The 57221-nt window shown below is 57.0% G+C and carries 56 protein-coding genes (1 of these 56 running past the window's edge); 15 read left to right on the plus strand and 41 right to left on the minus strand.

What is annotated here, in order from left to right:
• Positions 1 to 168: 168 nt before the first annotated feature.
• Both AC2TEL_RS18605 and AC2TEL_RS18610 read right to left on the minus strand, forming a co-directional pair.
• The gene (locus tag AC2TEL_RS18605) at positions 169 to 762 is read right to left on the minus strand and encodes a hypothetical protein (RefSeq protein WP_480906066.1); all 594 of its coding nucleotides are present in this window, start codon (positions 760 to 762) and stop codon (positions 169 to 171) included.
• Positions 763 to 861: 99 nt separating this feature from the next.
• A complete protein-coding gene (locus tag AC2TEL_RS18610) occupies positions 862 to 3210 on the minus strand; it encodes a DNA topoisomerase IV subunit A (protein WP_480844172.1) in 2349 nt (782 codons plus the stop codon).
• Positions 3211 to 3409: 199 nt separating this feature from the next.
• Between AC2TEL_RS18610 and AC2TEL_RS18615 the strand changes: the two genes are divergently transcribed.
• From AC2TEL_RS18615 to AC2TEL_RS18640, 6 genes are all read left to right on the plus strand, one after another.
• Positions 3410 to 4033, plus strand: coding sequence for an SH3 domain-containing protein (locus tag AC2TEL_RS18615; protein WP_480906069.1), 624 nt, complete (start codon positions 3410 to 3412; stop codon positions 4031 to 4033).
• 67 nt (positions 4034 to 4100) lie between these two features.
• The gene (locus AC2TEL_RS18620; protein WP_480906246.1) at positions 4101 to 4928 is read left to right on the plus strand and encodes an SDR family NAD(P)-dependent oxidoreductase; all 828 of its coding nucleotides are present in this window, start codon (positions 4101 to 4103) and stop codon (positions 4926 to 4928) included.
• A 90-nt stretch (positions 4929 to 5018) separates the two neighbouring features.
• Positions 5019 to 5210 carry a twin transmembrane helix small protein gene (locus tag AC2TEL_RS18625; protein ID WP_480906072.1) on the plus strand — a complete coding sequence of 64 codons (192 nt, stop codon included), beginning with the start codon at positions 5019 to 5021 and terminating at the stop codon, positions 5208 to 5210.
• Positions 5211 to 5783, plus strand: a complete 573-nt coding sequence (locus AC2TEL_RS18630) for a cob(I)yrinic acid a,c-diamide adenosyltransferase (RefSeq protein WP_480844175.1) — start codon at positions 5211 to 5213, stop codon at positions 5781 to 5783.
• 173 nt (positions 5784 to 5956) lie between these two features.
• A complete protein-coding gene (locus AC2TEL_RS18635; protein WP_480844176.1) occupies positions 5957 to 6715 on the plus strand; it encodes an electron transfer flavoprotein subunit beta/FixA family protein in 759 nt (252 codons plus the stop codon).
• A complete protein-coding gene (locus tag AC2TEL_RS18640) occupies positions 6715 to 7644 on the plus strand; it encodes an electron transfer flavoprotein subunit alpha/FixB family protein (protein ID WP_480844177.1) in 930 nt (309 codons plus the stop codon). The genes AC2TEL_RS18635 and AC2TEL_RS18640 overlap by 1 nt, the downstream gene beginning before the upstream one ends.
• A 54-nt stretch (positions 7645 to 7698) precedes the next feature.
• On the opposite strand, the gene AC2TEL_RS18645 is transcribed toward AC2TEL_RS18640, so the two are convergent.
• Positions 7699 to 8526, minus strand: a complete 828-nt coding sequence (locus AC2TEL_RS18645; protein ID WP_480844178.1) for a DUF6473 family protein — start codon at positions 8524 to 8526, stop codon at positions 7699 to 7701.
• A 164-nt stretch (positions 8527 to 8690) separates the two neighbouring features.
• Between AC2TEL_RS18645 and AC2TEL_RS18650 the strand changes: the two genes are divergently transcribed.
• On the plus strand, positions 8691 to 9566 hold the full coding sequence (locus tag AC2TEL_RS18650) for a 3-hydroxybutyryl-CoA dehydrogenase (RefSeq protein WP_480844179.1): 876 nt from the start codon (positions 8691 to 8693) through the stop codon (positions 9564 to 9566).
• 75 nt (positions 9567 to 9641) lie between these two features.
• Here AC2TEL_RS18650 and AC2TEL_RS18655 read toward each other — a convergent pair whose 3' ends face one another.
• The 7 genes from AC2TEL_RS18655 to AC2TEL_RS18685 are packed head-to-tail and all read right to left on the minus strand — an operon-like array spanning position 9642 to position 15066.
• A complete protein-coding gene (locus AC2TEL_RS18655) occupies positions 9642 to 10541 on the minus strand; it encodes a lysophospholipid acyltransferase family protein (RefSeq protein WP_480844180.1) in 900 nt (299 codons plus the stop codon).
• Positions 10542 to 10582: 41 nt separating this feature from the next.
• Complete coding sequence (locus tag AC2TEL_RS18660; RefSeq protein WP_480844181.1) at positions 10583 to 10852, minus strand: HPr family phosphocarrier protein; 270 nt, start codon at positions 10850 to 10852, stop codon at positions 10583 to 10585.
• A 16-nt stretch (positions 10853 to 10868) separates the two neighbouring features.
• Positions 10869 to 11261 carry a PTS sugar transporter subunit IIA gene (locus AC2TEL_RS18665; protein ID WP_480844182.1) on the minus strand — a complete coding sequence of 131 codons (393 nt, stop codon included), beginning with the start codon at positions 11259 to 11261 and terminating at the stop codon, positions 10869 to 10871.
• On the minus strand, positions 11258 to 12139 hold the full coding sequence (rapZ, locus tag AC2TEL_RS18670) for an RNase adapter RapZ (RefSeq protein WP_480906075.1): 882 nt from the start codon (positions 12137 to 12139) through the stop codon (positions 11258 to 11260). The genes AC2TEL_RS18665 and rapZ overlap by 4 nt, the downstream gene beginning before the upstream one ends.
• Positions 12136 to 12606, minus strand: a complete 471-nt coding sequence (locus tag AC2TEL_RS18675; protein WP_480906078.1) for an HPr kinase/phosphorylase — start codon at positions 12604 to 12606, stop codon at positions 12136 to 12138. Before AC2TEL_RS18675 ends, rapZ begins: the two co-directional genes overlap by 4 nt.
• Positions 12607 to 12610: 4 nt before the next feature.
• Entirely contained in the window at positions 12611 to 14329 is a 1719-nt protein-coding gene (locus AC2TEL_RS18680) for an ATP-binding protein (RefSeq protein WP_480906080.1), read from the minus strand.
• A gap of 32 nt (positions 14330 to 14361) precedes the next feature.
• On the minus strand, positions 14362 to 15066 hold the full coding sequence (locus tag AC2TEL_RS18685; RefSeq protein WP_480844186.1) for a response regulator transcription factor: 705 nt from the start codon (positions 15064 to 15066) through the stop codon (positions 14362 to 14364).
• Between the two features lie 346 nt (positions 15067 to 15412).
• Between AC2TEL_RS18685 and AC2TEL_RS18690 the strand changes: the two genes are divergently transcribed.
• From AC2TEL_RS18690 to AC2TEL_RS18700, 3 genes are all read left to right on the plus strand, one after another.
• Entirely contained in the window at positions 15413 to 17011 is a 1599-nt protein-coding gene (locus AC2TEL_RS18690; RefSeq protein WP_480844187.1) for a phosphoenolpyruvate carboxykinase, read from the plus strand.
• Between the two features lie 332 nt (positions 17012 to 17343).
• Positions 17344 to 17634 (plus strand): hypothetical protein, encoded by a 291-nt coding sequence (locus tag AC2TEL_RS18695; RefSeq protein ID WP_480844188.1) that lies wholly within the window; start codon positions 17344 to 17346, stop codon positions 17632 to 17634.
• Positions 17635 to 17667: 33 nt separating this feature from the next.
• A complete protein-coding gene (locus tag AC2TEL_RS18700) occupies positions 17668 to 18210 on the plus strand; it encodes a hypothetical protein (RefSeq protein WP_480844189.1) in 543 nt (180 codons plus the stop codon).
• A gap of 4 nt (positions 18211 to 18214) precedes the next feature.
• Here AC2TEL_RS18700 and AC2TEL_RS18705 read toward each other — a convergent pair whose 3' ends face one another.
• Positions 18215 to 18979 (minus strand): sulfite exporter TauE/SafE family protein, encoded by a 765-nt coding sequence (locus tag AC2TEL_RS18705; RefSeq protein ID WP_480862778.1) that lies wholly within the window; start codon positions 18977 to 18979, stop codon positions 18215 to 18217.
• A 143-nt stretch (positions 18980 to 19122) separates the two neighbouring features.
• Between AC2TEL_RS18705 and AC2TEL_RS18710 the strand changes: the two genes are divergently transcribed.
• From AC2TEL_RS18710 to AC2TEL_RS18720, 3 genes are all read left to right on the plus strand, one after another.
• Complete coding sequence (locus AC2TEL_RS18710) at positions 19123 to 20814, plus strand: acyl-CoA dehydrogenase family protein (protein ID WP_480906082.1); 1692 nt, start codon at positions 19123 to 19125, stop codon at positions 20812 to 20814.
• Between the two features lie 206 nt (positions 20815 to 21020).
• On the plus strand, positions 21021 to 21575 hold the full coding sequence (locus tag AC2TEL_RS18715; protein ID WP_480906085.1) for a hypothetical protein: 555 nt from the start codon (positions 21021 to 21023) through the stop codon (positions 21573 to 21575).
• Between the two features lie 41 nt (positions 21576 to 21616).
• Complete coding sequence (locus tag AC2TEL_RS18720) at positions 21617 to 22009, plus strand: META domain-containing protein (RefSeq protein ID WP_480844193.1); 393 nt, start codon at positions 21617 to 21619, stop codon at positions 22007 to 22009.
• Here the strand turns inward: AC2TEL_RS18720 and recO are convergent.
• The 25 genes from recO to AC2TEL_RS18845 form a co-directional block, all read right to left on the minus strand.
• The gene (gene recO / locus AC2TEL_RS18725; protein WP_480844194.1) at positions 21993 to 22718 is read right to left on the minus strand and encodes a DNA repair protein RecO; all 726 of its coding nucleotides are present in this window, start codon (positions 22716 to 22718) and stop codon (positions 21993 to 21995) included. The genes AC2TEL_RS18720 and recO overlap by 17 nt on opposite strands.
• A gap of 186 nt (positions 22719 to 22904) precedes the next feature.
• A complete protein-coding gene (locus AC2TEL_RS18730; protein WP_480844195.1) occupies positions 22905 to 23267 on the minus strand; it encodes a hypothetical protein in 363 nt (120 codons plus the stop codon).
• Between the two features lie 68 nt (positions 23268 to 23335).
• Complete coding sequence (locus tag AC2TEL_RS18735) at positions 23336 to 25399, minus strand: glycosyltransferase (protein ID WP_480844196.1); 2064 nt, start codon at positions 25397 to 25399, stop codon at positions 23336 to 23338.
• Positions 25396 to 26478 (minus strand): hypothetical protein, encoded by a 1083-nt coding sequence (locus tag AC2TEL_RS18740; RefSeq protein ID WP_480906087.1) that lies wholly within the window; start codon positions 26476 to 26478, stop codon positions 25396 to 25398. The genes AC2TEL_RS18735 and AC2TEL_RS18740 overlap by 4 nt, the downstream gene beginning before the upstream one ends.
• 5 nt (positions 26479 to 26483) lie before the next feature.
• On the minus strand, positions 26484 to 26792 hold the full coding sequence (locus AC2TEL_RS18745) for a hypothetical protein (RefSeq protein WP_480844198.1): 309 nt from the start codon (positions 26790 to 26792) through the stop codon (positions 26484 to 26486).
• Between the two features lie 74 nt (positions 26793 to 26866).
• Positions 26867 to 28810: a hypothetical protein gene (locus AC2TEL_RS18750; RefSeq protein ID WP_480906090.1), complete on the minus strand. Its 1944-nt coding sequence runs from the start codon at positions 28808 to 28810 to the stop codon at positions 26867 to 26869.
• Between the two features lie 649 nt (positions 28811 to 29459).
• The gene (locus AC2TEL_RS18755) at positions 29460 to 30464 is read right to left on the minus strand and encodes a radical SAM protein (protein ID WP_480906092.1); all 1005 of its coding nucleotides are present in this window, start codon (positions 30462 to 30464) and stop codon (positions 29460 to 29462) included.
• Positions 30465 to 31011: 547 nt separating this feature from the next.
• Positions 31012 to 31482 carry a putative molybdenum carrier protein gene (locus tag AC2TEL_RS18760; RefSeq protein WP_480906095.1) on the minus strand — a complete coding sequence of 157 codons (471 nt, stop codon included), beginning with the start codon at positions 31480 to 31482 and terminating at the stop codon, positions 31012 to 31014.
• A gap of 10 nt (positions 31483 to 31492) precedes the next feature.
• Positions 31493 to 33184 (minus strand): thiamine pyrophosphate-binding protein, encoded by a 1692-nt coding sequence (locus tag AC2TEL_RS18765; RefSeq protein ID WP_480906098.1) that lies wholly within the window; start codon positions 33182 to 33184, stop codon positions 31493 to 31495.
• Positions 33185 to 33694: 510 nt separating this feature from the next.
• Entirely contained in the window at positions 33695 to 34390 is a 696-nt protein-coding gene (locus AC2TEL_RS18770; protein WP_480906101.1) for an RraA family protein, read from the minus strand.
• Positions 34387 to 35082, minus strand: coding sequence for an alpha/beta fold hydrolase (locus AC2TEL_RS18775; RefSeq protein WP_480906103.1), 696 nt, complete (start codon positions 35080 to 35082; stop codon positions 34387 to 34389). The genes AC2TEL_RS18770 and AC2TEL_RS18775 overlap by 4 nt, the downstream gene beginning before the upstream one ends.
• Positions 35079 to 36203, minus strand: coding sequence for a cobalamin-independent methionine synthase II family protein (locus AC2TEL_RS18780; protein ID WP_480906105.1), 1125 nt, complete (start codon positions 36201 to 36203; stop codon positions 35079 to 35081). Before AC2TEL_RS18780 ends, AC2TEL_RS18775 begins: the two co-directional genes overlap by 4 nt.
• 10 nt (positions 36204 to 36213) lie before the next feature.
• On the minus strand, positions 36214 to 36816 hold the full coding sequence (locus AC2TEL_RS18785; protein ID WP_480844206.1) for a class I SAM-dependent methyltransferase: 603 nt from the start codon (positions 36814 to 36816) through the stop codon (positions 36214 to 36216).
• Positions 36813 to 37772 (minus strand): cupin domain-containing protein, encoded by a 960-nt coding sequence (locus AC2TEL_RS18790; protein WP_480844207.1) that lies wholly within the window; start codon positions 37770 to 37772, stop codon positions 36813 to 36815. Before AC2TEL_RS18790 ends, AC2TEL_RS18785 begins: the two co-directional genes overlap by 4 nt.
• Positions 37773 to 37923: 151 nt before the next feature.
• Positions 37924 to 38898 (minus strand): nuclear transport factor 2 family protein, encoded by a 975-nt coding sequence (locus AC2TEL_RS18795; RefSeq protein WP_480862769.1) that lies wholly within the window; start codon positions 38896 to 38898, stop codon positions 37924 to 37926.
• Entirely contained in the window at positions 38895 to 39914 is a 1020-nt protein-coding gene (locus tag AC2TEL_RS18800; protein ID WP_480844209.1) for a LacI family DNA-binding transcriptional regulator, read from the minus strand. Before AC2TEL_RS18800 ends, AC2TEL_RS18795 begins: the two co-directional genes overlap by 4 nt.
• A complete protein-coding gene (locus tag AC2TEL_RS18805; protein WP_480906108.1) occupies positions 39914 to 40681 on the minus strand; it encodes an SDR family NAD(P)-dependent oxidoreductase in 768 nt (255 codons plus the stop codon). Before AC2TEL_RS18805 ends, AC2TEL_RS18800 begins: the two co-directional genes overlap by 1 nt.
• Before the next feature lies 1 nt (position 40682).
• Complete coding sequence (locus tag AC2TEL_RS18810) at positions 40683 to 41735, minus strand: ester cyclase (RefSeq protein WP_480906111.1); 1053 nt, start codon at positions 41733 to 41735, stop codon at positions 40683 to 40685.
• Positions 41732 to 43063, minus strand: a complete 1332-nt coding sequence (gene hisD / locus AC2TEL_RS18815) for a histidinol dehydrogenase (RefSeq protein WP_480906113.1) — start codon at positions 43061 to 43063, stop codon at positions 41732 to 41734. The genes AC2TEL_RS18810 and hisD overlap by 4 nt, the downstream gene beginning before the upstream one ends.
• An 11-nt stretch (positions 43064 to 43074) precedes the next feature.
• Positions 43075 to 43605, minus strand: coding sequence for an ester cyclase (locus AC2TEL_RS18820; RefSeq protein ID WP_480844213.1), 531 nt, complete (start codon positions 43603 to 43605; stop codon positions 43075 to 43077).
• 131 nt (positions 43606 to 43736) lie between these two features.
• A complete protein-coding gene (locus AC2TEL_RS18825) occupies positions 43737 to 44759 on the minus strand; it encodes an ester cyclase (protein ID WP_480906115.1) in 1023 nt (340 codons plus the stop codon).
• A gap of 2 nt (positions 44760 to 44761) precedes the next feature.
• Positions 44762 to 45643, minus strand: coding sequence for a carbohydrate ABC transporter permease (locus AC2TEL_RS18830; RefSeq protein WP_480844215.1), 882 nt, complete (start codon positions 45641 to 45643; stop codon positions 44762 to 44764).
• A gap of 9 nt (positions 45644 to 45652) precedes the next feature.
• Positions 45653 to 46684, minus strand: a complete 1032-nt coding sequence (locus AC2TEL_RS18835; RefSeq protein ID WP_480844216.1) for a carbohydrate ABC transporter permease — start codon at positions 46682 to 46684, stop codon at positions 45653 to 45655.
• A gap of 67 nt (positions 46685 to 46751) precedes the next feature.
• Positions 46752 to 48005, minus strand: coding sequence for an ABC transporter substrate-binding protein (locus AC2TEL_RS18840; protein ID WP_480906117.1), 1254 nt, complete (start codon positions 48003 to 48005; stop codon positions 46752 to 46754).
• A 98-nt stretch (positions 48006 to 48103) separates the two neighbouring features.
• On the minus strand, positions 48104 to 49150 hold the full coding sequence (locus tag AC2TEL_RS18845; protein WP_480844218.1) for an ABC transporter ATP-binding protein: 1047 nt from the start codon (positions 49148 to 49150) through the stop codon (positions 48104 to 48106).
• 158 nt (positions 49151 to 49308) lie between these two features.
• On the opposite strand from AC2TEL_RS18845, the gene AC2TEL_RS18850 reads away from it, so the two are divergent.
• Together AC2TEL_RS18850 and AC2TEL_RS18855 are read left to right on the plus strand one after the other, a co-directional pair.
• A complete protein-coding gene (locus AC2TEL_RS18850; RefSeq protein ID WP_480906120.1) occupies positions 49309 to 50310 on the plus strand; it encodes a nuclear transport factor 2 family protein in 1002 nt (333 codons plus the stop codon).
• Positions 50307 to 51191 carry an amidohydrolase family protein gene (locus AC2TEL_RS18855; protein WP_480906123.1) on the plus strand — a complete coding sequence of 295 codons (885 nt, stop codon included), beginning with the start codon at positions 50307 to 50309 and terminating at the stop codon, positions 51189 to 51191. Before AC2TEL_RS18850 ends, AC2TEL_RS18855 begins: the two co-directional genes overlap by 4 nt.
• A gap of 111 nt (positions 51192 to 51302) precedes the next feature.
• Here the strand turns inward: AC2TEL_RS18855 and AC2TEL_RS18860 are convergent, their stop codons facing one another.
• From AC2TEL_RS18860 to AC2TEL_RS18880, 5 genes are all read right to left on the minus strand, one after another.
• A complete protein-coding gene (locus tag AC2TEL_RS18860; protein WP_480906126.1) occupies positions 51303 to 52523 on the minus strand; it encodes an aminopeptidase P family protein in 1221 nt (406 codons plus the stop codon).
• 162 nt (positions 52524 to 52685) lie between these two features.
• A complete protein-coding gene (locus tag AC2TEL_RS18865) occupies positions 52686 to 53897 on the minus strand; it encodes an ABC transporter permease (protein ID WP_480862766.1) in 1212 nt (403 codons plus the stop codon).
• A 5-nt stretch (positions 53898 to 53902) separates the two neighbouring features.
• Positions 53903 to 55177 carry an ABC transporter permease gene (locus AC2TEL_RS18870; RefSeq protein WP_480844223.1) on the minus strand — a complete coding sequence of 425 codons (1275 nt, stop codon included), beginning with the start codon at positions 55175 to 55177 and terminating at the stop codon, positions 53903 to 53905.
• A 72-nt stretch (positions 55178 to 55249) separates the two neighbouring features.
• Positions 55250 to 56341, minus strand: a complete 1092-nt coding sequence (locus tag AC2TEL_RS18875; protein ID WP_480844224.1) for an extracellular solute-binding protein — start codon at positions 56339 to 56341, stop codon at positions 55250 to 55252.
• A gap of 103 nt (positions 56342 to 56444) precedes the next feature.
• A protein-coding gene (locus tag AC2TEL_RS18880; protein WP_480844225.1) for an ABC transporter ATP-binding protein crosses the window boundary here: on the minus strand, positions 56445 to 57221 show its 3' portion. Its footprint extends 324 nt past the window's final position; the window shows 777 of its 1101 coding nt (coding positions 325-1101); its start codon lies off the right edge, out of view; its stop codon occupies positions 56445 to 56447.

Consider the following 57221-nt stretch of genomic DNA (forward strand, 5'->3'; position numbering starts at 1 on the left):
CAATCGTGCCGATGTTGACGTGCGGTTTTGTACGCTCAAACTTTTCCTTTGCCATTCCTCAGGCGCCCTTTTGCGATTTGGGGGACCCTTGGTCCCGTGGTTACATCTGCGCGCGCGAGATATTTGGTTCAAAGGGGAAAATCAAGCACATCCTGAGGGAAAAGCCGGTTATGACGCCGGATTTCGCGTGAGTTCGTCGGATTCCAGCGGCTGGATCAGGTCCGGGCGCCTGTCGAACCAGCCATTGTCCTTGTGTTCAGCTGCCAGCCATTCCTCGACACGGTCGGCGACTTTCAATGCCAGCCCGCTCATCTGCTCTTCTTTTGTTCGGGAATGGCCCGATCCCGCGACAGCGCTTTCGCTGGTCGTATCTTCCAGGACCTGGAACTGTTTGCCCTTGGCCAGGAACTCTTTCTTGTTCACGTCATAGACGTTCACCAGGACGATGGCGGTGCTTTTGGGGTTATAGATCACCGGGATTCCAGGAGGCGCGAGCATGTAGCCCTCCAGGCTGATACCGATGTCGTACTCCTGAGCGCCTTCGTAGCGGCCCAGGCGAATATCGACCGCGTTCTGGATCGCATTCTCCCACTCCTTGGAAGTTGCATCCCGCGACACCGGACCCTTTTTCGCTTTTTCAGCAAACGCATAGTTCACGCGCAGTTTGAATTCGCCAAGACTCTCCGGCTCTTCATAAACCTGCGTCTGTGTGCATGCGCCCATCAGGGCAAGTCCGGTGATCAGGGTCAGAATGCGCAACATGTGTCTCGTCTCGATAGGCCAGATTTTTTTTGGATGTAGCGCACCGATACGGCCTGTGCAAAGCCGTATCGGCGGAAATTCACAGCCGTGGCAACCAGATCACGAAAACTTATAGTCTCGCGGGAAGCCATATGGTGGCTTTTTGCCTACTCCGGCACGCTTGGCCAGCCATTGGGTCAAGTCGGCCTCGTGGCGTGTCTTGTCACCACCCATCGACCATTTCAGGCCCTCTTCCCAAGCGAATGTGGTGATGTCCGACAAGCCACCGTCCAGCTCCAGGGTCCCCTGCCGTCCGCGCGCCATATTGTATTTCTGCAGGCGCACCCCTTTGCCGCGTGTCATTTCCGGCAGCTCGGAGATCGGAAAAACCAGGAATTTTCCGTTTTGAGAAACAACGGCCACATGATCGCCCTCTACAGGCTTGCAGATCATCGCCATCTCATCGGTCTTGACGTTCAGCACCTGCTTGCCGTTCCGGGTCTGCGCCAGAACCTCATCCTCAGGGACAATGAACCCATTGCCCGCGTCCGAGGCCACCAGCAGTTTGCGCCCCGCCTTGTGTATCAAAATGTCGACAATCTGCGCCTCGTTCGGCAGGTCGACCATCAGGCGCAGGGGCTCACCCATGCCGCGCCCGCCCGGCAGGTTTGCGGCGCTGACCGTGTAGAATCGCCCGTTCGAGGCAAAGACAAGCAGGCGGTCGGTAGTTTCGGCATGAAAGATGAAACGCGGGCCGTCGCCGTCCTTGAATTTCAGTTCGCGGGTCAGGTCAATATGGCCGGTCATGGCGCGAATCCAGCCCATCTGAGAGCAAACGACAGTGATCGGTTCCTTGTCGATCATCGCCTCAAGCGGCACTTCTTCGACGTTGCCTGCCTCGGCAAACTGGGTACGCCGCGCGCCACCTTCATAGTCTTTACCGAAGGTTTTCTTGGTCTCTTTTAATTGCTCGGCGATCTTCGCCCACTGCAAGGCGGGATCGGCCAGCAAGTCTTCGAGATTGGCCCGCTCAAGCATCAATTCATCTCGCTCGCGGACCAACTCCATCTCTTCCAGGCGACGCAGGCTGCGCAGACGCATGTTCAGGATCGCGTCGACCTGAACCTCGGACAGTTCGCCCTCACCCGGCTTGGGCGAGACATAGTCGGCTTCGCTGGTTGCGCGGATATGATCGATGCCCCAATCCTCGCGCATAAGCGCGGCCTTGGGATCGTCGTCATAACGGATGATGTCGATCACACGGTCGAGGTTGAGGAAGGCGACGATAAAGCCCTCCAACACTTCCAGCCGATGGTCGATCTTGGCCATGCGGTGACGCGAGCGACGCAGCAGCACCTCTTGCCGGTGATCAAGGAAAGCGCGCAGCACTTCCTTCATCGAGCAGACCTTGGGCGTCACCCCGTCGATCAGCACGTTCATGTTCAGGCTGAACCGCACCTCGAGGTCCGAGTTGCGATAAAGCATGCCCATCAGCACCTCGGGGTCCACGTTCTTGGAACGCGGTTCGAGGATCAGTCGGATGTCATCAGCGGATTCGTCGCGCACATCGGCGAGGATCGGGATTTTCTTGGTCTGAATCAGTTCCGCGATCTTTTCGATCAGCTTGGATTTCTGAACCTGATACGGGATCTCGGTGACGATGATCTGCCACTGTCCACGACCCAGATCCTCGACCTCATACTTACAGCGCAGGCGGAACGAACCGCGCCCGGTGCGATAGGCCTGCGCGATGTTCTCGGGCGGCTCGACGATTACGCCGCCGGTCGGGAAATCCGGGCCGGGGACATAATTCAACAGAGTGTCGTCGCGCGCATCCGGCGTCTTGATCAGATGCAGACAGGCGTCGCACAGTTCCGAGATGTTATGCGGCGGGATGTTTGTCGCCATGCCCACCGCGATACCGCTGGCGCCGTTGGCCAGCAGATTCGGGAACTGCGCAGGCAGCACGACCGGCTCGGTCAACGTGCCATCATAGTTGTCGCGAAAATCGACCGCGTCCTCGTTCAACCCCTCAAGCAACGCTTCGGCCACGATGGTCATCCGCGCCTCGGTGTATCGTGAGGCCGCCGGGTTATCACCGTCGATATTGCCAAAGTTTCCCTGCCCGTCGACCAGCGGGTAGCGGACGTTGAAGTCCTGCGCCAGACGCGCCATCGCATCATAGATCGCGGCGTCCCCGTGCGGGTGATAGTTACCCATCACGTCGCCCGAGATCTTCGCCGACTTACGGAACCCGCCTGTTGCGCTCAGACGCAGTTCGCGCATTGCATAGAGGATTCGCCGGTGAACCGGCTTCAACCCGTCGCGCGCGTCCGGAAGGGCACGGTGCATGATCGTGCTGAGCGCATAGGTCAAATAGCGTTCGCCGATTGCGCGGCGCAGCGGCTCGGCTACTTCGCCCCCGTTCTCGGGGGCCTCCATGTTGGGGTCGTCGATCGTATCGTTCATATATGATGTGATACGCCGCAAGTGCGCCTTGGTAAAGCAAGCAGCACATATTTTGCTGGGGACAAGTCGCGCTTTTTGCAACAGGGGGAGGCAAGTCCCGGATTTCCCCGGTTTTTCGACACATGGGCCGGATTATGGTATCCTCTACTCCATTGGAATGCTGCTGAATTTGTATGTTCGATTACCCGGGGGATGCGCCATGACGCGCCTTATTGTCGTTACTTTTGCCCTGCTCGGCTGGTGCTTTTACGTTATTAGCGGCGGACCGGATTTTGAGCCGCGCGGTATGCGTGCCGAGCAACCTGTACGCATGGCAACAGTGCAAAAACAAACCCCGACGCGCGATGTAGAACCCCAGGCCACAGATCTGGTGACCTACGTCGCCGCACGGACAGCCACAGTTCGAACACTACCGGAACCGACTGTTACTGCTGCAGGCGAGGTTGTCGTTGAAGAACTACCAAGTCTCAATGGGTTCTCCCAGATTTCGGCATTTGACGATCAAGGCGCAAGCTTCACGCTGGCCTCACTGGAAGACGGAGTGGCGGGGTTGCGACAAGTCGCACCGACGGCGGACGATGAACCCGCGCAGACCGAGGTGATACCGGAAGAACCCAAACAAGACATTCGTGAAGTTTCGGGCACGCGCGTAAACGTGCGCGACGGGCCCGGCACAATCTACCCCATCATCGGCAAGGTCCAACTGGGCCAGAAGGTCGAAGTCCTTGGCGAATCGGGCACCGGCTGGTTGCGCTTGCGCGTGTTGCCTGCGCAACAGGTGGGATGGATTTCCGAGTCTCTGGTCAGCAAATCCACAAACTGACGACCGCCGTCATTGCCCTGACCCAAAGCTCACCATAGCTATGGCTGAGTTCAGGTACGGAAATGACATGCAGAAATCCATTCTCATTACAGGCTGTTCATCCGGGATCGGTCAGGACGCAGCGCATGGGATGCGTGCGCGGGGCTGGCGCGTTTTTGCCTCGTGCCGCCAACAAGGCGACTGCGACCGGTTGCGCGCGCAGGGCTTTGACAGCCCGCTGATCGATTACACCAACGCCGAAAGCATCGCGTCAGGTCTGGCCGAGGTTCTGGAGGCCACCGGTGGAACATTGGACGCCCTTTTCAACAACGGCGCGCATGGACTGCCCGGAGCGGTGGAGGATGTTCCGACTGACGGCCTTCGCCATATCTTTGAAACCAACGTTTTTGGCTGGCACGAACTGACCCGGCAGGTCATTCCGGTCATGCGGGCACAAGGACACGGGCGTATTGTTCAGAATTCGTCGGTTCTGGGTCTGGTGGCCTTTCCCTGGCGCGGGGCCTACGTTGCCACCAAATACGCGGTCGAAGGTTTGACCGACACATTGCGGTTGGAACTATGCGGCACGGACATCAAGGTCATCCTGATCGAACCCGGCCCCATTAAGACAAAACTCCGCGAAAACGCGATCCCGATATTCGAGCGGTTCATTGATTGGGAAAACTCTGCGTTGCGACAGAAATACGAGTCATCGCTGCTGAAACGCCTCTACGAATCCTCTGGGCCCGACCGCTTCGAACTGCCAGCTTCGGCCGTGACTCTTAAACTGGCCCACGCGGTTGAATCAAAACGTCCCCGCGAACGCTATTACGTGACAACGCCGACTTATATTGCCGGCTATTTGCGCCGTATTCTGCCAACACGTGCGATCGATCGTATTCTCTCGGCTGTCTGAGGCAAAATAACTTGTTCGCTTTTTGGCCCGACGGGTCTAGATGAGTGCGACAGAAACAACAACGCGGACGGTGTAATCGTGGACCTACTGATGGTCGTACTGCTTCTGGCCATGGCGGCGGTCGTCGTCGTTCTGGCCCTTGGCATTGCCAATTTCGGCAAGGGCGGCATGGCCGCTGCCAAGAAAAGCAACAAGATGATGCGCTTGCGTATCCTGTTTCAATTCATTGCCGTGGTGCTGATCGTGCTCTACGTCTATTTGCGCGGACAGGGAGTTCAGTAGATGGTCGTTCTCAACAAGATTTACACACGCACCGGCGACGACGGCAAAACCGCCCTCGGCAACGGTGAACGAGTGGCCAAGTACTCGGGTCGCGTGACCGCATACGGCACCGTGGACGAGTTGAACGCCTTTGTCGGCGTCGCCCGCACCGAGGCCGAGGGCGATATCGACGCGGCCTTGGCGCGCATTCAGAATGACTTGTTCGATCTCGGCGCGGATTTCTGCCGCCCTGACATGGAAAAGGATGCCGAGGCTGACTACCCGCCCTTACGCATCGTTTCAGCCCAGATTGATCGGCTAGAGGCGGAAATCGACGCCATGAACGAATCGCTGGAGCCTCTGCGCAGTTTCATCCTGCCCGGCGGAACACGATTGGCCGCACATCTGCATGTATGCCGCACGGTGTCGCGCCGCGCGGAACGACTGGCCGTCGAGTTGACCAATATGGAACCGGTGAACGAAGTTGCTGTGAAATACCTCAACCGTCTCAGCGACTGGTTCTTTGTTGCCGCGCGTTGCGCCAATAACGGCGGGCGCGATGACGTGTTGTGGATCCCTGGCGCCAACCGCTGATCCTGCCCTATCCGGCGGTCCCCGAGACAGAAAATGACAAAACGCGACGTCCCGGAGCCATGACGTGACGATTTTGCCCTGTTGCGAGTCGCAATGACCCGCTATCAAACGCGGCGAGAGCATTGGTGGAGTCGCATCGCGGCTTGCCGTTTTTGTAAGGAGCATACGCAAAAATGAAGGTACTTGTGCCTGTCAAGCGCGTGATCGACTACAACGTGAAGGTTCGCGTGAAGGCGGACGGGAGCGGTGTTGATCTCGCCAATGTCAAAATGTCGATGAACCCCTTCGACGAAATCGCCGTGGAAGAAGCAATCCGCCTGAAAGAAGCGGGCAAGGCTGACGAAGTCGTTGCCGTTTCGATCGGCGTGAAGCAGGCGCAGGAAACCCTGCGCACCGCACTGGCCATGGGCGCCGACCGCGCCATTCTGGTTGTCGCTGCCGATGACGTCCATCAGGACATCGAGCCGCTGGCCGTTGCCAAGATCCTGGCCAAAGTGGTCGAGGAAGAACAGCCCGGTATCGTTTTGGCGGGCAAGCAGGCGATCGACAATGACATGAACGCCACCGGCCAGATGTTGTCGGCCCTGCTGGGCTGGTCGCAAGGCACCTTCGCGTCCGAGCTGGACATCGAAGGCGACAGCGCCAAGATCACCCGCGAGGTGGATGGCGGTCTGCAGACCATCAGCGTCAAGATGCCGACCATCGTGACCGTCGACCTGCGCCTGAACGAGCCGCGCTATGCGTCGCTGCCCAACATCATGAAGGCGAAGAAAAAGCCGCTGGATGAGAAAACTGCCGCCGATTACGGCGTCGACGTCACACCGCGCCTCGAGGTCGTCAAGACCGAAGAGCCGCCGGCGCGCGCCGCAGGCATCATTGTGGGCTCGGTCGACGAGCTGGTCGAGAAACTCAAAGAAGCGGGGGCTGTGTAATGGCTGTACTTCTGCTTGCTGAAGTCAACAATGGTGAGCTGTCTGTGGACGCCACCGCCAAGGCTGTCTCTGCCGTCAAATCGCTGGGCGACATCACCGTTCTGGCCGCAGGCGGTTCTGCTGCTGCAGCCGGTGAGGCCGCAGCAAAGATCGACGGTGTGTCCAAGGTTCTGGTAGCCGAAGACGCATCGCTGGGCCACCGTCTGGCGGAATCCACTGCCGCGCTGATCGTGGGTCTGGCCGACGGTTACGAGCACATCGTTGCACCCGCCACCACCGACGCCAAGAACGTGATGCCACGTGTCGCAGCTCTACTGGACGTAATGGTTGTTTCGGATGCCTCCGGTGTCGTTGACGGCTCGACGTTCGAGCGTCCGATCTATGCGGGCAACGCGATCCAGACCGTGAAATCGAACGACGCCAAGAAAGTCGTCACCATCCGGACCGCCAGCTTTGACGCTGCGGGCGAAGGCGGCTCGGCCCCGGTCGAGACCATCTCGGTCGGCGACAACCCGGGCCTGTCCGAGTGGGTCGAGGACAAGGTGGCCGAGAGCGACCGCCCCGAACTGACATCGGCCGGCGCAGTTGTCTCGGGCGGCCGTGGCGTAGGCTCGGAAGAGGACTTCAAACTGATCGAAGGCCTGGCGGACAAGCTGGGTGCGGCTGTTGGCGCGTCGCGTGCCGCAGTCGACTCGGGTTACGCTCCGAACGACTGGCAGGTGGGTCAGACCGGAAAGGTTGTTGCCCCGGATCTGTACGTCGCCGTCGGCATCTCAGGTGCGATCCAGCACCTGGCAGGTATGAAGGACTCCAAGGTCATCGTTGCGATCAACAAGGACGAAGAAGCCCCGATCTTCCAGGTTGCGGACTTCGGTCTGGTCGCCGACCTGTTCGACGCCGTGCCGGAACTCACCGAAAAACTCGGCTGACAATACAAGGATTCAAAGAAATCCTGACAAGGCCCGCCCAGCAGCGGGCCTTTTTCATATCAAATCCCGAATTGTGCCTGTCAAAGCCCCGGCAATCCTGCGATGCGTAGCGGGCCCAATCATGCACTCCGCCATCGGCTGCTGCAGAGTACCGAACAGCATATCCTCCAGTTCGTCCGACGCCCCGGACACGTTAACCTGAAGCGCGACCGATTGCGTACATAACGCCGCAACAGATTGAAACATCGACGCATCAACCGTGACTGGATTGTCAGTCGGTTTGCCGATGAAGCAATCCGCATGTCCGGCGGTTACCTCAAGCCAAAGCAGAATAACGGGCGACGAGACTTTCCCTAGAAACGACGTAAGCTTGGTTCGCCAGCTTTGCCGAAGTTCATCTGCAACCAGGTCGAAGCGAGCGTCCGAGTGGCTATTCAATCGATTTACAAGATGCCGCACAAAATGAACGTCGGTAAAATCCATCTCGGGATAAAGTTCAACCAGGTCTCGCGCGGGCTTCAGGAAACGATCATTTCGCCGCGGATGCACCCGATAGTACCGGTTCGATTGCCCCAAAACACCGGGAACCTGAAGCACGCAAAGCTCGGCCGCGTTTGCAAGTTCAAGCAAGCCCGCATCCCGGCAAAGGGCTTCGGCTCCGCAAAACAAACTGCCGAAGTTGATGCAACGCATGTCGAGTTGACGCTCGAGAATGGCGGGGAAAGGCTGCTCCACAAACCGGCCGAACGTCTCATCTCCGCCGATACAGGCTATGTAGGGACGCTCGATCGAGCGTTGCGGTGCCCGAAACGCCAAATGCGAGGCGCCATAATGACAAGCGGATTCTGCGGGACCACCCGCACCGATTGGTTGGTAGCTCATATCAATCACCCAGTTTTCATCACCCGGTTGCCATCTTGCAGCCTTATGTCTTGCAGATTCCTTAATGCGCGCATTTGAAGCGAATTTCACGGTCCCGATCCCCTTGCCGCCGGGCCGGAACTGCCGATAATGTCGCCGTATTCTGCGAACAGGGGCACCAGGACATGGACGTAAAAACAGTCGGAGTGATCGGCGCTGGCCAGATGGGCAACGGTATCGCTCATGTCCTGGCATTGGCGGAATACGACGTACTGCTGAACGACATCAGCCAGGAGGCGCTGGACAGCGCCTTGGCGACAATCGAAGCGAACCTGGCGCGCCAGGCATCGCGCGGCAAGATTACCGACAGTGATGTACAATCGGCACTGGGGCGCATTACCACTACGCTGAATCTGTCGGATCTGGGGAAGACCGATCTGGTGATCGAAGCCGCAACCGAGCGGGAAACCGTCAAGCAGGCGATTTTTGAAGACCTGCAGCCGCATCTGCTGCCGCACACGATCTTGACCTCGAACACGTCTTCGATCTCGATTACCCGCCTCGCCAGCCGGACGGACCGGCCCGAGCGGTTCATGGGATTTCACTTCATGAACCCTGTGCCGGTGATGCAGCTGGTGGAATTGATTCGCGGTATCGCCACAGATGAGGCGACGTTTAATGCCTGCAAGGCCGTAGTGGACAAGCTGGGCAAAACCGCAGCAAGTGCCGAAGATTTTCCAGCCTTCATCGTAAATCGTATCCTGATGCCGATGATAAACGAGGCCGTCTATACGCTCTACGAAGGTGTTGGCAGCGTTCAGTCCATCGACCAATCAATGAAGCTGGGGGCAAACCATCCTATGGGGCCGCTGGAGCTGGCGGATTTCATTGGACTGGACACCTGCCTGGCGATCATGAACGTGCTGCATGACGGGTTGGCAGACACCAAGTATCGCCCCTGCCCATTGCTGACGAAATATGTAGAGGCCGGGTGGCTGGGTCGCAAGACGCAGCGCGGGTTCTATGACTATCGTGGCGAAGTGCCGGTTCCGACACGTTAATAAGGGGCCAGCCCCCTCGCCCGGATTTCATCCGGGCTCACCCCCGGGATATTTTTGGCCAGATGAAGAAGCGGATCAGTTTTTGGTCGATTGGCCCAGTGACAGGGTGTGCTGTCTGAGCCAGGCCATGAATCCCCGTGGATCGCGTTCCAGCAAGGCCATATCCTCGTCCGAAACAGGATCGCCGATGACCGGGGATTGCGGCTTGTTGCAAGACCGGACGATTTCGTGCAGCAGCAGTCCCTGACGCAGGATCGGCGACAGGCGGTTGGCAATCTGGTACCAGCGCGAGTTGCAGCCAGGGAAAAAGATCGGAACGACGCGCGCGCCGGAGCGGCGGATCATCTTGGCGGTGAACACATTCCACTCACGCTCGATTGCCGGGCCGAACCAGTTGTCGGACGACATGACAACACCGGACGGGAACAGGGCGACGACACCGCCGTTCTTGAGATGGTCCATCGCCTTGCCCCGCATTTCCAGCATCTTGGATTGGGCTTCGGGGTCGTGCGGAAAGGGAACGGGAATCATGAATGACGTCGCCGCCTCGTCGAGGCCGGTCAGGACCGAGCGGGTCAGAATGCGATAATCACTTCGAACGCGGCCGATCAGTTCCGCAAGGATCATTCCGTCGACCATGCCATGCGGGTGATTGGCGACAACCACGACCGGTCCTTCGCTGGGAATACGGGCGATCTGCTCCGCCGGGGTTGTCAGGTCGATCCCCATTGTCTTGAGCGCACCGCCCCAGAACTTCTGACCACGGTAATGCTCGTTCTGCTTCTCGAACTTGTTGACCATGCGCAGGATGGTCAGCTTGCCGGTACACCATTCGATGGCGCGAATGGCTGTTGCAGTCCAGGCGTCGTCAAACGAGTTTGCGTAAGTCAGGGTTTTGCGATCGTAGATTTCGCCTTGATCAGGGCTTTGATCCACGACCGGGCCTGTCTTGGTATCGTGCGTGGTTTCCGCCAATTCCTGGTCTTCCCGTCCAATTTTCCGCGGCAGATCTGCGGTCAGAACCCTTCGCCGAACTTGTCGTTCACCAGAGTTTCCAAAGCTTCTGCCAACGCCTCAGCATCCGGGCCGGACGTCTCGACGTCAATAGTGGTTCCGCGCGACGCTGCCAACATCAAAAGACCCATGATACTGTCGCCCGAGGCAGAAAGTCCGTCTCTGGACACCTCTGCCCTTGCGTCAAAGCCTTCGACCACTTCGACCAGCTTGGCTGAGGCGCGGGCGTGAAGTCCTTTTTCATTAATGATTTTCAAGCTTCGGTTGGCCATTTCAATTAACCCGGTCTTAGTCCAGCGTCACGTTTTGTGCATTGATGTATTTGCGACCAGATTCCAGGGCCAGACGCACGGCTTCCGCCACCGGCAAGTGGCGACTTTTAGCCAATTTTATCAACATGGGCAGGTTCGCCCCGTAAAGGATTCGCCGATCCTGCGGCGCGCAGGCCCGCAAACTGAGGTTGGATGGGCTGCCGCCATAAAGGTCGGTCACCACCACGACACCGTCGCCAACGTCGACCTCGTCAGCGGCGCTGCAGATCTCTTCCTGTTTTTCCTCACGATTGTGATCGGCCTCGATCGGAACGGCTACCAGCCCGGGTTGCATGCCAACCACGTGCTGGGTCGCGGCCAGATACTCCTGCGCCAGTCCGCCATGAGCTACAATTACGATCCCGATCAACCCGGCCTCACATTCAACGATCGACGTTCCATTTCGCGGTGCCTAATTGACACCTGCTGCCCCTGTTCTGCAAGAGCCTTTGCAACCGCTTCCGCCATTGCAACTGACCTGTGCTGCCCGCCAGTGCAACCGAAAGCCACGGACAGGTGTGCCTTGCCTTCCGCCCGAAAGGCGGGCAGCAGCTGGATCAGCAGGTCAACGACCCTGTCAAAGAACGCTGCATAGTTCGTATCGGACTGAACATAGCCCGCCACATCCGGATTTCGACCATCCTCTGCCCGCAACTCCGGACGCCAGTAGGGATTGGCCAAAAACCGGCAGTCAAAAACCATGTCCAACCCACGTGGTAAGCCCCGCTTGTAGGAAAAAGACTCGATGGATACGGCCAGATGACGCCCGCCTCGGGGGGCAAACCAATGCTCGACCTCTTCGCGCAATTGGTGAATGTTCAGGGAACTCGTGTCGATCAGTGTATCCGCAATTTCGCGGATCGGTTGCAGCAGTTCTTTTTCCTGCCGAACGCCCGTTTCCGGACTGGCATTTGCGGCGACCGGGTGGCGCCTTCGGGTTTCGGAAAACCGCCGCAGCAATACCTCGTCGCTACAGTCCAAGTAGAGCGTGGTCAGATCGACATTCTCCATCCGCCCCAGCCGTGCAGCCAGTTCGATAAATCCGATGGTCGAAAAGTCCCGGTTGCGCGCGTCAATCCCCAACGCCATGGGCCGGGCATCGTCAGAGCCGTCGAGCAATCGGGACAAAAGACCCATGGGCAAATTGTCGATTGCTTCAAAACCAAGGTCTTCCAGGACATGGATCGCTGTCGAGCGTCCCGCACCGGATGGTCCCGTTACCAAAACGATGCGACGTTGCGATGTCATGTGTTCGGCCATTGCGGGTCCACACACCCCATTTTCACAAGTTGAACCAACGCTGCAGCCAAATTGGGCGTGTCTGCAGCACGAAGCAAGGGAACAGTTTGCCTCAGGAGGTGAACATGGGTCGGTTCGGGCAGACGGCGGGGTTCCGCTTGCCCCAGATCGACGACGTAAGACAAGGGAACCGGCCCCGCCGGGTCCGCGCGCAATAGCCCGATACCGCGCGCCTCGATCAGGCCGCGGATCGGCTGTTTTGCGTCTGCCATGACCTTGCCCGCCTGCATACTCAGATCGACCCGGTCATCGCCAACCAACTGCGCCCCGAGCGCCATAAGTTGCAGCGCCAAGCCGGACTTGCCCGAGCCGGACGGCCCCACGATCAACACACCATTCCCATGAACGGACACGCAGGTCGCGTGAATACAGGCCCTATCCTGACCGGTGGTTTCTGTCAGAGATTGCGCATCCATGAGCCTACACGGGAAGTCCTACGACAAACCGCGCGCCCAGCGGATCTGACGTGATGTCCGCTTCGGTCGGGCGGATGTTCTCGGCCCAGATCACACCGCCATGTGCCTCGACAATCTGTTTGGAGATAGCCAGGCCCAGGCCCGAGTTATTGCCGAAATGCTCCTCGGGCCGTTCCGAATAGAACCGCTTGAACACTTTGGTCAGCGCCTGATCGGGAATGCCGGGTCCGGTATCTTCGACCACGATCAAGACCCTTTTGTCACGCTGGCGCACCCAGACGCGAATTGCATCGTTTTCCTGGCAGAATGAGATTGCGTTGGTGATCAGGTTTACAAAGACCTGCGCCAGCCGCGCCTCGAGCCCGTTGATCACGATGGGATCGGATGGCAGGTCGGTGATATATTCGATACCTTTCGAGCGTGCATCCTCGCCCAGGAACTGACCGATATTGTCGAGGAGTTTCAGCAGGTCAAACGGCTGCTCCTCTTCCTTGACAAGTTCCGCATCCAGACGGGAAGCGTTCGAAATATCGCTGACAAGCCGATCCAGCCGGCGCACATCGTGCTCGATGACACCCAGCAGTTTTTCGCGCTGATCATCACGTTTGACCATGCGCAATGTGCCAACTGCGGACTGCAGACTGGCCAACGGGTTCTTGATTTCATGGGCCACATCGGCAGCGAACTGTTCGTTCGCATCGATCCGGTTATAGAGTGCAGTCACCATCCCGCGCAGAGCCCGGCTGAGGCGACCGATTTCATCCGGACGAGCACTAAGATCCGGGATGCGAATGCGACCCGGATTGACGCTCGAACCACGATCCTTGCCGATCTCGGCTGCCGAGGCCAGATCTGCCAGCGGGTTGGCAATGGTAGATGCCAGAACCAGACTGAGTCCGATAGAAACAAGCAGCGCCACGATAAACATCTGCAGGATCCGCTCCTGCTCCTGCCGGGCCAGGGCATCGATCTCTCCGGCGGGTCCCGCCATCGCGACGGCACCGACGGGTGCGCCTTCCAGCAAGATCGGTGCGACGGCCACGATAACGGTATCGCCTGCGTCATCCAGCACTGTCTGAACCTGCACGTCCCCCGCAAGCGTTTTGGGGATAATCTCCTGTACGCGCTGTGCCAGTGTCGGAGCCTCGCCTTCCGGCGCACGGCTAAAGATTGTATGCACGCCCATCCAGACTGCATTCAGCGCATCGCTGATCAATGTGCTTCCGGTCGCCGCGTTACGATCCGTACGAAGCAGGACAGGCAGTTCGGACGCGGGCGTCGCCCCTCGTGTCCAGCCAATCAGAGTACCGGTGCCATCATAGACAAACACCTCGCCACCTTCCGGCAAGCTGAGCCCCGAAAGCGTGTCACGTACATCCAGTGCGATAGCCTCGCCGCTACCTGAAACCAACGGCTGACGCAGCTGGGTTTCAAAAACGTTGCTGACCAGTTTTGCATCGCCGATCAGATTGCGTGCCGTCTGCTGCACCCTTTGTTCGCGGGAATTATCCAGATAAAGCAGCCCGGCCACCAGAATGACCAAGGCGATCAGATTGAACGTGATGATCCTGCGGGCAAGTGGCGATCTGCGCAGGGAGAACAGATTGCGCCTTGACCGCTTTGCATTCAGTTCTGCAGAGTCAGGATCCTGGGGAATGACCCAGTCATCCCCAAGTACGACGTCACCGTCGCGAAATTCGCTGGATTGTTCGGTATCGCGCACGAGACCCTACCACCCCTTAAAAACGGTCGCGTCTACTCTTCGTTATACCGATATCCGATACCGTACAAAGTCTCGATTGCCGAAAATTCCGGATCGGCGGCACGCATTTTCTTGCGCAGGCGCTTGATGTGGCTGTCAATCGTCCGGTCATCCACATAGACCTGATCGTCGTAGGCCACGTCCATCAGCTGATCCCGGCTTTTGACGAAACCCGGACGTTGTGCCAGCGCCTGCAATAGCAGGAATTCAGTCACCGTCAGCGATACATCAGCACCTTTCCAGCTCACCGCGTGTCGCAGGGGATCCATCCGCAGCTCGCCGCGTTCCATCACCTTTGCGTCACCTGTGTTGGTATTCGCCACATCGCCTTCGGTGGCTTCCTGCCGCCGCAACAGGGCGCGGATCCGTTCGACCAGCAAGCGTTGTGAGAAAGGCTTTTTGACATAGTCATCTGCGCCCATGCGCAGCCCCAGGACTTCGTCAATCTCATCGTCCTTGGACGTCAGAAAAATGACCGGCATCTGGGTTTTCTGCCGCAGGCGCTGCAGCAGATCCATGCCATCCATGCGCGGCATCTTGATATCCAGCACGGCCATGTCCGGCAGCTTCTTGTTGAACGCGTCCAGCGCGGCCTGCCCGTCGTTATAGGTTTCGACCTCAAACCCTTCGGCTTCGAGTGTCATGGACACGGACGTCAGAATGTTTCTGTCGTCGTCCACCAGTGCAATCTTTGACATCGGGTTCACCCCTATTCCTGCTCACTCGCGCAATAATACGCTTTTTTGTAAGGCATTGTTGGCGGTTTTAAGACGCCGAATCAATCCGTAACTGCGAATCGTGCCTTTGTTGGGGCAGGTATGCGGCAAATTTGCCTTGATACCCCCAAGAATCTGCCGGGTTTTCCGGCAGGAAAAACTTGGTGGCGCTAAACCTTAGCTTGGTTGCGCTAACTGCGCCAAACCGTCCTGTTCATGCCCCAAACGACCGTGATAAGAGGCCCTGTCCGCCGGACATTCCGGCATGAATGCCCCAAGAGCGCACCCGGCCCCAACTGCCGCCGCGCCGCCACAGGAGAAGACACACATGACATCTGGACGGGTTAACCCGCAATTCCGCCTCGAGGATCAGGGCATCGAGGGTCTGGGACATGTCTATTACAACTTCATGGAACCGGCGCTGATCGAAGAAGCGCTGAAGCGCGGCGAAGGTACGCTCGGCAATGGTGGTGCCTTTCTGGTGACCACCGGCAAGTTCACCGGTCGTTCACCCAAGGACAAGCACGTCGTCAAGACAGATAGCGTTGCCGACAGCATTTGGTGGGAAAACAATGCAGAGATGAGCCCCGAAGGGTTCGATGCGCTTTATGAAGACATGCTGGCCCATATGAAGGGTCGCGACTATTTCGTGCAGGATCTCGTTGGCGGAGCCGATCCAGCTTATGCGATCAATGTGCGCATGGTCACCGAAATGGCCTGGCACAACCTCTTCATCCGCCACCTGCTGCGCCGCCCGGATCGTGAGGATCTGGACGAGTTCGTGGCCGATTTCACCGTCATCAACTGCCCGAGCTTTAAGGCAGATCCAGCCAAGCACAACTGTCGCAGCGAAACCGTGATCGCGCTGAACTTCGACCGCAAACTGATCCTGATCGGTGGCACAGAGTATGCGGGTGAGAACAAGAAGTCCGTTTTCACCCTGCTGAACTACATGCTGCCTGAAAAAGGCGTGATGCCGATGCACTGCTCGGCCAACCACGCCGTTGGCAACCCGGTCGATACCGCCGTATTCTTCGGACTGTCGGGCACCGGTAAAACCACGTTGTCGGCTGATCCGTCACGTGTGTTGATCGGCGATGACGAACACGGCTGGTCGGACCGCGGCACATTCAACTTCGAAGGCGGCTGCTATGCCAAGACCATCAACCTGAACGCCGAGGCCGAACCCGAGATTTATGCGACAACCTCGAAATTCGGAACGGTTATCGAGAACATGGTCTTCGATCCCGAAACCAAGGAACTGGATTTCGACGACGACTCGCTGACCGCGAACATGCGGTGCGCCTATCCGCTGGAATACATCTCGAACGCGTCCAAGACCGCGCTTGGGGGCCATCCAAAGAACATCATCATGCTGACATGCGATGCGTTTGGGGTTCTGCCTCCGATCGCTCGGCTGACGCCTGCGCAAGCGATGTACCATTTCCTGTCGGGTTTCACGTCCAAGGTTGCGGGCACCGAGCGCGGCGTGACCGAGCCACAGCCCACATTCTCAACCTGCTTCGGTGCACCTTTCATGCCGCGTCGCCCCGAAGCGTATGGCAACCTGCTGCGGGACAAGATCGCCCAGCACGGCGCGACATGCTGGCTGGTTAACACCGGCTGGACCGGTGGTGCATATGGTGTCGGAAGCCGGATGCCGATCAAGGCCACCCGTGCCCTTCTGACCGCTGCGCTGGATGGCTCGCTGGCCGATGCCGAATACCGAAAGGATGCCAATTTCGGTTTTGACGTTCCGGTTGCCGTGCCCGGTGTTCCCGAAGTTCTGCTGGACCCGCGTCGCACATGGGACGATCAGGCAGCCTTTGACAAGCAGGCCGAGAAGCTGGTTCAGATGTTCGCCGAGAATTTTGAGCAATACGTGCCGTTTATCGACGAAGACATCAAAGCTGTCGCGATCGGGTAAGAGGCAAAGAGGGGCCACAGCGCCCCTTTTCGAGCCGCCGAGAACATCCACGCAGTCACATTGTCGAGTGTGTCGCTATAATTAAGTTGCGCGACCAGCAGACATGGGGTATCAAACTTAGTCATTACGATGATCCTGTTCGGTTTTTTTGGTCGGACCGGGTCTGTCAGGTACCTTTGGGCAGCTCCTGCGAATACACTCACACCCGCGTTGTGAGTTGCCCGATCACATGGTGAAAGAGTCCAATTGGGGGTGGGCGCCAGGCTGAGGTTGAATAGAACAGTGTCCTGTTCAAAACATCTTTGCTCGGCGCTGGAAGCAACAGGTAAATCATGACCGAAATCTCGAAACTCACTGAACTGCGCAAACTGATGCAGAGCATGGAACGCACATTGGGGCTGGAGGAGTTGTCCCCGGTCGAGCGTGACATCTACTACGCGGCCGAGGAACTGTCGAAAGCCAATCAGGAAGTGCGTACATTCGGCCTGATCGAACACACGCTGGTTCAAAGCGTTTCCCGCCCGACTTTTTTCCGGGCCCTGAAATCGTTGGTTCAAAAGGGGTATTTGTCACAAAGCGGCAGTTCTAACCGGGGTCGGTACATCGTCCATGCCCCCAGGTGACATTTCTTTACGGCAAGTAAACGGCTGACGTCAGTGCGCGGGTGGATTTCGGACACGTTCTTCGCTTCGTTGGCCTATGTGGCGGCGTCGATTCTGACCTTCGAGGTCCTGATGCCACTGCAGAACATGTTCTTCCCGGAATATCCCAGCCATGCCAGCCTGCTGTTTCTGCCGCATGGTGTACGGGTTCTGTCGGCCTGGTTGTTGGGCTGGCGCGCAATTTTTGCGTTGTTGCCGGGCGTTTTCATTGTGTTCGCGATGGTCGGAGGCTGGGATGTGTTCCTGCCCAGCCGCTTGCTGGCCATAGCAATTGCCGTCACGACCGTGCCTGCGGTCTTCTATGCCTGCAAATGGCTGGGATGGGATCTGTTTCCCAAACCTGACCGTCGCCCTTGCTGGGCATGCGTTATGGGTATCGGTGTAATCACGTCCATTCTGGTGGCCGTATTGACCAATCTGGCATTCGGCAGCGCCACGGTGGAATACTTCGCCTACCTGATCGGTGACATTTCCGGCCTGTTCTTCTTGATGCTGGGGCTATATTTCAGTTTTCGTCTTGCCGATCGACGCGCCTGACTGGTCAGCCCATTATCCCACGCCGCAATAGGTTCAGCCCGGCAATCAGCAATACAAGCAGTGTCAGCTTTCGAAACTGCGCCTGATCAATCCGGTTCTGCAAAGACAGACCGCCCCACATTCCCACCAAGGCAGGCAGGATCAACAGCGCCGAAAACGTGGCTGTCTCGGATCGCAAGATACCGGAACCAATATGTGCGGCGACCAAAGCCACCGCGCCCAGGCCATAAATGACACCCTGCACGCGCATCTGATCTTTCTTGGCCGTGTTCAACGCCGTCAGATAAGCCACAGTCGGCGGCCCCCAGACGCCGGAGACTCCGCCAACAAATCCGGCGATCGCGCCCGCGGCAGCCTCAACCCGAGCGGAAGGGCGCTGCAATACAAGCTTCAGTCCCAGCAACTGCACCAATGCAAAGAAGGACACCGGTATGCCGATCATCATCATGAAGACCTGAGGCGACAGCAAGCGGACCATCTGAGCGCTGACCAGCAGAAAGACCAGCCCGACAGTCAGGAAAACCCGGAACTGACGGATCGATTTCAGCGCGGCTGCAGCGCCTTCGCGCAGGGCCTGTATTCCGTTGGTGACCAATGTAGGCAGAATAAGACCGGCCAAAGCCAGATCCGGCGGCAACATGATGCTGAGCCCCGAGACCAGCACCATTGGCATGGCAAATCCCACCATGCCTTTGACCCACCCGGCCAGAAACGCCACAGCCAGAGCCAGATACAGATCATGAGGTGACATCATTGCGAACGGCGCCATCCCTCTTCTTAACATCCTGAAATTTCTCTGCACTGCAAAAACGATTGAGTAATTTTTGAACTTTTTTGCACCATTATTCGTATTTTTGTTGCGCTGCACGTGCAGCATGATATGACCAGACGACCCAAAGAAGGACGTGATTCATGGCCCATGACGGACAGGACGTGACCAACATGACCGCACAAGCAGTTTTATCTGACCTCCTGACTTTGACAGGCGCAGCCTTGCCCGCGGTCAACTCTGTTTTCGAACAAGCACGCGAGTCGGTGCGGGCAATGGTGACGGACGGCGACCGGATCTCGGGTGCCCTGATCGAGGCGAACCAGACCGCTGCGCACGGGCTGGCATGGCTGGCTACGTATAACCAGTCTCTGCAACAGATGCAGCGCTGGGCTGAGGCATTGGATGCCGACAGTAAATTCGGTGAGATGGAACAGCTGCTGCATCAGATCGCCTTTGGAGAGTACCTGCATCAGGTTGCCGGCGGTATTCCGATGAATCAGGGTGAGGTTGTCCGGCTGCAGGATCTGGGTCTGGGCTGGGATGCTCTGTCCGGTTTCCAATGCGCCGAAGTGCAGACCCTCATGGCGCAGGCCAACTCTCAGGCCGCAAGAACCCGACTGGTCGAGTTGATGCAGGATCAGGCAGGCGCCACGATGTTCGGCGCATCGGGGCTGGATGAAGAACTTGAAATGATCCGTGACCAGTTCCGTCGCTATGCACAGGACAAGGTCGAGCCAAACGCGCATGAATGGCACCTGAAGGATGAGCTGATCCCGATTGAGATCATCGAAGAACTGGCCGAGATGGGCGTCTTCGGACTGACGATTCCCGAAGAGTTCGGCGGCTTCGGCCTGTCCAAAGCCTCGATGTGCGTCGTGTCCGAGGAACTGTCGCGTGGCTATATCGGTGTCGGCTCGCTGGGCACCCGATCCGAGATCGCGGCCGAGTTGATCATTGCGGGCGGCACCGACGCGCAAAAGGCACAATGGTTGCCCAAAATCGCGAGTGCGGAAATCCTGCCCACGGCGGTGTTTACCGAACCTAACACTGGCTCCGACCTTGGCAGCCTGCGCACCCGCGCGGTCAAGGACGAGAACGGCGACTACAAGATCACCGGCAACAAGACGTGGATCACCCATGCCGCCCGCACCCATGTGATGACCCTGCTGGCACGGACGAACCCCGACACTACCGATCACCGCGGCCTGTCCATGTTCCTAGCCGAAAAGACACCGGGTACAGATGAAGACCCCTTCCCCACCCCTGGCATGACCGGCGGCGAGATCGAGGTTCTGGGCTATCGCGGCATGAAGGAATATGAACTGGGCTTTGATGGCTTCCACGTCAAAGGCGAAAACCTTCTCGGCGGCGAAGAAGGCAAAGGTTTTAAACAACTGATGGAGACCTTCGAATCCGCCCGCATCCAGACTGCGGCCCGCGCGATCGGGGTGGCGCAAAGCGCGCTGGATATCGCCATGCAATACGCACAGGACCGCAAGCAATTCGGCAAGTCGCTGATCAAATTTCCGCGCGTATCCGGCAAGCTGGCGATGATGGCGGTTGAGATCATGATTGCGCGCCAGTTGACCTATTTCTCGGCCTGGGAAAAAGATCACGGCCAGCGCTGCGACCTTGAGGCAGGGATGGCCAAGCTGCTGGGGGCCCGTGTGGCCTGGGCTGCTGCGGATAATGGCCTTCAAATCCATGGCGGCAACGGTTTTGCACTGGAATACAAGATCAGCCGTGTCCTGTGCGACGCGCGCATTCTGAACATTTTCGAAGGGGCTGCCGAAATCCAGGCACAGGTTATCGCACGACGTCTGCTTGGGTGACCGTTTCGGCAACTCCGTTTCCCCAACTGACCCGGCCCTTGCGCCGGGTCTTTTTCTTGCGTTGGCGGAAATGCACGAGAACTTGGCTGCACGTACACAAGGGTCGGTCGTGATCCGCTGACGCGGAAACTTCCCCTTTGATCCGAGGCAGAACAGGGGTAGAGCACGCCGGGAACAAATCAGTATCCGAGCAGTTGGCAGCTAAGATGACCAGACGATTTCTAGCACTTTGGGCGATGCTTGCAGCCCTAGCCTTAGGCGGCTGCGCAACAACCTACCCCACCGCCAGCCAGAGTGACATCGATGCGCTGGCACAGGCCATCCAAAACCTGGATCCCGGGGTCGATCCCGCCGAGGCGCGGCAAGCCGCAAATATCTCCTATGCCTACTCGCAACGCTTGGCACGAGAATGGGAAGTCACCGATCCTGCCATCATCCACAATGCCAAAGTCGCCAACGGGTTTCGCGAGCGTGGTCTGTGCAACGACTGGGCGGAAGCGATGACAAAACGCCTGCGGCAAGAGAATTTCCGCACGTTGGACCTGCATTGGGCCACCTCTCCGCCAACACAGTTTCGCATCATCCACCACTCGGCCCTCATCAGTGCCAAGGGGGACTCGATGTACGATGGTATCATCCTCGACCCCTGGCGAAACAGCGGCGCGCTGCATTGGGCGGCAACGCGCGAGGACACGAGGTACAATTGGCGGCCGCGGCTGGAAGTGCGCGAGGAACTACTGAACGGAACGCTATCGTTTTGACACCGGTTCCTTCCACATACGCGATGGGCTAAGACCTTGTCATGACTCGGCTGATCCTGACCTTGCCCCTGCTGGCATTTTTCCAGTGTGACAAAGACGAGACTGTCGCGGCCTACGGCGCGGCGGATCAGACCTGGGTCCTGCGGGAAATCGACGGACAACCCTATCAGGCCAGCGCCCTTCTGCGATTTCCCGAAGAAGGCCGTATCGAGGGTAACGCCCCTTGCAACAGCTACAACGGCACTCTGAACGCGCCCTATCCGTGGTTCGAGATTTTGGATCTTTCGGCGACCCGTGCAGCCTGTGCCGGCCTCGAAGCCGAGGGTGTTTATTTCGCGGCGTTGCTGACGATGACTCAATCCGAAGTGTCCGGTGACGTGCTGATCCTGCGCAACGAGGACGGGCATGAAATGGTATTCAAAGCCGCCGAGTGAATTGCTCCACAAACCGGCCACGTGCCTCGGGTAGCGGGTTGTGGCCCAAAGCCGGCGCCACACGGTGCTCAAGAAAGTAGCCTGTGGTTTGTAAACCTTCGGCGATTTCCGTATCCGGCGAAGCGCCTTTTCCACGCAGACACGGCGGCAGAGGCAGTAGTTTCTCGGCCCATTCCCCTGCGCCGTCCGCGCTGACCGCACGGCCGGTCTTGGGGGAAACATAGACCAAACCCTCGGTCGCACCGGTCACCGCACATGTAGTCAGGTCGAGGCCAAAGCCCAGCTCTTCCAGCAGGGCCAATTCCCAATGCAGGTAGGCCAGCGGCCAGATTTCATCCTGACCCAGAAGGTCCATCAGTTGTTCGGTCTGTTTGTAGATCGCGGGGTGCGGCTCTCGCTCTGGCAGACAAAACGACAGCAGTGCCACGACGGCATTCAACCCCGCCAGTGCCAACCGCCCCGAAAACGCCGCTGCCGCGCGGGATCGCAGGGGTTCCACCTGAAAAGTCCCGATATGTTCCTCAAGCCGGGCGCGCCAAAGCACGTCCAACTGCGCCCCGGGTTGCAGGACCGGCGCGATCTTGCGACTGGTCCCACCCCGCACGACGCCGGCATGTCGACCGTGTGTTTCGGTGAAGACCTCGATAATCGCCGCTGTCTCGCCATGACGGCGAGAGGTCAGAAGGATGCCATGATCGCGCCAGTCCAAATCGGGGTCCTGTTAGCGGTTGGGGTCGCCGGCAGAAAACCCCAAGGAAGCAGATCGTGCAAGATCACAAGTGAGAGGACCGTTCAAACCCTGCATGAAACCTCGAATATGAGAAGTTAGGGCGCCAATCGCCTACACCAGGTCGCTGACGGCGTTCGTGAACCTTAATGGCGCGGCATGGATTTGTTAGTTCAAAAGGTCGATTTCATGCCCGTCGATGATGATCGCAAGGTCCCAGAACTTCCGGATTTCCTCCTCTGCGACCTGCGCTGCGGATTGCTCATCGGGGATGCGTTCAATGCGGAAACCGAACTGCTCAAATCCGCAGAAATCAACACGGCTTAGAATGATTGGAACCACATTTCGTTCAATTGCGGCAGCGGCAAGTAGTCGTGCGATCTTGCAAACAGATTTCGGAGGTTCGTGTATCCTTACACCGATATGCGTGCGCTTGACCGTTTCGCATTCCCAGAGGGCGGTTGACGGCACCAGTTTCATTTGGGGAAACACCACTTTCCCGTGCGGCCGGGATTTCCGGTGATCGGTCATCAAGTCGTCCAGGGAAACCGGCCGTTCCGGTGACGTTCGACTAAGAATTTTGAACCAATGGTTTTCTGTCATCTACAACAACTGATTTCAGCTAAAATTTTGGCGGCTTTCGACGCCCCCGCTTCGGGTAGTTCTATTTTTTGCAATGCAGATCGATAGATTTCCACACCGCCGGAATCCAGACAATCAGACATTGCCCGCTCCAACTTCATGAATTCTCTTTCGGTGATCATAGCGGAAAGCTCGCGATCGGCCAAAGCCTTGGCGCGTCGTTCCTGATCGTCCAGATAGGGTGCCGACTGTGGGATCAGAATGGCCGGAAAACTGTGATACAGAATCTCATTGACCGAATTGTACCCCGCCGCCGATATGACCAAGTCTGCGGCCGCGCAGAGCTTTGTGGCCTCTAAAGTCTGAACAACTCTGGTGTTCTTCCAATTGAACGTTGACGGCTGCACCTTGCTTCCGGGCCAGGTGACGATCAGGTGCAAGCAGTCGGGTCGGGCTTCTATGATCCCTGAAATTGCCTGCAATTGAGCGGATCTTTTTGAGGCTACGCCCCCACCCAGCATGCTGACGACCAGCTGCTTGAAATCATGCCCCATTCGCTTGGCCAGCCCGGCTCTGAGGTGCTCGCGGTCTTTTTCAGATTGACCCAAATCGCGAAAAATAGGGCCGACACGATGCACGTGATCACCATAGCTGTATGCATCATTGAGTTCGTCAAAGGCCTCTGACGGCACGATAACACGATCGAATGCGCTTTCACGCTGAAGCATGCCGAGCCTTGATCGACCCTTGGGCCACAAGCCCCGCCGTATCCAAACCGCCGACAGTTTTTTCTCAAGAATTATCCTGTAGACAGAATCGAATACATAGCCGCCGTCAAACACCAGCATGTCGCTCTTCTGCAATGCGGCGCCCAGACGGCGATAGGTCAAGATGTCATTGGCGTTGGAATGATCGTTCAAATCAGTTCGCGCGACCAGCGGAATGCAATCTATGCCTTCCCGTCTGATCAACGGCACACAACTGGGAAACGCGGCAAATACTGCGGGCATGTTGTCCGGCAATGCTTTGGCAATGATTGCGCAACGCTGCGCGTGCCCTAACCCTACCCCGTTCGTGGGTAAGAACAGGGTTCTTTGTGTCGTCCGCTCGGGCCGGTGAATTTCTGGCTTGAGACCTGCTGCGGTTTCCAGACGGGAAATGTCCACCGAATTCAACCACTGAGATCTTGATACCTGTTCCGCGATCTGTGGAATGCTTCCAAGTATTTTTCCAGTGAGATACCCATCCAATGCAAACAGAGTTTTTGGTCCAAGCAATGCCGGTGCACCCGTCGACACAAGAACTTCGTCCTCGGTGCAATCTATTGCAATACCACCGGCGGCAATCAACTGGACCGCCAGCGCCGCCATGCGAACACCGGCGATACCGTGCCCGAACATGGCAAGAATATCTGTCGAATTTGCCAAGGTAAGCGGTGAAAGATCCGTGAACAGGATCGTGGGCAAATCGTGAAAGGACGACGCCTTGATTGCCTCGTTCTGCGCCCCGCTCACGACTAGCTTCAGCTTGTACCCACCCTGATTACTCATCCGGGACAAGCAGGGAAGCGTTTCGGCATTGTCCAGTTCCATTTCGCCTAGGACGACGGTGACCGTCGGCTTCCCCTGTGCCGGCCGTCCAACCGGTCGAACTTCTGCGACCAAGGGGCTTACGGCCGAGGGCAACATCGGTCGCGGCTGAAAGTCTGCAAGGTCGATGACACGGGCTTCGCGTCCAATCGCATAGGCAAGGCGTGCCTTTGCAGCGATGAAACTTTGCTGTGTCACGAAACGACCCGTTGCGATCACCGGTACGTCCGCGCCGAGTTGCTTTTGCCGCAAAGACGCAAGCAGAAGATCGTCAATTTCCTCGGCGCCCAGAACAAAGACGATTTCTGCCACTTGCTCGTCAGGGTCGACGAGGAAGTTGGCCGCCTCATAAACTCTGCCGCGCCCGGCATCCTTCGGCAAATACTCGGCACCGATGCACACATCGAAACCCCGAGCGGCAAGTTGCTCGGCAAATATCAATTGCGCATCAAACGACCGTATCGAACGCGTGCCAGCCTCAACATAGATCATTTCAGCACCCCGCTTTCAGCGGTCAGAATACCTGAAAGCATCGCCCTGAAATTCTGAGCGGAATAGCGCTCAAGAATCGCGCGCGACTTGGATACCTGCTGATGGTATTCCTGCGGTTTGGCGACAAGGTCAGCGATGATCCCGTCAACTTCGCTGGGTCGGCAGGTGATGACGGCTTCGCCAAAGGTCTTGCCGGTATTGGTGTCCGTGAGGACGACCTTGCCGGCTGCCAGAGCCTCTGCAATGACGCGCCCAAAACTCTCCTGCCAGGTCGGCGCTGTGAAATAAACGAAGAAATCTATCATCTCAAAAAACTCGTCCACACTAATGGCGTCGAAGGGAAACAGGGTCCAATGCGTGCGAAGAATGCCCGCACCCAACAACGCGTCCGCACCGAGAATAACATTGGATTGCGAATGCTCCGGAAAACACAATTCAAGGTCGGCAATATTGGGAAGCTTTTCAAACCCCGGCCGTGAATGCCTTCCACGGCGATCCTCGGGTTTTTTGCACGGTTCGCGGACTTCGGTCGCGCAAATATTGAACCAGTCGGTTTCGAGCACATTCCAGTGTTGAGCCACACGTGAATCGGCCAACCAATTGGCCACGGTCTTTCGGTTGTAAGGTGAAATCGGGGCGAGAGACTTCCTCAGCGCAAGCGACGCGATGTCAATTTGATCGAGGCATATTGCAACGTCAAACCCCTCTTCCCCACCTGGACGCAGGAAGTTCTCGTGCGTCACGACAATGAGGTCCCGAGCAAATATCCTCGCCTCCAATTGCTGCTGAAATTTCAGAAAGGACGGGTTGTGCAGGATGACAAAATCAGCACTTATCCGAGGGGCATCCCAGATCAGCGGAATGTGCAATTCGTCAAGCACCTTCCGCAACACTGGCGCAACGTATTGGCTTTCACCGAATGTTCTGGACGTTACCGCATGCACGACCACGTGCCCGAGCTCCGCTGCCTCCCGTAACTCTGCGGCGACCGCTGCAGATGTTCCACCAGAGAAGCGCGGCTCGATTATGTAGGCAACTTTCGGTCGATCCGAGCAACTGATGACGGGCACGACGGACATGGAATTCAGTGCTGCAACGTGTTTGCGGCCGCAGTGTCATCCGGGCTGGTCGGCGTTCCGGTAGCAAAGCCGAAATCCAGATTGCCAACCGAGGCTGCCTCGTAAAAGCTGCGCAATTCCAGCGACAGCTCGTCTTCGCCCACAAGTAAATCCGGGTTTCTCTCGAGATAGGAATACAGCGATTGGGTGTCGTTGTTGGATAGGAACTGATCGATGTTCAGCAGGTGTTCGAGCGTGACCTCAGCGCCCGCACTATGAGAGGTCGTTAAGAAAAGGAGGGCAGTAACAATACCCATAAGTTTGCTGTCAGTCATTGGTGCACACCCGGTGTTTGATTTCTAACTTTTCACGTTGTTCCGGCCCTTCGCAGTTAATGTCGTGTGGAATGTCACTGGTTCGTCGCTGTCTTCAGCTTTTGCAGAACCTGGCTTCTTAGTTGATCAACAGGGTTGCTGGCAGGAGCGCTGCGGCTGGTTCTTCTGGGCGTTGGCGTAACCGAACCGCCGCCGGAGCCTTCTCCGGCCAACCACAACTCTATTACCCCAACCGGCGTCTTGGACGCTGACCCTGTGAAATCCCGCAGCAAAGCGTTCGCATCTTTCGCGAGGGCCGCTGCCCTCTTGGCATCCTGACGATGGTAAAACCGAACGTTGGATTGCGTAATCCCGAACCCGACACGTGCCGATCCACTCAATTCGTGACCGGTTGCGCTTAGGCTTGCGACAACAGCACCAACAGCGCCATCTGGAAGACTATTTGGTGCAAATAGCCGGAATTCCGCGCCTTCACCCAGAACGGCCGTTGCCGGAGGCTCGGTAACTTCTTCAATTGGCGCTGCGTTGCCAGTTGGCTCAACTGGTATTGGCTGCAGTCGCATTTCACGGGGCTGCACGCGCTCTGAATCGAGCGAAATGTCCTCCGGCTGCACCGAAGGATCCGATGAGACCGTCCTAATTCCCGTGACAATTGGATCGATGGAAAAGGGAACTTCCTGTTGACCGGCAAGGCCAATGACAGACAGCGACGATACGCCGGGATTTTCCGAACTTGCCGCGATGAAATCTAATCCGCGCGGCTGTGGCAGCGGGCCGAATTCTACTTCGGCCGTCTGGGTGGTCGGGGTCACCAGTGACACTGGCGCAACCAAAGCGTTGGGTGGGCGCGGCAGAGCCGCGCTCGCGTCCGCCAGCAACCCGATAGTGTCAGTTCTTGTCACGCCTTCATCGGACAGCGCAATCGCCGAGCCGAAAGTCTCTGGTGAGATTAAGTGAAGAACAAAGCTCGGGTTTGCCGCCTGTAGCGGTTGAACGACCAACACTTCTCTTGGCAATGGGGATTGATCTATTGCCGGCGCACTTGATCGAAGTTCGGGCGCGTTTTGCCGTATTCTGGGCCCAATGACATCAACAACCTTCGCCGCCCCGGCTCCCGGCGGTGTCAGAGAAACGAAGCTGTCCAAATTCTTTGGTTCCACCAAACTGGCGACGGGCAACGCCAGCTCTGGCAGCACGCCGAGCGGATTGAGCGTGAGTTCGGTTGGTTCTTCCGCGGCAATCGGCACGTCCTGAATTGGTGCGCTCGTTTGCACGAATTCTTCACTGGGTAACGAGGCGGTTCCGGTCAACTCGGTACCAACGGATTCGCGACCGACATTTTGACGTGGCCCGAACAAATCCCATTCGTATAAAGCAAAGTAAACCGAAGACGCAGCAAGCACACCGATCACGCATCCGACAGCAACTGAGTCCAGCCTTATTCTGCGAGTCTGCTGCTTTGCTGGACTTCGAAGAAGCCTTTTACGAAGGCTATTGGCGGCCTCTTCAGTGGATGGTCCGGCAGTTATCTCAGAGTATTTCTTATCCTCTTTGACATTTGATTTTTCTTTGTCTTCGGCAAGATTATCTCGGGACGGCGATTGCCGACCGATACTCTTGTTTTCCTGCCCGGTTGAGGGCGGTGCTATTGTTGGTTCTACCCTAAGGTTTCCATGAATCTTCTCGCCTATGCCGGCCGACCGTTTTTCCTGTGTCCGGACATCAAACGCCTCGCCGTTTTTTCCAGACCCTTGGGTGCTGCGGTTGTCACCCCCGCTTCTATTAGAATCACCTTTTGGCAAATCTCCCGACTCACCTTTGCGGCGCGCAAGCACGGATTGTCTTTGCTGACGCGCTTCTTCGACCCGGTCTTGCCAGGTCTTAGGCGCCGGGGATCTCTCTCTTGTGGTTGAGTGATCTGCCTTTTGACGGCCTTGCTTGGGTTTCCGGGTTTCATTGTTTTCCCGGCTGCGAGCCGCAAGATTTTTCTCACGCTGTATACGAGCGTTTTCAAGCATCTCCTGCCAGTCAGGCGACCGTATGAAATCGTAGACGTCAGACGCCTCATCGGCGCCTTTTTTGGCAACTTCAGGTAGCGTTCTTTCGTCGCTAGCCTTGGTCATTAATTCCCCCTGAACAGACCGCAGAAAAACGTTTCAAGCCGTTGCAGTGCGGGCAAACCGAGTACACTCCTGGGCATCAAAAAATCTATTAAGTATAGACCACTGATTATAAAAAATTGACTGCCTGAAAACAAGTAAGCCAACGCTGCCGGGTGAATGCAGTAGTTTCTTTTCTGGAACGAGATCACTGTTTTTCGACGTCTATGAAGACTCAATCTGCCTCGACGAACCAGACACTGTTAACCTTAGAATTTAGCGCGGCGCAGTGGCTGCTCCCTACGGTTGAAGGGATTGTAGACTGAAGCATGGGCGACCCAGCCCGAATAGGCGAAATACCGTAGAATCCAGGCAGATTGACAGCCGCCGTTGGCAACCCCTCTTGTTTTTGCAGCCGCAACGTCTTGAGCGTGGTTTGACTGTCCCTCGATGCGTTTTGGTTCGAGACAATCTTTCAGGCTTTGCGCAATTGTTCGCCGTTCTGGCACCTTGGTATGAAAAGCAATGCCGCAAACCGATTCACCCTGGAAGCCTTACTTGGTCACCCCTAATCCCACTTTGCGCGCGAAATAAGGATGTCAGCCACGCAGGAGCATGTGTCGCGTGTGCAGATTATCGGGTCTTCGGGTAATGTAATCTCCCGTCCGATTTCGCCTATACGGCCGCCCACACCACACACGGCGCGGTGTACGTAACCCTCGCCGGTTATCCGCAAGGATTCCAGTCCCGCCTCGCAGGTCCAGCCCTTCCAACGATTCTCGGCCCTGAGAATGAAGGCATTGGCCCGAAGTTCCTCTCGGGTGCCGTCAGCTCCATGACGGGCCATGATGCCGCGTGGGTGCCGAAGCCGGCCGTTCGCCGCAGGTGGCCTGGACATCCGTTCCTGCATCTTGGCGATTTGAGTTTCACTGTAAGGATAGAGAGCGTGTCCAAAACCGACCCGCAATGGTTTCATAACGATCCCGATATGGGGAAAATCAGTGCCAAGTTTGCGGGCAACATCATAACTCTCGTCGAACCGTTCCGGCAGCATTGTGAGGTTGACTTGAACGTGAATGACTTCGGACAAGATCTCGATGACCCGGTGGACATGCGCAAATTCAGCTTCTTCGAGGTGAAAAGTCAGAATAAGAGAGTCCAGTTTATCCCGAATGGCCTGCCAGAAACGTTCGGTTCGGGACCCGTTTGATATCAGGCTAACCTTCATCTCGTGGGAGTGGGCTGCACCCAGGATGTCCTTGATTTTCGGGTGAAGAGTTGGCTCTCCCCCGGTCAACTGCAGCCAGACACGTCGCCCCAAGCCGATCTGATAGTGTTCTTGCAGGGCTTCAATCATACCGACAACGTCTTCAAGGCTTTGCCAGCCTTTGGTTCCGTCATGAAGTGCTGGTGGACAGTAGCTGCATGAGTAATTGCAACGGTTGCCAAGCATCCAGTCTACTAAAACAACTTTCTTGTGAATCTCATCCGCATGTTCGATCCATTCAAGAGGCCGCGGTTGCGCCGCCACTTTATGGTCATTTGCTATTTCAGTGTTGTCTGTCGACCGCATTATTAGCTACCTGCCTGATCCACCCTCCGCTGTTGAACGCTCGAAACTGCAGTCCGGGATTCCTGATCACCACAAATGGCAAAGATACTACGGGCACTTCAGTTTTCGGGGCCGGGACCACTCTGAGGACAGCTCACAGACGTCAGTTGAGAGCTGCAACCCAAGCACTTTAGGCCAAAACGGCGAACGGAACAACGTTCACCCGTAGGCGCTGTTCGTCGAACAGGAATTGTTCACGGGCAGGCTGGCCGAACTTTCTTCACTTTAACCTAAAGATCGCAATATCCGCACATCGGCTCCTACAACCTGCTGAGCAGCCTCATCCGACTGGTCCAAATTGATTGATGGTGCAACATCGTCCTCTAATCTATCGGGATGATGGTTTCCGGTGCTGGCGGGCGTTTACCCTAAGCACTGCATGGTTTCTTCGTGCGGTATTGTTTCAAGTTCTTTATTGGAAGCAGTCAGATACCTGTTGTCAGGATCATCACGCCTGACAAAAGCCGTTGTTAGCGCTTCGGCTGAGCTTAAGCCCCGCTTCAGCCAGCTACGTCGACCGTCCGTTCGGGGCAAAAGCCCTACTCAAAATGTCAAAAACCTTTGCGCCAATAAATGGCGCTTCTGACTCTCGCGGACCAGCGACATTGATTACTTCAGAAACATGCGAAGCCATCCAAGATCGGACCTGGCGGGCACAGAACTCTTCACCCTCTCTCACGTCTACGATCAAATGTGGTTTTCCAATCTCTTGGGCGTAATCGATTGTGAGATTTGTGCCGGGGCTGGGTGATCCGGCCAAAAAAACGAGCAATGCGTCGCTATCCCGGACATTCAGTTTTGTTCTTTCGCTAACGTCCCGAGATCGCGTTTCGCGCAGCCCGTGAAATCGATCAGGGATGCAGCCAGCTTCATTTGTCCGGCCTTTCGGAACCCATCCGCCGTAAGAAATTCCGTTCGTCAGCGCAAACTCAAATGCCGCCAAGTCGACTCCGGTTTGCCCGCCAGTTAGTATTTTCACCAGGCAATTCCTAGCGACACCGGTTTGCGCGTCCGTTGTTGCGCGCCACCTGATTGCCCCACCTCAGAAGGTTTACGTTGCAATCATCTCGGTCGATCAGCACCTCAATCAAACACAGGCCATCATGCTTTTGTGCGCTTTCAATTGCCGCATCCAACTCTCCTTCTGTTGCGACTTTGCACCCCCACGCCTTGCCTTCTCCAGCGCTGAACACGTCAATCAGGCCAGCGTAATCCCAGTTCTTGATTGTGTTGTACGGGCCGTCGTGGATTTCCACTTCGATCGTGTAGCCGCCATTGTTGATCAGAAAGATGATCGGCTTTGCGTCATACCGGATCATGGTCGAGATTTCCTGAGCGGTTAACTGAAACGACCCGTCACCGATACAGGAGATCAACCGCCGCCCGCCACTACCCAGCGCGTAACCCAGCGAAGCACCGACTGACCAGCCGATAGAGCCATACTGCATCTGGATCTCGAACCGCGTGCCTTCGGGCAAGTCGATTTCCATGCCGTTGAACCAAGAATCGCCTGTTTCCACCAGCAGCGTGCTGTTCTGGTCCAGCATCCTCTGGATACGACTAAAAAGCTGCCGAACTGTTACCGGAGTTTCCTCGGGACCGGGGTCAGGCAGGCTCTTTTTAACTCTGACCCGTTCAAAAGCCGCGATTGCCCCGTTGTTGGGCGTAAGTTTGTCGGAAAGCGTGTCCAGAAACTCATCCATGCGTACATTGCTGAAATGGGTAGCCCCCAGCTGAACCGATGTCGGATGCACCAGGACCGATTTGTCGGGATCGAAACCCAGCTGATGACCAGTGGTAGTGTAGTCGGTAAAAACAGGGCCGACAAACAGCAAACCGTCGGCCGCGTCCACGATTTCTCCGCAGCCCGGCGTACTGACCGGCCCCCAGTAGATTCCCATAAAGTTCCTGTCCGCTTCAGACAGAAAGCTTTTGGCGTTGGGCATGGCGGCCTGCGCGTACGCGCTGGCTTTTGCCATGTCACGCAATGCACGTTCCGCCCCACCAGCACGCGTTTTGCTGCCTGCCACCAATACCGGGCGTTCTGCTGTATTCAAAAAAGCTGCAACCTGCTCTACCGCTGCAGCCAAAGTATTTGGGTCGCTGTTCGGCTGCCGGGCAAAGCTGCGCGGTATTGGCGCCGATGTGGGGGCGCCGGCAATATTCGAGGCGATTTCGATATAGACCGGTTTGCGGCGTAACATCGCGGTATCTATCGCCCTGTCAATTGCCACAGGCGCCAGGGACGGATGATGAATCATGACCGCTTCGGCGGTTACGCGCGCGAACATTTCGCGCTGATACCCATAGTCAACTTCGCCCAGCGTGTGGTGCAGATACTCCCATTCAGCCTCCGAATTGGTGTTTGGCCCGCCGGAAATTGCTATCAGTGGAAGGTCTTCGGCATAGGCACCCGCAACTGCATTCAGCAGGCTCAAACCCCCGACGGAAAACGTTACGACGGCCGCAGATGGCCCTCCGGTAGCCCGTGCATACCCGTCAGCAGCGTAACCGGCATTAAGCTCGTTACAACAACTGATCATTCGCATTTCCGGATTGCCGAGCAATTCGTCCAACAACACCAGATTATAGTCGCCCGGAACCACAAAATATTCTGCAATCCCCGCTTCCTGCAATCGCTTTGCCAAATAGGATCCCACGGTCCAGTTATCTGACGACATGCCTTTTCCCCACTACAAACCATCAAAGAATAACATTCTGGGCATCTTATTGGCGAAGGTCGGATTCGCAAAATCCGGCCAGGTTTAGCGAACTATCAAACAATTTGGGGAACTGCTCGCAGAGCCTGTCAGCCTGTTCATCAAACTTGCGGAAGGCTGGTTTGAAAGTGGAATATTAGGGTGCCAAATGGATTGGCGACCAGTGCCGCCAATTGCACACTTGGTCGGTCATCGAACAAGTGCCTGTTCCATTTTTTGACCTGACGGCAAAGCCGTGACCATTATACGGAAATGAACAGCTTGAACTCATTCGTCCGATTTCTGCTTTGATTTTGGAAGATAGGTTCGGATCTCATTCCACGGCCTCGAAGCATCCCATCATAAAGATGCGCTCAGGTCTTATGCATAGGCGGCTTTGGATACCGAACGCCGGATCGTTCGCACCTGAATTGGTGGGTATCAGGCCCCTAGGATTGGTTATTGAATGCCCAGAACAAGTGCAGAGCCCATTCAGACCCGAGCTTTCTCGAACGCCGCCCAGGCAGCTTGAAACGCTTCGAAATCAAAGCCTGACTGGCTTGCGGCATCGAGAACAATGCGTTCTGTCGTCAACAATTTCTGGATCGCCGACTCCAATTGATCGACCACGTCATCGGGCACTACGAGCGCGCCGTGACGGTCCGCGTGGATCAGTTCTCCGGGATGAACTGCAAGGCCAAATACCGAAACAGGTGTGTCGATCTCGCGCACATGGACGTAGCCGTGACTGGGCCCGACCGAGCCAGCGATGACCGGAAACCCCTCGGGCACATCGCCAAGGTCACGCATGACGCCGTTTGTCAGGGCACCGGACAGACCAAAACCCTTGTGTATTGTTGTGTTGATCTCGCCCCAATAGGCGCCAATGCATTCCGGATAATCCACATCCTCGATCACCGCGACCGACGGAGCGGGTGCTTCCGCCATGTATTTGTAATAGTCCATCCGCCGGGTCTTGATGATCTCTGGCGGCTCAGTCGGAGGATTAACCGCCGCGATCCTGGCGGTGCGGGCGTACCCAACTACCGCAGGTTCTTTGGGGGCTGAGCAAATCATGGTGCCGCGCGTGAACCTGTCGAACCCGCGTTTGCCCTGTGCCACTTCGATGGCATTGCAGACCGTGGGCGTGTCGACCTTGCGCAGTAGGGATAGAAGAGACGGTGTCATGTGTCCTCCAGCCAGCGGATCAGAGCCGCTGTGGTTGCAGTCGGTTGTTCCAATGTGGGCAGGTGCCCTGCCCCTTCGATGATTTCAAGCGTGCTGTTGGGCAGCAAATCATGCATCAATTCGTGGCGCTCGACCGGGCACAATTCGTCTTCCCTTCCGCACAGGACCAAGGCTTTGCCGGAATAGTCCGACAGGGTCGCGCGTTGGTCGGGGCGATCCATCAACGCCTGTGATTGGCGCAGGAAAACATCCGGTCCCAGGTCGGTTGCCATCGTCATGCAAAGATCCAGAATTGCCCCTTGACGGGGACCGTCGGCCAGATAGTTGGGCTTCATTTCATCTCGCATGACATTCCACAGACGCCCTTCGCGTACAGCGGCCATCTGCGGCGCGCGTCGAGCCTTCATTTCGGGCTTTTCCGCCAGCGGATTGGTGTCGAGCAGTGCCAACCGCGAAACGCGCTCCGGGGCTTGCCGCAACACTTCCATTGCCACGATGCCGCCCATTGACAGACCCGCCAGTGCGAAAACGGGTGGCGCATTGCCCAGGATATCCGCAGCCATGTCCTGCACACTTTTGTGCCGACATAGCGGAAAGGTCATCACGGGCACCCTGCCCGACAACACCTCGATCTGCGGGCCAAAGAGGCGGGCATCGCACATCATGCCCGGCAACAGGATCACGGGTTTCATGCCGAAGCCAGTTGGGCCCCTTCAGACAACGCCGCCAGTTTGGCATAGGCAATCTGAGGGTCGACCGCACCAAAGCCCGCAAAAGTGCCAAAACCGCAGTCGCTGCCCGCGATCACCCGGTCCGCGCCGACAATACCCGTGAAACGCTCGATCCGCTGGGCGACGAGCTCCGGGTGCTCGACAAAATTGGTGGTGGTGTCGACCACACCGGGAACCAGAACCTTGTCATCTGGTATCTCACCCTTGCGGTCCCGGAACACCGTCCACTCATGAGCGTGGCGCGGGTTCGAAGTTTCAAACAAGACATAGCGCGACTTGGTCGCCATCAGGGTATTGAAGACCTTATCCATCGCAATGTCGCAGCAATGTGGCCCTTCGTAATTGCCCCAGCATATATGCACCCGCACGCGATCTTGCGGGACGTTCTGAAGCGCGTGGTTCAGAACCTCGACATGCATGTTGGCAATCTTTACGAACGCGTCGTCCGAAAGGTCGGTGAACAGCATGTGGCGCGACAAGGCCAGATCGGGGCAATCCAGTTGCAGATCCAGACCGGCGGCCACGATGGTTTCGTATTCCTCCTTCATCGCATCGGCCAGCGCGGCCAGGTAGGCCTCGCGCGTGGGGTAGAAATCGTTCTGCAGAAACAGCGAGATCACACCGGGTGACGCGGCATTCATGAAACCGCGCTCAGCCCCATGCCTGGCCATTGCGGCCTTGAGATTGGCAATGTCCTTTTCAAGTTCACCCTGTCCCTTCGAGCGCACCTCACCAGTACACATCGGACGCGCATATTGCGGTGTGCCACCGTCATCGGCCAGCCGCTCCAGAAAACTGGGGAACATTTTCAAATCTGCTGGCGCATTACGCGGGCTGTCACCGGAAAAGCCGGTATAGCGATCTTTGACATAAGTGGCATAAGATATCTTGGACGTCTCACCATCGCTGACGATATCGACGCCGGCCTCCACCTGCTTGCGCACGGTCTCAGAGACCGCATCGGTCATGCAGTCATCAAACGCAGCGGCATCGAACGTTTCTTCGTTTTCACGCGCAAAGATGAAATCGACAACATCCTGTGTTCGGGGCAAAGACCCAACATGGGTAGTTTTGACGGTCATCAGGGTCTCCTTAGATTTTTCGAGCCATCAGGACTGTATGGCTTTGGGTATCAGGATCTTCGGCCAGAAACCCGGTCAACCGCAGCCCGTTATTCTCCAAACACACCGCATAACCGGCAGGTGACAGCGAAGCGTGGTAGACCAACTCCGCTCCTACGGTTCCGCTCTCTTCGCCTGCGCGCGGGCCGACGGTCAGCATCAGCATTCCACCGGATCGCAAATGGCGCGCCATCCGGGCGATGCAGGCCTTCTGCTCGTCCGCCGTCAGATGGAAAAAACTGTTCCACGCGATGATGCCATCAAACTGCTGGGTCAGCTCGAAATCCCGCATATCCGCGTGTCGCCAATCACCTTCCGGCCAACGGTCCCGGGCAATAGCCAGCATCGCCTCGGAAAAGTCGACGCCGGTGACGTCAAAACCCTCGGCCATGAACCAACGCGCAATGGGATCACCCGCGCCGCAACCAAGATCCAAAACGTGGTCGCCGGGCTTGAGGCTGGCCGTGAAGCGCGCCAGCCAGCGCGCTTCGAACAGAGCTTTTGAGCGACGCTTGTCGTACTCTGTGGCTTGCCGTTCGTATACGGCATGGGTGTCTTTGGGGTCCGCGTTCATCCTGTCCAGGTTGCTCCGGCCGGGTCTTCGGTCGCCGTGATCCGATACAGGCCTGCCTGTCCGGTCATCGACGGTTGAACGCTATAGGATTCACCGGGCATAACCAAAGCCGTATCGCCAGTGGACAGGGTAGTTTCATACCCGTCCACTGAAATACGCCAGTGACCGCTGGCAGGCATCAGAACCACCGGCTTTTCGGCGGCAACCGGTTCGTTTACGGATGAACCTCGGCCGAGGAAGTCGACTTCGAACCCCGGCCTGTCCTTGATCAGGGCGTTCTCACCAATCACCTGCGCGGGTTTACCGGACGACAACGCCATCAGATCCCAATACCGAGCGACGTATTTGCCAACGACATCCTCAACCGGAACCTCAGGGTAGTCTTTCAACTGCTCTTCCGTCAGCAGCGGCATCGGGCGCACATTGTGGGGCAGTTCCTGGCCTTTCTTACTGTCATAAAGAACCCCGTTGTCCCCCAGCATCAGACCATGCGCCTGCGCGTCTTCGATGACCTGAGGGGCCCATGTGACACCGCCGCCTGCATCATCACCGCCCAGGATCGACATGATCATGCCGTAGTCTTGCCCCACATTTTCGAAGCCGCGGAAGATGCCGGTAGGGATATTGAAGATGTCACCTTCCTCGGCAATGAATTCACCCGCTGTACCGTAACGGCCCCAAAAGAAGCGCCAACGGCCTTTGGCCACGAAGAAAACCTCGGCGGTCGTGTGGCTGTGCAGGGAGTTGCGGCATTTCGGCGGCTGACCCGCAGCGCCAATGTTGAAACCGATCTTGTCGGTGATGTGGACATGCTGGTCCGGAGACTCCGACACACCGCCACCAATAATCGTGAAGTTCTCTTTCTGGTCGCTGCCCGGTGTATGGGCATCGATGAAGGCGGTTTTGCAAGGTCGCAGTTCGCCATAACGGACAATGCGGCTTTGGATAGTACTCATATCTGTTTTCCTTCTGATTGGGGTTTGAATAGGTCAAACCCCAAGACCCGGCGGGCGGTTGTTCAGCCGTCGGGCGCGCAGGCTGGCGCGATGTGCGTGAAACCGCCTTGTCGCCTGCCCTGCATCCAGATCAGAGAACCTGTGCTGCATGCTACAGGTCGCCGGTTTGGAGCAGTATCTGTTTCCAGATCGACGTTTCGTCAAACAAGGTGTACTCGCGGCGCAATCCCCAGGGGCCGAATTCCGCATGACTGATGCCCAGCACCAGGACGTCGGCCCCGGTCGGAACACCGAAGACGCCCCAACCGTCGTGTTTGCCGTGCAGCGTCCAGCGGATCGCAGCACGCGGCGGCATCAAGGGATCGTCGCGACCGATCTGATGCTGAATCTTGAACTCGGCATTCGGGAACGACGCGCGCAGCCCCATCCAGAACCGGTCGACGGGTCCCCAACCGTGGCCGGTTGACCCGCCCGGATACTCTGACTGTATGGCACGATCATATTCGGCCTCGATCACCCCCATGTCGGCGCTCATGATACGGGAGAGGATGCCCGCATATTTCTGGCCCCACTCGTTGTCATTGCCTTTGCCCTTGTATGGGCCGGGCTGATCATTTGCGGGCGTAAAGGGCTGAACACAGGCTTCGGGTCCTCCTTCGCGCGCAATCAGGTCGCGGGCGTATTCCTTGGGGTCCCAACCCATCTGTTGCACGATTGCGCTCTGATCCCGGATCAGCCACTCATCGTTGATCTGGTTGTTGATGGCATGACAGTCGGCGAGGATGCGATAGACCAGCTTCTTCCCGGTTGCTTTGCCATAGACGCCGTCGCCCAGATGTGTCGCTGTGGACAACAGCCGGTGCGAGGACAACATGCCTTCTTCGGGTGTTCCCGACCAGATCACGTCCTCGCCCAAAAGCGTGCGATCCGGGAATTCGGCCAAAGTCGCCATTGTGGCGGCAATGACACCTTGATTGCCGACCACAACAGAAGCTGGCGAACGCACCACAATATCCGGCGAATAGTAGTGATGCAGCGTAGCAATGCCACGATCCTCCCAAATCTCCTTGGTGATCCCGATGATGTAATCGGGAAAATCTTTGAATTTGGGGTCGAATCCCTTCATGTTTTCCATCCTTCAGGTATGCGGGCCGAACCGCGAACGATCAGGGGCCCGTCAATCTCCAAACGGCGCGGACCAACGTCCGGGCCTTCGATTTTTCTAAGCAGAATATCCACGGTTTCGGCGACCATCCTGTTGGCCGGCTGCCGCACGGTGGTCAGATCGTAAGTCGGCCACGAGGCGACCAAGACATCATCGTAGCCAATGACCGAAACGTCATCGGGTATGTTCAGGCCCAGCTCGAACCTGAGCGTATCCATGACCGCAATCGCCATGTGATCATTGGCAACAAAGACGGCATCCGGCGGGTCAGAGGCAAACATCCGTCTTGTTGCGTCTTGTGCCTGTTCGGTAACAAAGTTTCCGACCTCGCGTGCGTGAAGCTCGACACCGGCTTCGCCCAATGCCGCCACAAAGCCAGCCTCGCGATCACGCTGGGTTGATGCACCCTCCCACCCGGCGATGTAGCCGATTTTCTTGTGCCCTCCTGCCAGCAAGAATTCGGCCGCTTTGCGACCACCGGCTATATTGTCCGATGTCACGGCGGACATGGTCGGATCGTCCTGGGCGCGGTTGAACAGAACCATTGGAACACCGGCCGCACGGCACCGGGCCGACAAATCCGATGACAAGGCTACAGATGCTGCGATGATACCATCCACCTGAAAATCGAGGATTTCTTCGACAACCTTGTCGATGTTTCCAGCCGATTGAGACGCCATGAAAATCAACACGTGATACCCACGTTCCTGCAGAGCGTTTGTCAGCTTTTCCAAAGCTTCGGGATAGAACTGATTGTTCAGGTAGGCGACCACAAGGCCAATGATCCGGCTTTTGCCCGACACAACTGCGCGGGCCAGCACATTCGGCCGATAACCCAGCTCCTCGGCTGCTCGGCGTACCTTTTCGATGGTTTTCTTAGATGCCGAAGCCCCAGGCGTAAAGACACGGCTCACTGCGGACTGGCTGACCCCTGCCAATCGGGCAACGTCCAAAGATGTAATCTTATGCGCCGCCATCAGTCTGCTGTCCAACCCCCGTCGATCATCATTGCCGTACCTGTTACCAGTGCCGAGGCATCCGAGGCCAGATAAACGACTGCTCCCATGATATCTTCAATCTCGCCCGGACGACCCAGTTTGATCTTGTCCAGAATCCAAGCGCGTTTGTCCGGGTCATCGAAAGTCGCTCGTGTAAGATCAGTCAGGATGAATGTCGGGCAAATCGTGTTGACCCGGATTCCGGAGGGTCCGAATTCCAGCGCCATCGCCTTGGTAAACCCTTCGACCGCGAACTTCGATGCACAATACACCGCGCGTTCACGTCCACCGACATGGCCCATTTGGCTGGAGACATTGATCAGAGAACCGGGCTGATTGGCCTCGAGCAAACCTTTGGCAACGGCTTGCGTCAGGAAATAGGCACCCCGGACATTGACGTCCATGACAGCGTCGAAGTCGCCAGGTACCGTATCGACCGCCTTGCTGTGACGCGCGAGCCCGGCAGAGTTCAACAGAATGTCGAATGGCCCGTTTTGCGCCACGGCCGTCGCGGTTGCCGCAACGTCGGAGATGTCCATCTCAAGCACATTTGCGGCCCATCCCTTGGACACCATTTGCGCCGAAATCTCGTGCAGCGCGCCTGCCCGACGCGCCGCCAATGTCACCTCAGCACCCTGTTCCGCAAGCGCCACAGCGCAGGCCGTGCCGATGCCTGAAGAGGCTCCGGCAACCAAAGCGCGTTTGCCTTTCAAACTGAAACTGGGGGTGCTGGGAAATTCGGGCATATCAGACCTCGCCGACCGGGAATGGGATGTCGCCCATCACGCGCGCCTTGTTGAACTCGCGCAGACGAGCAAAGACATCTACGCCCAGTTGCCGGTACGCGTCCAGCAAGTCCACCATCACCCAGTTCTCTCGGATCAGACCGTTTTCCAGCCGCCAAAAATCCAGTGATTTCATAGTAATACGCTGGCCAGAAGGCGCAATACCCATCCATCCGTCGTTGGTTACGGTCTGGATCATGTTGGGCCAACCGGTCACTGCTATGTATTCGGCATCGCCAAAGAAGTGGTAGGTGATGTCATCGACGTATTTTCCGCGGTCCGGCATGCCGTTCAGGAACGGAATCTGGTGCCAGTTGCGGAACCCCGCGATGCCACGCCCAGTACCTATCCCCGCAGGGCCGTACCAGTTCATGCGCGGGTGCCAGAATTTCTCCATTTCCATCACTTCCGGGCCGCCCCGGCTCGGGTGTTTCTTGAGATGTTCCAACATGTCGACGATGTGATCGCACGACGCCTGCGATTTGGTTTCGTCCCATGGCCCGGGCACAATACCGTCAAGTGTCGCGGGGCCTGGGATACAGAATTCCAACCCTAGTGATGGCGCCATCGGCCAGGCATTTGCCTGCATCATCACCTCGGGAATGTCCCAAAGCGTCTGAATTTCTACGACCTTGCCGTCCTCGATGCGGTAGAATTCGTGGAACCGCATATGAGTCAGATGCCCAGTCGGTGGTATGTCCAGCCAGGGCGCGACAAACGTGCCGATGTAATGCCCACCGCAACCAATCCAGTCGCCGCCATGCTCAGTCCTGCCGCCCATAACGATCCAGTCCCGGCGTTCAAGGTCGGGCAAAGCCTTAAGCAAAGGCGCGTAGCATGCGTCGTAAAGTTCCTGCGGGCCGGTCAGATCTCCAAACGGATGCGGCATATGCACGACGGCGTCCGACGCAATCACTCCGTTCAAAGCCGCGCGAACGCGCACTTCGTCGAAGTCATACATCGCGGCCCTGAGCGGGGCGATCAATGCCTTGTTCGTGGAATGGATGTCCTTCATTCCGCCGCCTCTCGATACGGGGCGCCTTCGCCATAGGGAATGTTGATGCCGCCATAACGCCGGACACGGATGTTGCACTGCTCGGCATGGCCGACAAATCCTTCGAGCATACACAGGCGCGAACCGTATTCGCCGATCATGGTCGCTGCCTCATCCGTAAGAACTTTCTGATAGCTGTGAGTTTTCAGGAACTTGCCGACCCAGAGTCCACCTGTGTAACGCCCGGCCTTTTTGGTCGGCAGGGTATGGTTTGTACCAATAACCTTGTCACCATTGGCCACATTGGTGCGTGGCCCGAGAAACAGCGCGCCATAACAGGACATGTTCTCAAGGAACCAATCGTCGCGGTCGGTCATGACCTGCACATGTTCCGACGCAATGTCATCAGCAACTTTCAGCATCTCGTCGTAGGAATCGCAGACGATGATCTCGCCGTATTCTTCCCAGCTAACCTTGGCCGTACCGGCGGTTGGAAGAACGCCCAGAATGCGGTCGATCTCGCTCAGGGTATTTTCGGCCAGCTTGCGTGAGTTGGTGACAAGAACACAGGGGCTGTTGTAGCCGTGCTCAGCTTGTCCAAGCAGATCTGTTGCACACAACTCAGCATCAGCGGCCGTTTCATCGGCAATCACCATCGTCTCGGTTGGTCCGGCAAAGAGGTCGATGCCGACACGACCAAACAACTGGCGCTTGGCTTCGGCCACAAAGGCATTTCCGGGCCCGACCAGCATGTGAACCGGCTCGATCGTTTCTGTACCGATCGCCATCGCGCCGACGGCCTGAATGCCGCCCATAACATATATCTCATGCGCGCCGCCCAGATGCATGGCCGCGATCACCGCCGCGTTTGGTTTGCCCTGGAATGGCGGAGTGCAGGCGATGATACGAGGAACCCCTGCAACCTTGGCCGTCGCCACCGACATATGAGCCGAAGCAACCATCGGGAATTTACCACCCGGAACGTAACAGCCCACCGACTGCACCGGGATATTCTTGTGGCCAAGGATCACACCAGGCAGCGTCTCAACCTCGATGTCCAGCATCGAGTCACGCTGAGCTTGAGCAAAGTTCATGACCTGCTCCTGCGCAAACTTAATATCCGCCAGTTCACGATCCGTCAGTGATGCAATCAGGTCGTCGATTTGCTGCTGGCTGAGGCGGAAGCTCTCAGGCGAGTAATTGTCGAATTTCTCCGACAGTTCGCGCACCGCAGCGTCACCACGTGTCTCAATATCTTTCAGTGTTGCCTCGACGACGGCGCGCGTCTTGGCATCGTCCTCGGCCCTGTCGGCCTCGGGCTTGCCGCGTTTGAGATATTCGATTGCCATTGTCCTAATCCTCAGTTGTCGGGCCGGGGCGGTGTTTTCTCACCCCGGTCAAATGCTTCCCAGCCTTCACCGTTGAACACGTCCACGCCCAGCTGCGCGGCGACGTGGGCGAAATCGACATTCACCCAGTTGTCGACGATCTTGCCGTCAACGACTTTCCAAAAGTCCATGTATCGGATTTCCACCCGTTTGCCGGTCGGTGCGATGCCAAGAAACTCGCCGGAATGGGTGGCTTCTTGCCGACCAAAAGCGGCTGCCCATTCGCCCATGTAGAGGCGCGCTTCATCGATACACGTCTTATCCGAAAACGCCGCCTGGAACGGGCGCTGCCAATTTTCCTGAAACTCCTTCAGGCCGGTCTTGGTTCCGCAACCCTGGTTGCCCATCCAGCGGAATCCCTGCGAGAAGAACTCTCCAATATCGTCAATGCGGTGATCGTTGAGCCCGTCAACCATCCCTTCGATTACGGCCCTCGTGTTTTCGGTTTTGCTCATGTCCGTGTCCTTGGTCAGCACGGCCTGTTCGGGGCGGGAGCCCTTCATGTGTCTTGTCCTTTTATTGATGCCTGAGAGATTTCGAAGCGGCAGACCGTGTTAGTCGTCCGTCAGATAATCTCTTGGCATCCGGTTGAGCGCCGGGTGACGCGCAATAAAGCTATGTCTTGCGGCGGAACTCATGCCACTTCCTTCAAATTGCTCATGGCCGCGGCGCGGGCAAACACGTCCACGCCCAGTTGGCGATAAAGGTCGATTATATCGACCATGACCCAGCATTCCTGCACGAGCCCGTTTTCCACGCGCCAGAAATCCAGGCTGCACCGCGTAATACGCCGCCCTGTCGGGGCAAGCCCAAGAAACCCATCCCCGGAATGCGTGGCTGTGCCGGATGGCCAGCCCGTGAAGGCCACCAGGTTCCGGTCTCCGAAGAACACGCCCTTCTCAAGGTGGCGCATATTGTCCGACAACCCTGTACGGAACCCGCTGAAAATATTGTCGCGGATACCCGTATGACCGCGCGCTGTGCCCAATCCAGTGGGGCCATACCAATAGGCATAATCATTCCAGAACCCGCCAAGCCCGCGTCCCGGAAAACTGGCATCGCCCTGCTTCAGATCGTGCAGCATGTCCCATACCAACCGGACCGAAGCATCGGTCATTTCTGGATCATTTGGTGCCGTTACTATGCCTTGACCGTCTGCAGGACCGGGGCACATCCATTCCACACCCAACTGTGGTGCCATGGGCCAGACCCCGGCCTGTAGCATCACCTGCGGAATGTCCCACAACCCTTCCATCTCGACAATTTGGCCGTCCTCAATGCGAAGGTACTCGTGATACCGCATGAACATTGGCTGACCGGTCGCAGGAATACCCAGCCATGGCGCGCACAATGTGCCGACGAAATTACCGCCCAGCCCAATCCAATCCCCGGCCTTCCCGCCGCCCCAACGGGGACCGGCCATGACGATAAAATCGCGGCGCTCGAGATCAGGCATGGCTGCGATCAGCGGATTGTAAACCCGGTTCCACAGGTCTTCAGGGCCTGCCACCCGGTTAAAGGGATAACCCAGGCGGATCCTCGCATCCGGGGCAAAAACCCGCTGAACTTCCTGTCGCATCCGATCAGGGTCGCCTGAACGGAATGCCGCACGAAGCGGTTCAACAAGCGCCTTGTTTTGATCGTGAACCGTGCTCATGATCAGCCCTTTACCGCTCCTGCTGTCAGGCCGCTGACGATCTGGCGCTGGAAGAACAGGATCAGGACGAACAGCGGGGCTGTCGCAGACACAACCGCAGCAACGGCGTACATGACCTTGCCTTCCACCTGAGTGGTACCCATGAAGCTGTTGATGGCCGGAATGATAGTCTCATTCTCTTCACTCAAAAGCATCACGGCCACGGTAAAGTCGTTATAGGCCAACAAGAAACTGAAGAGACCTGTGGTGATCACACCGGGCCACATGACAGGAACAATCACGTGCCGGAAAGCCTGAAAGCGAGTGCAACCGTCGACCATTGCGCTCTCGTCCATGTCTTTTGGGATATTCTTGAAGAACGAGTGCAACATCCACAGGGTAAACGGCTGGTTGATTGCGACAAGCACGATGATGGTAGTCGGCAGGATGCCCCAGACATTCCACTCAAAGAACCAAAGTAGGTAGCCTGAGACCAGCGTGATGTGCGGCATGGCGCGGAACACCAATGCGGCCATCAGAATCCAGAACGCATAGCGGAATCCGGACCGGGCCAGCGCGTATCCACCCAACGTTCCGAAGGTCAGCGAGATGACCACGGTAAAGAACACAACGATGCCGGTATTCTTGAAGTTGAACCAGAAGTCTTCTTCGATCCACGCGCCGTAGTAGCCTGCACCAGTAAAGGCGCTACCGGTTTGTTCGATGGTGTTTGTGCCGCGCAGTGCGTTCATCCAGTCGGCCTTGGACAAGAAGTCGGCCTGCACCTTGAAGCTGCCCCAGAACGTCCAGAAGAACGGGAATGCCGCGATGATCAGCCAGAGCAACACAAAACCGTAAGAGAACAGTTTTAGCGGGGTCATGCGGGATTGTGCTTTGGTCGCCATGTCGTGTCCTCAGTGAGATTTACGGGTGAAGTCGCGCCATGTGCGCACCAGCACCGGCATCATCAGAATGACCACGATGAAGATGGTGATCAGCGAGGTCGCGCCAGCCGACGCATAGAGCGGGTTGCCGCTTTCGCGCAGGTCATTGAAGATAATCCAGCTAAGCGAGCGCGCATGAGCCTCGGCCTTGAAGCTGACGATAGGTTCAAAGACACGCAGGTTGTCCATGATCATCATCAGAGTCACAAACGAGACCAGCGGCATCAGGTGCGGCACGACAACGTGGATCATGCTCTGCCACTTGTTCGCACCATCGATCTGTGCGGCCTCGATCGTGTCTTCCGGAACCGTCTGAAGACCCGCGTAGAATGTGATGAAGCTGAAGGGGAGGGTGTGCCAGACACCATAGACCATCAGCATAATCCACATGAGCGGCGTAGACGCTTTCAGGCTCAGCGAAGGATCATTGAACAGTTTCTGAATTGTCGCCCCGATAACACCGTCACCGTCAACCATCCAGAACAGGATCAATGAACCAACCAGCGGGGTCACGAGGAAAGGCAAGAGGGAAATGAATATCGCCAAACCCTTCATTGCACGGGGCAGGTTATTGACGCCCACCGCGATCGCAAGGCCCAGCACCAAAACAAGGGGCGTCACAAGAAATGTGTAGGCCAGTGTAAAGGTCAGAGCGTTGTAGAATGGCAGGTTGTAAACCTTCGACCAGAAGTCACCCAGACTATCCGAGCTTGCCCAGGCCTCACCGATATCAGCAAGCGCCAAATGCGACCGGTCAAAATACGTGCCCAGACCGTTGAACCGGCCCAGCGGCTGTTCTTCCCGCAGCTTCTCGGTCGCTTCCGTATCGACCGTCGTAGTCGGGTTACATCCAAACGGACCGCAGCTTTCCGAGACGATCAGGACCTGCTCGTGTTCGACGAATAGCGACTGGATAAACACCGACACGATGGGCAGCGCGATGAACAGTATCATCGCGGACAGCGTCGGCAGAACAAACCAGAAGAAGGTGCGGTGTTTCATAGCATGCGTCCCGATCTAAATTCGAGAAAGAGAGGGGGCCGTGACAGCCCCCTCAAGTCGGGGAGATTTACTGGAGGAAACCAGCCTCTTTGGCCGAAGTCCTGTAGGCCGCCTCGACATCGGCAAGGGCTTGTTCTGCACTCTCGTTGCCCTTCAGGAAATCGGACAATTCTTTTCCAAGTGCGGCATGCATGAGACCGATCTGCGGGATCATTGGGTAAGGTTTTGCCCCACCCCGCGCAGTTTCAGAAACACCGGCAGCGGCAGGCCCAGGTTTGTAGCCTTCAAGCAGCCAGACCGCATCATCGTTGTTTTCCGCAACCATTTCCGGTGTCAGAGCGCTGACCAACGCTGCAAAAGTGGCTTCTGCTTCTTCATCCGACACGTTGGATGCGATCGAGATGCCGTCCCACCACAAAGTTGCGGCCGGGATCGACCCGCCACCAACAGTCGGTGCCGCCGAAAGAACCGTGTTCGAGGTCACCTCTTCGGATGAACCCTCATCATCCAGGATCGGCGCACCGCGCGACCCCCACATGACGCCCAACGCCGCCTGACCGGCCTCCCACAAACCTTGTGTCTCGTTTGATGCATGTGTCAGGTGGTCAGGATGCGCGTATTCGGCAAGCGCCTTCATGGTTTCAAGTGTGGCCAGGCCTTTTTCGTTGTTGATCGCAGGCTCGGCGGTTCCCGGCTCAAAGAACTCTCCACCATGTCCAAGATAGATCATGTTGAACACCTCAGCGAGGTTCCAGCCGCCGTCCCCGGCGCTCAGGTTCATCACTATCGGATGCTCCATAATGCCGGCGGCACGGATTTTTTCGGCCGCTTCAAGGACTTCTTCGTAGGTGGCGGGAACGCCGTCAAAACCTGCCTGCTCTAGAATATCCGTGCGGGAAAACAGGTGTTGTGAGTTGGCCATGAAGGCTACCGCCATGACATTGCCATCGATGGTGATCAACAAGTTCGGAGAGATGTTTTCGCCGTACTTTTCGACCAGATCGTTCAGCGGACGTACCAGACCGTCATTCATCAGCTGAGTCAGCGTCGAATTGGCCAGAATGACCGAAGTGTATTCAGACGGGTTCGGTGTCAGGGCCGCGTTCATGATCTGGCGCGCCTCGGTCGTATGGTTCGTTGAGAATTCAGACGCGTTGGCCGCGCAATTGGCTTCGGCGGTGCCTGCGACGGCGTGAATTGCCGGAAAATCACTGGCCAGAATGCGGACCGACTGGCCTTCAGGACCACAATTCGCTGCATATGCGGCCGAGCCCATCAGACCGACAAAGGTCGTTACGGTAGCTAACTTTCTCAGAAACATCTCAGTCTCCCTGTTTCTTTGAGTTTTGGATGCGTGCCCCTTACACGCATGTGGTTTTGACCCCGAGGCTCATCCCCGGTGATTTAGTGGGGCTATTGTCAGATCCGTTGCCCGGTCTGACCGTCAAACAAATGGCAAATCTCGTTTGGAACTGAGATTGACACCATGTCGTCAATTTCAGCGCGATAGTTCTTTTCGGCCTTTACAGAGACCAAAGCCCCGCCCACGCGCACTGAGATCATCGTCGCGTCGCCGAGCAGTTCCTGAGTGTAGATCGGCGCGTTGATCTGCCCCTGGCCGTCAGCCGCGAGCGAGGCATCTTCTGCGCGAAAGCCTAAAGTCAGCGGGCCGTCGGGTGCGCTGACATTGGGAATTTCAACATTTTTGGCCGCAAACGTCCCGCCGCGTACTTCTCCATCCATCAGGTTCATTGCCGGATTGCCAATGAAACTGGCCACAAACGTATTGGCGGGCGTGTCATAAATGTCTGTCGGACTGCCAACCTGCTGCACCACGCCCTGTTTCATCACCACGACACGGTCGGCCAGTGTCATCGCCTCGATCTGGTCGTGCGTCACATAGATTGTGGTTACTGCAAGCTCGTGGCTGAGGTTCTTGATCTGGGCACGAGTCGAGACACGTAATTTGGCGTCGAGGTTGGACAGAGGCTCATCCATTAGGAAAACGTTCGGCTCGCGCACAATTGCCCGGGCCAAAGCAACACGCTGACGCTGACCACCCGACAACTCTGCTGGCTTGCGATGAAGAAAGTCATCCAGTTCAACCATGGCCGACGCACGACGCACTTTTTCGTCATGCGACGAGGGGTCGATACCGCGAACCTTCAGCGGAAACCGGATGTTTTCGTAGACGTTCATGTTCGGATACAAAGCGTAGGACTGGAACACCATCGCGACGTCCCGATCCTTGGGCTCCATGTCGTTTACGCGCGTACCATCGATCAGAATGTCGCCCTCGCTCGCGTCTTCCAGACCCGCGATCATACGCATCGTCGTAGTTTTGCCGCAGCCGGAAGGGCCGAGAAGCACCAGGAACTCTTTGTCGGAAATTGTCAGGTCGAAATTGTCCACCCCGATAAACGAACCCCAGCGCTTTCCAACATTTCGAAGTTGAATCTCGGCCATTCTGTCCTCCCTGCCGAATGCATCGTGCATACGTTTGCAAGAGCATAGACATCAACAGCAACATCTGGCAAGAATTTTTTGCATGCGCATGCAAAATCGCCCGTCCATATATCGCCGAGCACTGCATCGCTTGGGTTAAAGCACTGAAAGAAAACAATATGCCCTATGAATCCGAAAAGACAATTGTCCTCGAACTTTACGAAGCACTGAGTCGAGCTGAAGAATCGGCCATTGCCGAGACGATCTCGGAGTATTGTGCAGAGGACTATCTCTGGCGTGGATTTCATCCGTTTGATGAACTGTTCGGCACCGACGAAGTGACCCAGAAATTCTGGCATCCGCTCATGAAAAGCCTGACACGAATGCAACGTCGCATGGACGTTTTCATGGCGGGCACCAACGAAATCGACGGGTTCACCTCAGTCTGGGTCGTTTCCATGGGTCATCTCATGGGACTGTTCGACAAAACCTGGCTGGGCATCGCCCCGACCGGCAAGTTGGCTTTTCTGCGGTATTGCGAGTTCAACCGGGTCGAGAACGGGAAAATCACCGAGACTGCGATGTTTTTCGACATTCCGCATCTCATGATGCAGGCTGGTTTGCGACCCTTCCCGCCGCAGACTGCGGCGCAGCTTGTTCAGCCCGGACCATTGACCCATGACGGCCTGATGTTTGACCCGCAACCAGCCGAAGAAGCTGACAAGACCTTGTCTGCTATCAATGCAATGATCTCCGATCTTGGCCGCTGGGATAGCGGCTTGAACCTTGAGGACGAGTTACGGCGCACATGGTGCGAGGACATGATTTGGTGGGGTCCGACTGGTATCGGCGCCACCTACACAATCGAACGCTATGCAAAGCAGCATGCCGGTCCGTTCCGCGCCGCGTTTACCGAGCGTTCGAAAACCAGACATGTCTGCCGCATGGCCGAAGGGCACTATGGGGGCTTTTTCGGGTGGCCGAATTTCACGGCACGCCCCACCGGCGGTTTCATGGGAATGCCCGCCACAGACAAAGCCGGTGAGTTCCGGGTGATCGACATCTACCGACGCGAGGGGGACAAACTGGCCGAGAACTGGATCTTTATCGATCTGCTCCATTTCTGGAAGCAGCAAGGCGTTGATATCCTGGCGCGGACAACAGGAATTGATGCGACATGAGGATCGATGCACACCACCACCTTTGGGACCTGAACGCCGTACTCTATCCATGGTTGATGGAAAAGGGTGTCAAGCGTTTCTTCGGCGACCCGACACCAATTCAGCGAGACTATCTACTGCCTGAGTTTCGCAGGGACGCGGAGGCCAGCGGTTTTACGGCATCTGTTCACATACAGGTCGGTTCAGCTGACCCTTGGGCCGAAGCTCAATGGGTGCAATCCGTCGCCGAGCAATTCCCTGACTGGCCTCTGGTGCAGGTCGCATTCTGCGATCTGACTGCCGAGGACCTGACAGACCAGTTGGATCGGCTACAGACACTGACATCGGTGCGGGGTGTGCGCCAGATCATTGGTCGATCACCCCGCGAAGACATGGCAACCGGCACAAACACGTTGCTCGAGAACCCAGAATTTCTGGCCGGCCTGCAGAAACTGGGTGAACGCGGTTTGTCCTTCGACCTGCAACTTCTGCCTGATCTGATGGAGCGGACTGCCGCGGTGTTGGAGAAAGCCCCACACACACAGATTGCCCTGTGCCATTCAGGATCGCCACATGATCGATCCGAGGCGGGATTGGTCAGATGGAAGACTTCTCTCAAATCGCTCTCCAGCTTGCCACAAGTTCACTGCAAACTCTCGGGCCTCGGGATGTTTGATCATGACTGGAGCACAGAAAGTGTCGGTCCCATCGTCGAAACCTGCTTGTCACAGTTCGGAGCCGATCGCTGCATGTTTGGCTCCAACTTTCCGGTCGACAGCCTGTCTTCCACTTATGATGAGCTCGTTTCCCGATACCAGCAGCTGGTGTCCGACGAGCATCAGTCAGATGTGTTCTGCAACACGGCAAAGCGATTCTACCGGATTGCTGACCAACCTCACTGACGTGATCCGTTTCGATATTCTGTTGTTTGAACTTAGACGTTTCTTGCTGCCGAGCCATCGATTGCCGGGCGCATATGAAAATGGGTGGAGCGTGCGCCCCACCCCTTCACGTCAGGCCCCGATGATGTTGTGACCAGGACCGTACGGGAAACCTGTGATATTCTCGGCGCCGTCTTCGCCGACCACAAGAATATCGTGTTCGCGATAGCCACCCGCGCCGGGCTGACCCTCGGGAATCCACAGCATCGGCTCAATCGACACGACCATGCCGGGTTCCAAAACTGTGTCGATGTCCTCGCGCAATTCCAGCCCGGCCTCGCGACCGTAGTAGTGGCTGAGAACGCCAAAGGAATGGCCGTAGCCGAAGGAACGGTATTGCAGCAACCCTTCGTCCGAGAAGAAGCGGTTTATCTCGGCGGTTATGCCCGAACAGGTCGCTCCGGGCTTGATCAGGCTCAGGCCCAGCTCGTGCGCGGCCACGTTGGCTTTCCACAGGCGCAGGCTGTCGGCGTCCGGTTCCCCAAGGAACAGGGTGCGCTCCAGCGCGGTGTAATAGCCCGAGATCATGGGGAAGGTGTTCAGCGACAGGATATCGCCTTTTTGCAACGGGCGTTTGGTGACAGGGTTATGTGCGCCGTCGGTGTTCAGACCCGATTGAAACCAGACCCACGTGTCGCGATATTCGGCTTCAGGATAGGCGCGTGCGATTTCCTCTTCCATCGCGTCGCGACCCGCCATTGCAATCTCGATCTCGGTTGCGCCTTCGCGGATTGCCGCGTGAATGGCCGCGCCACCAACGTCCGCCGTGCGGGCGCCGCCTTTGATCAGATCGATCTCTTCCGCTGATTTGACCATGCGAGCAGCCATTGTGTCAGGTGCGATGTCGACCAGTTCGGGACTGCCCAGCATGTTCAGCGCAGTATCGCGAGCCGCCAGCGTCATATGATCGCTTTCGATGCCAATCCGTTTCGCATTCCCGATCAGGTTGGCAACGGCACGCCAGTAGTTGTCGCGCTTCCAGTCAGTGTAGATCACGTTATCTTCAACCGACCGGCGCCAGGGTTGCCCAGCGTCGATGTTGGCGGAAACCGTGGTGCAGCTATCCTGGGTCACGACGCAGCCATAAGGACGGCCGAAGGCGCAATACAGAAAGCCCGAGTAATAGGCGATATTCTGCATCGACGTCAGCAGGACAACGGGGATGTCTCGTTTGGCCATTATCGCGCGCAGGGCCGCCAGGCGGCGATCATACTCAGCCTTGCTGAACGGCAGCGGTGCTTTTTCGCCATTGTGGCAGGTAAAGAATTCGGGGCGGTTTGACGTATCTGTCATTTTTGGTCTCTCATCTTTGCCGGGTGTGCAAAGCCCGGCCACATGTCCCGGCGTTCAGGACAGGCGGTCTCGGGGTCCGAGAGCCGATCATCCCCTAAGGTGCCGCGACGCCATCGCGGCGGGGATGAACGGATAAATCGTTAGATGAGACGAAACGCTGCGTCAAGCGGGCGACAGACCCCGCAACCGTTCCGAACGACGCCGCAGCAATTCCACCGTGGTTAGCAAGGCAATAGACAGAACCACAAGGATCGTGGCCACCGCCAGAATGGTCGGGCTGATCTGTTCGCGCAGGCCGGTGAACATCTGCCACGGCAACGTCTTTTGGCTGGCGGAGCCCACAAACAGGACCACCACAACTTCATCAAAGGAGGTGATGAAGGCAAACAGGCCACCCGAGATCACGCCCGGCAAGATCAACGGCATCTGGATCTTGAAGAACGTGCGAACCGGGCCTGCCCCCATGTTTGCAGCGGCGCGCGTCAGGGACCGATCAAAGCCAACCAAAGTTGCCGTAACGGTGATGATGACGAAAGGAATACCCAGAACCGCATGGGCCAGGACCACCTTCAGATAGCCCACGAAGTTCTTGTTCATGCCCAGCGTGCCCTCAAGGAACCTTCCGATATCACTGTAGAAAAAGAACATGCCTGTCGCCGAGATAATCAGCGGAACGATCATCGGGGAGATCAGGATACCCATGATCGCACGGCGTCCCGGAACGTGGGACTGGCTGAGCCCGATGGCGGCCAGTGTTCCAAGGGTGACTGAAATTACCGTCGCAATCGGCGCGATGATCAGCGAGTTCTTGAAGCTTCGCTGCCATTCATTGTTGGTAAAGAAATCGCGGTAGTGCTTTAGCGAGTATCCTTCGGGGTCCAGTCGCAACATCTCGGGGGTGAATGTAAAGAAGTCCTGCGCATTGAAGGAAAGTGGCAACACCACAAGGATCGGCGTGATCAGGAAAACAAAGATCGCGCCGCAGATCACGCGGAACAGATAGTGGTAAAACACCTGCTGAGCCGTCAGATAAGGCAGCAGCTTGCGCCGATACCGACCTTCGTACAGCCAGTAGATGAACCAGATGAAGAACCAGCCGCCCAATAAGCCCAGAACGCCACCCATCAGACCGGAAACCAGAAATCCGACGATGCCAAAGCCGAGGATGTTGATCCAGCGGGCCAGCTTTTCATTTTTCACGATGTTGATATAGACCCAAGCCAGCCCGGCAATCAGGACGGCTCCGCCCAGAATTCCAAGGATGACTGAGCCATTTCCGGCGCCGACGAAAATGCCGGCAAAGGCACCTGCCAATGCGACACTGGGCAGAACCATGGACATGGGCTTGCGGGATATCGGTGTCAGTGCGGCCATCTTGATTATCCCAGCTTCACGTTATCGATGCCTACGATCTTGTCGTAGACCCAGTAGAGCAGCAGCACGACACCCAGAAGGATCGTGCCCAAGGCCGCGGCAAGCCCCCAGTTCAGCGAGGACGAGATGTGATAGGCAATCCGGTTCGAGATGAAGACACCCTTGGTGCCGCCCACGATCTCGGGCGTGATGTAGTAACCAATCGCCAGAATGAAGACGAGGATCGAGCCCGCGCCGATACCAGGTATGGATTGCGGGAAATAGATGCGCCAGAAGGTGGTCCAGTTGGTCGCGCCCATCGACTTTGCTGCGCGGGTATATGACGGCGGGATCGTCTGCATTACCGAATACATCGGCAGGATCATAAAAGGCAGCAAAATGTGCGTCATGGCTACGATCGTGCCGATTTGATTGTTGATGATGATCAGTCGGGCATCATCCGCTACCAGCCCAAGCCAGACCAGCGTATCGTTAATCACCCCTTGCTGTTGCAGCATGACCTTCCAAGCGGACGTTCGCACCAGCAAAGACGTCCAGAAGGGTAAAAGTACGAGAATCATCAGCAGGTTGGAGACCCGCATCGGCAGTGTCGCCAACAGGTAACTGACCGGATAGGCAAGCAAAATACAGGCGCCCGTAATCACAAGCGACATGAACAGCGTACGACCGAACAACTTGACGAGGATCTGTTTGTCCTCTGGCTGAGCCTGCGCCCCTTCTGGCGTGCGGCGCATGTCCACCGCGTTCAGGAAATAGCCGTTGGTGATCTGCGGCGAATGCGTTTTGATGACACGCCAGGTTTGCGGATCGCCCCAGCCGTCATGGATTTCGATCAGCTGCTCCTTGAATGGACCATCTGTTTCGGGATCCAGTTTATTGATCTGTCGCCCGGACCTGCGGAACATCGAAGACATGCCAGTTTCTTCGTAGTTCAAACGCGAGCCGAGCCTTGTGTGCTCTTTGTTGTCAATCGCAACAATCATGTCGCGGACGAATGCGTCATACACATCCTCGCCCGGCAGTTCGCCAGTTTGTTCGTCCCATTCGCTCAGCGCCGCAACTGTCTGCGGCAGCGTGTCCGCGACAATGCTGTTCTCAACAGATCGGAACAGCATCGATGCGATCGGAATAATAAACGAGAACAGAACAAACAGAAGAAGCGGGGCCACCAACAACAACGCGCGTAGTTTTTGCCGTCGTAGCGAACGAGCCAGAGATTGCTTGAGCGGTGTTCCGTCCGCTGCCAGCATCGGTCCCACGTTTTGGCTTGCGTCAGTCATTGTTGTTCCTTGGCTTGTCTTGGATCAGGGGCAGCGCACCGCCCCTGACATGGTCGTTAATCGTGCAACGGCTTATTGTGCCAGCCACGCCTGGAATTTGGCGTCGATGTCGTCACGATAATCAGCCCAGAACTCGTAGTTGTAGAGGAACGTGTTCTTGGCGTTTTCCGGATCGGTCGGCATGTGCGGTGCCATGTCGATGCCCAGCTCTGCGTGCTGGCCAACCAGCGGAGCAGACGATGCGCGGGCCGGACCGTACGAGATATACTTGGCCTGATCCGCCAGACGCTGCGTATCGGTTGCGAACATGATGTAGTCCAGTGCACGCTGCTGACGCTCTTCGCTCAGACCGGCAGGAATGATCCAACCGTCCAGATCGAACACCTGCGCGTCCCACAGCATGGCAACGGGCTGTTTCTGTTCTTCGATCACGCTGAACAGGCGACCGTTATAGGTCGACCCCATGACGATTTCACCGTCAGCCAAAAGCTGCGGCGTGTCGGCCCCTGCGGACCACCAGACAACGTTGTCCTTGATGGTGTCGAGTTTGGCCAGTGCCTGGTCTTGACCTTCAGGTGTAGCGAGAACGTCATAAACGTCATCTTTGGCGACACCGTCGCACAACAGGGCCCATTCCATGTTGTTGATCGGGCGTTTCTCCAGCGAACGCTTGCCGGGATAGGTTTCCAGATCGAAGATCGCGCAGACATCAGTCGGCGGGGTGTCACCCACCAAGTCAGTCCGATACCCGAACGTGGTCGAATACACGATCTGTGGAATAAAACAGTCGCTGACCAGAAGGTCACCAAAGTCTTCGGATGCAGGTGTGCCATCGGGCGCCGGGGCCAGCATTGTATCCGGGTCGATTTCCAGCGCCAGACCTTCGTCGCAAAGACGGATTGCGTCAGCCGCCACAACGTCCACCACGTCCCAAGTGATGTTGCCGGCTTCGTTCATTGCGCGCAGCTTGGCAACGGCTTCCGCCGAGCTGTCGTCATTCAAAATGGTGACACCGGTCTTTTCCGAATAGGGCTCGTGATAAGCCTTCAGCTGCGATTTGGAATAGGCGCCGCCCCAGGAAACGATGGTCATCTCCTCGGCGGAAACGCCGCTCGCAGCGGTGGCAAGGGCTGCTGCCGTAAGTAGGGTTGTGGTTGTTTTCATGTGTTGCTCCCAGTTCATCCCGTTTATGTGTGTGGTCGGCTGATGCACGGGTATTCATCAGCCGGTCCCTCAGTTTAGCCGCGCTTGTTCCGCGCAGCTTGGTCTATGCGTCGAGCGCACGACAATCCTGGGCCAGCCAGCCAATCTCGATCTCCTGACCGGGGCTCAGCCGAACGGCGTCCGGTGCGTTCCGGGTCTTGACGATGAACTCGTCATTGCCGGCCACCGACATGCGGAACCGAAATACATCGCCCATGTAAATGAACTCTTTGACGGTTGCCTTGAGCGTATGCGCATCGGCGTGCAGGCGGTCCTTGTTGAATTCGACACGCTCGGGTCGGATCGAAACCTTGGTTCGCGCACCTGCTTCGTGGACATTGATCGGGACCGCGTCGATCTCGGAACCATCGTCCAATTGGACGAGGCACGTGTCGCCATCAATTGACTTCACGACACCTTCCAGAGTGTTGTTCTCACCGATGAATTGCGCGACGAAACTGTTTTCAGGCTCTTCGTACAGCTGATCGGGTGGCGCAAGCTGCTGGATGCGGCCATCGTCGAACACGGCAACACGATCGGACATGGTCAGGGCTTCGGTCTGGTCATGGGTCACGTAGACGGTGGTGATCCCCAGATCATGCGCAAGTCGCGTGATTTCGAACTGCATATGCTCGCGCAGTTGCTTGTCCAGGGCACCCAATGGCTCGTCCATCAAAACAAGCTCGGGTTCGAACACGAGGGCGCGGGCCAGGGCGATCCGCTGCTGCTGTCCCCCGGACAGCTGAGCCGGCCGCCGGCCGCCAAAGGCGCCCATCTGCACCATGTCCAGCGCACGCTTGACCTTTTCCTCCCGTTCCGACTTGCCCAGTTTGCGAACCTC

The organism is Ruegeria sp. HKCCD9138 (assembly GCF_057220975.1).

Excerpts from the sequence above, each read along its gene's own strand:
- AC2TEL_RS18605 (WP_480906066.1), bottom strand. The coding sequence starts at position 762 with ATGTTGCGCATTCTGACCCTGATCACCGGACTTGCCCTGATGGGCGCA.
- AC2TEL_RS18610 (WP_480844172.1), bottom strand. The coding sequence starts at position 3,210 with ATGAACGATACGATCGACGACCCCAACATGGAGGCCCCCGAGAACGGG.
- AC2TEL_RS18615 (WP_480906069.1), top strand. The coding sequence starts at position 3,410 with ATGACGCGCCTTATTGTCGTTACTTTTGCCCTGCTCGGCTGGTGCTTT.
- AC2TEL_RS18620 (WP_480906246.1), top strand. The coding sequence starts at position 4,101 with ATGCAGAAATCCATTCTCATTACAGGCTGTTCATCCGGGATCGGTCAG.
- AC2TEL_RS18625 (WP_480906072.1), top strand. The coding sequence starts at position 5,019 with ATGGTCGTACTGCTTCTGGCCATGGCGGCGGTCGTCGTCGTTCTGGCC.
- AC2TEL_RS18630 (WP_480844175.1), top strand. The coding sequence starts at position 5,211 with ATGGTCGTTCTCAACAAGATTTACACACGCACCGGCGACGACGGCAAA.
- AC2TEL_RS18635 (WP_480844176.1), top strand. The coding sequence starts at position 5,957 with ATGAAGGTACTTGTGCCTGTCAAGCGCGTGATCGACTACAACGTGAAG.
- AC2TEL_RS18640 (WP_480844177.1), top strand. The coding sequence starts at position 6,715 with ATGGCTGTACTTCTGCTTGCTGAAGTCAACAATGGTGAGCTGTCTGTG.
- AC2TEL_RS18645 (WP_480844178.1), bottom strand. The coding sequence starts at position 8,526 with ATGAGCTACCAACCAATCGGTGCGGGTGGTCCCGCAGAATCCGCTTGT.
- AC2TEL_RS18650 (WP_480844179.1), top strand. The coding sequence starts at position 8,691 with ATGGACGTAAAAACAGTCGGAGTGATCGGCGCTGGCCAGATGGGCAAC.
- AC2TEL_RS18660 (WP_480844181.1), bottom strand. The coding sequence starts at position 10,852 with ATGGCCAACCGAAGCTTGAAAATCATTAATGAAAAAGGACTTCACGCC.
- rapZ (WP_480906075.1), bottom strand. The coding sequence starts at position 12,139 with ATGACATCGCAACGTCGCATCGTTTTGGTAACGGGACCATCCGGTGCG.
- AC2TEL_RS18675 (WP_480906078.1), bottom strand. The coding sequence starts at position 12,606 with ATGGATGCGCAATCTCTGACAGAAACCACCGGTCAGGATAGGGCCTGT.
- AC2TEL_RS18685 (WP_480844186.1), bottom strand. The coding sequence starts at position 15,066 with ATGTCAAAGATTGCACTGGTGGACGACGACAGAAACATTCTGACGTCC.
- AC2TEL_RS18690 (WP_480844187.1), top strand. The coding sequence starts at position 15,413 with ATGACATCTGGACGGGTTAACCCGCAATTCCGCCTCGAGGATCAGGGC.
- AC2TEL_RS18695 (WP_480844188.1), top strand. The coding sequence starts at position 17,344 with ATGACCGAAATCTCGAAACTCACTGAACTGCGCAAACTGATGCAGAGC.
- AC2TEL_RS18705 (WP_480862778.1), bottom strand. The coding sequence starts at position 18,979 with ATGGCGCCGTTCGCAATGATGTCACCTCATGATCTGTATCTGGCTCTG.
- AC2TEL_RS18710 (WP_480906082.1), top strand. The coding sequence starts at position 19,123 with ATGGCCCATGACGGACAGGACGTGACCAACATGACCGCACAAGCAGTT.
- AC2TEL_RS18715 (WP_480906085.1), top strand. The coding sequence starts at position 21,021 with ATGACCAGACGATTTCTAGCACTTTGGGCGATGCTTGCAGCCCTAGCC.
- AC2TEL_RS18720 (WP_480844193.1), top strand. The coding sequence starts at position 21,617 with ATGACTCGGCTGATCCTGACCTTGCCCCTGCTGGCATTTTTCCAGTGT.
- AC2TEL_RS18730 (WP_480844195.1), bottom strand. The coding sequence starts at position 23,267 with ATGACCGATCACCGGAAATCCCGGCCGCACGGGAAAGTGGTGTTTCCC.
- AC2TEL_RS18735 (WP_480844196.1), bottom strand. The coding sequence starts at position 25,399 with ATGATCTATGTTGAGGCTGGCACGCGTTCGATACGGTCGTTTGATGCG.
- AC2TEL_RS18740 (WP_480906087.1), bottom strand. The coding sequence starts at position 26,478 with ATGTCCGTCGTGCCCGTCATCAGTTGCTCGGATCGACCGAAAGTTGCC.
- AC2TEL_RS18745 (WP_480844198.1), bottom strand. The coding sequence starts at position 26,792 with ATGACTGACAGCAAACTTATGGGTATTGTTACTGCCCTCCTTTTCTTA.
- AC2TEL_RS18750 (WP_480906090.1), bottom strand. The coding sequence starts at position 28,810 with ATGCTTGAAAACGCTCGTATACAGCGTGAGAAAAATCTTGCGGCTCGC.
- AC2TEL_RS18755 (WP_480906092.1), bottom strand. The coding sequence starts at position 30,464 with ATGCGGTCGACAGACAACACTGAAATAGCAAATGACCATAAAGTGGCG.
- AC2TEL_RS18765 (WP_480906098.1), bottom strand. The coding sequence starts at position 33,184 with ATGTCGTCAGATAACTGGACCGTGGGATCCTATTTGGCAAAGCGATTG.
- AC2TEL_RS18770 (WP_480906101.1), bottom strand. The coding sequence starts at position 34,390 with ATGACACCGTCTCTTCTATCCCTACTGCGCAAGGTCGACACGCCCACG.
- AC2TEL_RS18775 (WP_480906103.1), bottom strand. The coding sequence starts at position 35,082 with ATGAAACCCGTGATCCTGTTGCCGGGCATGATGTGCGATGCCCGCCTC.
- AC2TEL_RS18780 (WP_480906105.1), bottom strand. The coding sequence starts at position 36,203 with ATGACCGTCAAAACTACCCATGTTGGGTCTTTGCCCCGAACACAGGAT.
- AC2TEL_RS18785 (WP_480844206.1), bottom strand. The coding sequence starts at position 36,816 with ATGAACGCGGACCCCAAAGACACCCATGCCGTATACGAACGGCAAGCC.
- AC2TEL_RS18790 (WP_480844207.1), bottom strand. The coding sequence starts at position 37,772 with ATGAGTACTATCCAAAGCCGCATTGTCCGTTATGGCGAACTGCGACCT.
- AC2TEL_RS18795 (WP_480862769.1), bottom strand. The coding sequence starts at position 38,898 with ATGAAGGGATTCGACCCCAAATTCAAAGATTTTCCCGATTACATCATC.
- AC2TEL_RS18800 (WP_480844209.1), bottom strand. The coding sequence starts at position 39,914 with ATGGCGGCGCATAAGATTACATCTTTGGACGTTGCCCGATTGGCAGGG.
- AC2TEL_RS18805 (WP_480906108.1), bottom strand. The coding sequence starts at position 40,681 with ATGCCCGAATTTCCCAGCACCCCCAGTTTCAGTTTGAAAGGCAAACGC.
- AC2TEL_RS18810 (WP_480906111.1), bottom strand. The coding sequence starts at position 41,735 with ATGAAGGACATCCATTCCACGAACAAGGCATTGATCGCCCCGCTCAGG.
- hisD (WP_480906113.1), bottom strand. The coding sequence starts at position 43,063 with ATGGCAATCGAATATCTCAAACGCGGCAAGCCCGAGGCCGACAGGGCC.
- AC2TEL_RS18820 (WP_480844213.1), bottom strand. The coding sequence starts at position 43,605 with ATGAAGGGCTCCCGCCCCGAACAGGCCGTGCTGACCAAGGACACGGAC.
- AC2TEL_RS18825 (WP_480906115.1), bottom strand. The coding sequence starts at position 44,759 with ATGAGCACGGTTCACGATCAAAACAAGGCGCTTGTTGAACCGCTTCGT.
- AC2TEL_RS18830 (WP_480844215.1), bottom strand. The coding sequence starts at position 45,643 with ATGGCGACCAAAGCACAATCCCGCATGACCCCGCTAAAACTGTTCTCT.
- AC2TEL_RS18835 (WP_480844216.1), bottom strand. The coding sequence starts at position 46,684 with ATGAAACACCGCACCTTCTTCTGGTTTGTTCTGCCGACGCTGTCCGCG.
- AC2TEL_RS18840 (WP_480906117.1), bottom strand. The coding sequence starts at position 48,005 with ATGTTTCTGAGAAAGTTAGCTACCGTAACGACCTTTGTCGGTCTGATG.
- AC2TEL_RS18845 (WP_480844218.1), bottom strand. The coding sequence starts at position 49,150 with ATGGCCGAGATTCAACTTCGAAATGTTGGAAAGCGCTGGGGTTCGTTT.
- AC2TEL_RS18850 (WP_480906120.1), top strand. The coding sequence starts at position 49,309 with ATGCCCTATGAATCCGAAAAGACAATTGTCCTCGAACTTTACGAAGCA.
- AC2TEL_RS18855 (WP_480906123.1), top strand. The coding sequence starts at position 50,307 with ATGAGGATCGATGCACACCACCACCTTTGGGACCTGAACGCCGTACTC.
- AC2TEL_RS18860 (WP_480906126.1), bottom strand. The coding sequence starts at position 52,523 with ATGACAGATACGTCAAACCGCCCCGAATTCTTTACCTGCCACAATGGC.
- AC2TEL_RS18865 (WP_480862766.1), bottom strand. The coding sequence starts at position 53,897 with ATGGCCGCACTGACACCGATATCCCGCAAGCCCATGTCCATGGTTCTG.
- AC2TEL_RS18870 (WP_480844223.1), bottom strand. The coding sequence starts at position 55,177 with ATGACTGACGCAAGCCAAAACGTGGGACCGATGCTGGCAGCGGACGGA.
- AC2TEL_RS18875 (WP_480844224.1), bottom strand. The coding sequence starts at position 56,341 with ATGAAAACAACCACAACCCTACTTACGGCAGCAGCCCTTGCCACCGCT.